We start from the raw sequence: 55,800 nt of genomic DNA, 5'->3' as shown, positions 1-55,800 counted from the left end.
TTTGACCCATGTGGAGATTAAAGCGCGTCTTAACTCCGGAATGGAAAAGCTGCTGCATAAAGATTCTGTCTTTTGGGTGGTGAAGCCGCAGGTTGGACGTGAAGGTATCAGTGGACTCGGCACGCTATTGTCCGGGGCTTATATTGAACTGCAGCCTGGCAATAAAGGCAGTAAGCTGGAAAATTACCAACTGCTGGATTCACCGCCGTTGGCCCCGCCAGATGCAAAAGGGATCCGTGTGATTCTGGACAGCAAAAAAGCCGGTCAGTTGAGTCCAGGCGATCCGGTGCTTTTCCGCGGCTATCGTGTGGGCTCGGTTGAAACCAGCACATTTGATGCGCAAAAGCGTACGATCAGCTATCAGCTTTTCATCAATGCGCCTAACGATCGTCTGGTGACCAGCAATGTACGTTTCTGGAAAGACAGCGGGATCGCCGTAGATCTTACCTCAGCAGGTATGCGCGTAGAAATGGGTTCGCTCTCCACGCTGTTTGGCGGTGGTGTAAGTTTTGATGTGCCAGAAGGTTTAGAGCAGGGCGAGCCGGTCGCACAACAATCAGCGTTTAATCTTTATGACGATCAAAAAAGTATTCAGGATTCACTGTATACCGATCATATTGATTACCTGATGTTCTTTAAAGATTCGATTCGTGGCCTACAGCCTGGTGCACCGCTGGAATTCCGTGGCATCCGCTTGGGTACGGTGAGTAAAGTACCTTTCTTCTCACCGAATATGCGTCAGGTATTTAACAATGATTACCGCATTCCGGTGCTGGTGCGTATTGAACCAGAACGTCTGAAGGCGCAACTGGGAGAGGATACCGATGTTGGCGCTCATTTGGAGCAACTGCTTAAACGCGGATTACGAGGATCGCTCAAAACCGGGAACCTGGTAACCGGCGCGCTGTATGTCGATCTCGACTTCTACCCGAAAGAGCCGCCGATTACTGGTGTGCGCGAATTTAATGGTTATCAAATTATTCCGACCGTGAGCGGTGGTCTGGCGCAGATCCAACAGCGTCTGATGGAAGCGTTGGATAAGATTAACAATCTGCCGCTGAACCCGATGATTGAGCAGGCAACTAATACGCTGTCGGAAAGCCAGCGCACAATGAAACATCTGCAAACTACGCTGGATAACATGAACAAGATCACGTCCAGTCAGTCGATGCAGGATCTGCCGGCGGATATGCAGAACACGCTGCGTGAACTAAATCGTAGTATGCAGGGTTTCCAGCCTGGTTCCGCGGCCTACAACAAGATGGTGGCGGATATGCAGCGTCTTGATCAGGTACTGCGTGAACTGCAACCGGTACTGAAAACGTTGAACGATAAGAGTAATGCGCTGGTATTTGAAGCGAAGGACAAAAAAGATCCAGAGCCGAAGAGGGCGAAACAATGAAAAAGTGGCTAGTGGTGATGATGGCGGTCTGGCTGACGTCATGCAGCTCCAGCGGAGAAAATAAAAGCTATTACCAGCTCCCTATCGCACAAGGCGGTGTGCAGAGCTCTGCCAATCAGGGAAACCGTCTGCTGTGGGTTGAACAGATTGCGGTACCTGATTATCTGGCCGGTAATGGGGTGGTTTACCAGACCAGCGATGTGCAATATGTGATAGCCAATAATAATCTCTGGGCCAGCCCATTAGATCAGCAATTGCGCAATACGCTGGTTGCGAACCTCAGTATGCAGTTGCCTGGCTGGGTTGTCGCTTCACAGCCGCTGGGAAGCACTCAGGACACGCTGAACGTTACCGTAACCGGCTTCCACGGTCGGTACGATGGTAAGGTTATCGTGAGCGGTGAATGGTTGCTGAATCATCAGGGACAACTGATCAAACGTCCATTCCACATCGAAGCTGTACAGACTAAAGACGGCTACGATGAGATGGTGAAGGTTCTTGCCAATGCCTGGAGTCAGGAAGCAATGGCCATTGCTCAAGAGCTGAAACGCATCCCTTAAGCTTAAATAATTGTAAATTATACCGCCCCTGGTTCATTGCCCGGGGCGGTTTTTTTTATTTTTTTAGCCGTGGAGATAGCTGTTCTGACTGACTATTTTTGTACAAATGATTTAGCGAGTAGCTCACAAATATGACACTGGCGTGAATTTTGCGCATTGACGAGCCTGATGTTTAGGGGTATTCGTTTAGTGTGATTGCACACTTAGTAATCACTGTTTTCTTTTCCACCAGACCCAAAAATGAGGGAAACGAGGCATGAAGAGACAAAAACGAGATCGCCTGGAACGGGCACATCAACGTGGATATCAGGCCGGCATTGCCGGACGCTCAAAAGAAATGTGTCCCTATCAGACGCTGAATCAGAGGTCATACTGGCTGGGAGGCTGGCGAGAAGCCATGGGGGATAGGGTTTTAATGGCCTGATTCTGTCTCTTTAGATAAAAGAAACCTCCGCAGAGCGGAGGTTTCGCCTTTTTGCACACCTGAAAAAACGGGGAAACGTTAATGTCTGGCTGCTTCGCAGTTCTGGATTAGAACGCGGAAGTGTCCTGGAACAGACCCACTTTCAGATCGTTTGCGGTATAGATCAGACGACCATCAACCAGCACTTCACCATCTGCCAGGCCCATGATCAGGCGACGGTTAACGATGCGTTTGAAGTGAATGCGGTAAGTGACTTTCTTCGCGGTCGGCAGAACCTGGCCGGTGAATTTAACTTCGCCTACGCCCAGCGCACGGCCTTTACCTTCGCCGCCCAGCCAGCCGAGATAGAATCCAACCAGTTGCCACATGGCGTCGAGACCCAGACAGCCCGGCATCACCGGATCGCCGATAAAGTGACAACCGAAGAACCACAGGTCCGGGTTGATATCCAGTTCAGCTTCAACATAACCTTTGTCAAAGTTGCCACCGGTTTCGGTCATCTTGATGACACGGTCCATCATCAGCATGCTTGGTGCTGGCAGTTGTGGCCCTTTAGCGCCAAACAGCTCACCGCGACCAGAGGCAAGAAGGTCTTCTTTCGTATAGGATTCGCGTTTATCTACCATGTTCTCTGTAAGCCTTATTTTATTGAAGCACGCAGGATAGCTAACACGTGTACGCTGAACAAGTCCGATCAGTTCGGAATAATCCAGTTCAGCCAACGTAGCGGCCATGGGAAACGGTGACGACCTTCCTGTTGCGTTGCCGTGGCAATACGCTCCTGAATGGTTTGCATCAGCGTTGTCTGGCCTTCGCCATCCCACACCAGATTTAACAACAGTGGCAGCGCATCAGTCACGTCGTCCACCGCCCAGATAGTGAATTTTTCTTCTTCTATGGCCTGTAGCAGCGCAGGCTGCAGGCTGAGGTGTCTGACGTTAGCCGAAGGAATGATAACGCCCTGTGTGCCTGTCAGTTCGCGCTGCTGGCAGATGGCGAAGAAACCTTCAATTTTCTCATTCAGACCACCGACAGGTTGTGCCCGACCAAACTGATCGACAGAACCTGTAATGGCGATACTTTGATTAACAGGAACGTCGGCGAGGGCGCTAATCAATGCGCACAGTTCTGCCATAGACGCGCTGTCACCGTCCACTTCGCTGTAAGATTGCTCAAAGGTCAGTGAGGCAGAGAAGGGGATTTGTTGCTCAAGCTGGAGTTCCGACATCAGGAACGCCTGCATAATCATCATACCCTTGGCATGAATATTTCCGCCGAGCTCGGCTTTGCGCTCAATATCCGTAAACTCGCCGTCGCCAATATGCACGACGCAACTGATACGAGAAGGCTCGCCAAATGCGCGTGGGTGGCCTGGAAACTCAATTACCGACAAGGCGTTGATCTGGCCAATACGCTCGCCTTCTGTCTCGATAAGGATCTGCTCTTGCAGAATTTCATCCTGCATGCGTTCAGCCAGGAATCCCTCACGCCATTCGCGCTGAGCCAGCATCAGGCTGAACTGCTCAGCGTTGCAGGTTTCGCCCTCGCATAACGGAGCCACCTCTTTGAACTGTCGGGTGATCCACAGCGGGTTAAGCGGCAATGTATCCTGTTCACCGGTATAGCGAACGGCTTCACGGATCAGAACCTGCCAGGCATCAGGAGCGGGGTAGGGCAAATTATTGCGTATGGCGGTATGCGTGACCCACTGACACCATTGCGTCATGGTTTCGGCATCCACTATCTGCAGATTATCTTCAAACTCGCTGTAAATGGCCTGCTCAGCCAGCTCTGGTTCCATGTCCTGGAAATCCGCCAGCGATTCACGCTCACCCACCAAAATAACTTTCAGTTTAAGCGGCATAGGGGGAACGGAGACAGGCAGCGGGCGAGACTCATCAAAAGCTACCCAATCAAAACGTTCGTGGCTGACAATGGCTTTCAGGCGCATCCACAACAGAGGTTGGGCCAACAGCGTGCGCAATGAGATAACCAGCACACCTCCATTGGCCTGATGTACCAGACCTGGCTGCAGCGTAATTTCTCCATTGAACTGACGCAGACAGCCAAACAGTTGTTCGGCTTCGGCCCAGTCAGCGCTGACCACCTGCGTCAACGTCGCAAAATTGTCTTCCGCTTTCTCAGCTGTACGATAACGAATAGTGTGACCGGAGATGTCGTAATGACCGCCAGTCAGGCTTCCTGCATCCGTGTGCAAGGGACGTGCAGCCTTTGCAATAAGGTTGAGATACTCAAGCTCTTCCGGTGCTTTTACCAACATGAACGAGGATGTTGTCCAGTGCTGAAGAAGCTGCTCTAGCGCGAATTGTAAACGTGGCTGAGTATCACTAAGTAAGGTGTCGGTGTCGTCAGTGACGTGCGGCTGTGCAAATACTTCCTGATAACTGTCGGTATCAGGAACCAGATCACGCCATGCAAGTTTCGTAATGGTCAAAGTTGATGTTTTTTAGTCTGTTGTAAAAAACGAGATTATACCGTAACCCTCACCACTAAACACCTGGAAAGCGCCGTGAAACGGTTGTGATGACGCGCGGCAGTTCACAGGCTGGATATTCTTTTCTTCAGATGCCGAAAAAGCTGATATTCTGATAAGAGTTACACGGTAACATTGAGATCGCAATGAAATATCAACAACTTGAAAACCTTGAAAGCGGCTGGAAATGGAAGTATCTGGTGAAGAAGCATCGTGAGGGGGAATTAATCACCCGTTACGTCGAGGCCAGCGCTGCCAAAGAAGCCGTTGATTTATTGCTAACCCTCGAAAATGAACCGGTTCGGGTTAATGCCTGGATTGAAGAACACATGAATTCTGCGCTGCTTAATCGTATGAAACAAACCATACGTGCCAGGCGCAAGCGGCACTTTAATGCTGAGCATCAGCATACCCGGAAGAAATCCATCGATCTGGAGTTCATGGTCTGGCAGCGTCTGGCTGGTCTTGCGCAGCGGCGCGGAAAAACGCTTTCTGAAACTATTGTGCAGCTAATTGAAGACGCAGAGCATAAAGAGAAGTACGCGAACAAAATGTCGACATTGAAACAGGATTTACAGGCGTTGCTGGGAAAAGAGTAGCGGTCGGCTGGTTTAACACGTGGCTTACTTTGGATGAAAAAAGATGAAAAAAAAACCCCGCATGGCGGGGTTTTTTATAAGACGATAACTTAAGCCTGAGGCTGAGTTACAACGTCTTTGATGCCTTTAACTTCGATCTCAACACGACGATCCGGAGCCAGGCAGTCGATCAGTGCAGCGCGAGCTTTCACGTTGTCACAGGTGTTGCCAGTAACTGGGTTGGATTCACCCATGCCACGTGCAGAGATTTTGTCAGAAGGAATACCTTTAGAGATCAGGTAATCAACAACGGACTGAGCACGTTTCTCGGACAGCGCCTGGTTGTAAGCGTCAGAACCGATGCGGTCAGTGAAGCCCAGAACCACTACGGAACCGTCTTTCGGATCCAGGTTGCTCAGCTGGCTGTACATCTGGTCCAGAGCCTGCTGGCCTTCTGGTTTCAGAGTTGCTTTGTTGAAGTTGAACAGAACGTCAGACTTCAGAGTGAAGTGCTTGGTCTGTACTTCTGGAGCCGGAGCCGGAGCAACAACTACTGGAGCTGCTTCTTCCTGCTGGCCGAAACGGTAAGAAACACCAACGCTCAACAGACCGTTATCTGGACGACCGCCAACGGTGTTCGCGTCACCGATGTTGTTGGTCCACTGGTATTCCAGACGGGTAGCGATTTCAGGAGTAATTGCATACTCTACGCCACCAGCGAATACTGGGGATACACCAGTGTCGTGGTCTTTGAAGCCAGTGTTGTTTTTAGCGTCTGCACGCCAAACCATACCACCCAGACGGGTATAAACGTCCAGATCGTCAGTGATTGGGTAACCCAGTTTAGCGGTCAGCTGAACGCCCTGAGCTTTGAAAGCGCCATTCTGCTCGCTGCCTTTGTATGGCATACGGCCTAACCAGTCGTAACCCATTTCAAAACCAACGTACGGGTTAACCTGGTAACCACCGAACGCACCGGCACCCAGTTGGCTTTCGTGGGTCGGACCGTTGTTGTCGATACGGTTGTTGCCAATATCATGGAACTGAGACCAGCCCAGTTTAGCACCAGTATACCAGGTGTTATCTTTCGGAGCGGCCTGCGCCACGGTAGCGAAACCAGCCAGTGCCACTGCAATTGCGATAGCTGTCTTTTTCATTTTTTGCGCCTCGTTATCATCCAAAATTCGCCATGAATATCTCCGAAGAGAGATAACACGGTTAAATCCTTCACCCGGGGACCAGTTCAATAGTTACTCTACCGATATCTGCGGCTTACGCCGAGCACCCCTGGCGATGTAAAGTCTACAACGTAGTTGAAAACTTACAAGTGTGAAGTCCGTCAGGCATATGAAAAAAAAAGGCTTGTATACACAATATTTAACATTTATAGCTGAATAAATGTACTGAGGATATCCTGAAAACCGCTTCTGACAAGCGTTCAGACGAAAAACACATTACAGCTCAAAGACAAATTGAGAGATGAAAAAAAATTCCAGGATAAATCCTAATTTTACTCAATGATACAAATTCGAGTGAATTTTTAGCCCGGAATGCTGTCTCCCCGCAAGTGTCTGGGCGCGAACCGGACGCATGATAAAACCCATCGCATTACCTTCATCAGCCGCTTTGACCAGTTCGGCATGTTCATCTTCCGTTAATTCTTCCGCCAGCCAGCCAATGACAACACTGTAATTACCCGTGCGTAGCGCACGAATCATTGATTTCAGCGTATTGCAGGGGGAGAGCTGACTAATTTGCATGACTTTCATCAATGGAAGTCCAGCTGACTGCACCCACTCCCGACTTAATTTTTGCTGAGGCGTCAGCCACAGCTGCCAGCGTGATTGTTGCCCTAACTGTTGCAGCAGGGGAAGCAGCAGCAGTTGTGTCATCATGGGCTGGTCCTCGCGATAGACAACTTCACTGATAAGCCCAGCGGTTGCGTTCTCTGATGAAACGCGCGCAATGTTGCTTGATGTGGAAGAGAACGACGATGAACGATTTGCATAGCCTGAAGTGTACATAATCAATCCAGCCCTGTGGGTTACTGTATGGATATACAGTAACCCTGCCATCAACAAAGATCAACCTTATTTTCGGAAACAGGTTCGCAATTTTTAGTCGTCGTCACGGGAAAAATAAAATTCATCTTGCCCCATACGCATAAGTTGCCTATTTTCGTCATTAACGGATCCGCTACTGAAAATCATTTGCTTACGTTATGATTTAAAAAGGATTTTTATGAAAGAGCTTTCTTATGCAAGGATCTATAAATCGCAGGAATATCTGGCTTCTCTGGGGACAATTCACTATCGCTCACTGTTTGGTGGCTACAGTCTGACGGTTGGCGATACGGTCTTTGCCATGGTCGCTAATGGTGAGCTGTATCTTCGCGCCTGTGAGCAGAGCGCCCAGTATTGTGTACAAAATTCTCCTGTCTGGCTGACATTTATTAAGCGCGGACGTCCTCTTGTACTTAATTATTACCAGGTGAACGATGCCCTGTGGCAAAACCAGCAGCAGCTGGTGTCGTTATCGCGATATTCGTTGGATGCTGCGGTTAAGGAGAAACAAAGTCGCTTTGCCCAGCATCGTCTGCGGGAATTGCCGAATATGACGTTTCATCTGGAGACCCTGCTGAATGAAGCTGGAATTAAAGATGAGGGGACCATGCGATCGTTGGGAGCACAAATGTGCTGGCTGAAACTTCGGCAAAATAACCCGGCTCTGACGGTAAAAGTACTCTATGCCCTTGAAGGCGCGGTAGGGGGGATACATGAAGCCGCGCTCCCGGCGACGCGTCGCCAGGAGCTGGTTGAGTGGGTAAGTTCTCTTACGCCGGAACCGGGGTATTAGACGGCAGCACGTCAATTTGCTGCTGTAATCGCCGGATCTCCGGGAGTAGAGCGATCAATAGCCCAACTTGCTGAACGACCAGCGGCTCTTTACTGTCCGGGCGTGGTTCCAGATGCTGAATTCGCTGCTTCAGCCCTTCTAACGCCTGGTATACACGCTGCTCGTCAGCGGGTTGATGGTGAAGGGCATCATCAACATAGCAAACAGCGTCATCCAGCAATGCCAAAACGTCTGGATTGGTCAACTGTTCGCGATGTGCGCCTAGCGCAGAAATATAGCTGGTAAACGTATGGTTGAGACACAGTAAACGGAACGCCGTTTCGCGGGTTTGGGCCGTGACATCCGGCTCGCTCGACATGTTTGATACCACGGAGGCGAGTTCAGCATCACGATTATGCGCATCACGGCGAGCGATACGGTAGGCCAGACGATTATCACGACCCTGATGATATTGTTCGAGAATTGCATCAAGGTAGCGGCAGTTAGCGTCAGTCGCCCGTTCAATTACCCGTGGTAGGTTACGAAAACGCCAGTCTGGCCAGATGAAACTGACAGCAGCCCAGGCGATAGCACAGCCAATTAGCGTATCGATGACACGCGGCAGCGCAACCTCAAAACCTTCGCCGAGCAGGTTAAAGCACAGTAACACCAGCAGCGTGATAAACATGGTGGCATGCGCATACTGGACGTTGCGAAAGGCAAAAAACAGTACGCCAGTGATCACCAGGAGTATCAGTTGCCCCTCGAGAGAGGGCACAAACCACAGGATCGGTAAACCAATGGCAATCCCAACCAACGTGCCGATAATCCTGAGCGCCAGGCGATGTCGGGTGGCGTTGTAGTTTGGCTGACAGACAAACAGGCTGGTCAGCAAGATCCAGTATCCGTGATTCATGCCGGTTATCTGGATAATGGCATAACCAACACAGAGTACTAACGACATGCGAACGGCATGGCGAAACAGAGCAGACTCAGGGGTGAAATTACGGCTCAGACGTAACCAGATATCACTGAATCCATGGGGACTGTCATCGGCAAGCTGATTTTCAGACTCATTGCGCGAGAGTACCTGAGCCTGTTCGGATTCGATGGTAGCAAGCTGCGCGTCGATTGCCCGTAGGTTTGACAGTAAAAAACCCAGCGTATTGAGCAGGTCGGCAGGTTCACCACTGGCGCGCATGCGCTCAAGTGCAGCATCTATATGGGTGAAGGCTCGCTCAAAGTGCGGATCGTGCTGGTAAGGCGTGCGCAATAAAATACAGCGAGATAATTGTGAACAGGCTTGCCCTTGCATCGACATCAACCGCTGGAAACGGAACATCACATCGCTGTGACGGAAATGATCGCGTAGCGTTTGATACTGAATATGTGAGGAGCTTGCGCGTTCATGAATATCTTGTGCCACAAAATAGTAATGTAGCGTGCGACGTGTTCCCCGTTGTCCACGGTCACCGCGCAGGCGGGTCAGCAGCGACACTTTAGTCTGATTCAGCGTTGCCATCAGTTGGCCATTCGCGAGAGCTAAATCATACAACGGTGCCTGGCTTTCATCTTCTATGTCGGGGTCAAAAAGACGCGATTTCAGTTCCAGGTAGTGCGCTAACTGTTCGTAGCTGCGTGCCAGATTGTCCTGTAAGGGGCGGATGGGGAACAGAAGATGTCCGGTGAGCGTTAGCAGGTTATACCAGATAGCGCCAGCGAGCAGCAGGATTGGTTGTTGATACCACTGATCGTAAAGCGAGGTGCCCAGCATCGTGTAAATGGCGATCAGCAATGCACCAAAAGCAATAGTTGCATAGCGCTGGCCTAATCCCCCCAGCAGAATAAAGCCGCTGGTGGAAAGCGTTAACCCAATAGCAAACAGCCATGGCCATGGGAAGAGCAGTTCAACGGAGGCTGAGGCAATAAAAAAGCACACCAGTGTGATGATTAAATTGCGCAGTCGGCCTGCGAGACGATCGTCCAGATCGGTAAGTGCGGCAGCGACCATGCCCAGCGTGAGCGGGATGGTCAGCTTGACATCGCCCAGCCACCAAGGCAGCGCTGTTGTGCCGCATAGCGCGATAAAAATTCGCACGTAGTACAGCCATGTGCTGTTCCAGGTATAGCGTTTGAGCAGAGGACTTAACATAAAGGCCATCGGTCCTGATTATTCAAAACGACGACGCGCATTGGCTTCACGCGCTGCACGGGCAACTTCTACTGAAACCACACGGCGACCCACCGGCCAGAGCGCAATGGCAGCGATTTTAAAGTTTGCAATGCCAACCGGAATACCAATAATCGTTATGCACTGGGCAATACCAGAGATAATGTGCATCAGGCACAACCACCAGCCGAAGAAAATCAGCCAGAAAATATTGAGCACGGTGCCGCCGGTATTTAACAGGACGCTTTTACCGGCCGGATTCAGTTCATCGACATGAATCGCTTCGTTACCATAGGGAAACAGCGAAAGTCGGGTTATCTCCCAGCATGAACGGGTCAAGGGTAAAGTAAAAATAAGCACGACACTGACCAGCGTTGCCAGTAACCAGGCAAGGGTGGTGGCGAACCCCCCAAGCACAAAATTTAAAATATTCAGAACAGTACGCATAAACCCTCGGTTAACTCTGGTTTTCTGTGAATTCGGCAATTGTAACGTTTTTTTGGGCTGGAGCACGTTTTCTCTGGCGGTTACACTGATAAGCAAACCTCTTCGTGTGGATCCGCTTGAGTCTTATGGAACTGAAAGCAACTTCTCTTGGAAAACGTCTGGCACAACACCCTTACGATCGGGCCGTTATTCTCAATGCCGGGATTAAAGTTTCCGGCGATCGTCACGAGTATCTTATTCCCTTCAATCAGTTACTGGCTATTCATTGCAAACGCGGCCTGGTATGGGGCGAGCTGGAGTTTGTACTCCCGGATGAGAAGGTGGTTCGTCTTCACGGTACAGAGTGGGCGGAAACCCAGCGCTTCCATCATCATTTGAATGCGCTCTGGCAACAGTGGAGCCAGGAAATGAGTGACGTTGCTGCGGGGGTTTTACAGCAGCAGTTGGATGCGATAGCGGCGCGTACTAGTGAAAGTAAGTGGCTGACGCGCGAACAAACGTCAGGGCTGCAGCAGCAGATTCGCCGTGCCTTTGCCGCGTTACCGCTCCCGGTTAATCGGCTGGAGGAATTTGAAAATTGCCGGGAGGCGTTACGTCAATGCCAGGCATGGCTGAAAGACATTGAAGCCTGCCGCTTACAGCACAATCAGGCGTACACCGATGCAATGCTGGAAGAGTATGACGAGTTTTTCCAGCATGTTGAATCTTCGCCGTTGAACCCTGCTCAGGCGCGCGCGGTGGTGAACGGTGAGCAATCATTGTTGGTACTTGCAGGTGCTGGAAGCGGTAAAACATCTGTGTTGGTTGCCCGGGCGGGTTGGCTGCTTGCACGAGGAGAAGCCGCACCAGAACAGATCCTGTTGCTGGCGTTTGGACGCAAAGCAGCCCAGGAGATGGATGACCGCATCCGTGAGCGTCTGCATACGGATGAGGTCACCGCGCGGACGTTCCATGCACTGGCGTTGCACATTATTTCGCAAGGTAGCAAAAAAGTTCCAACGGTGAGCAAGCTGGAAAATGATGCTATCGCGCGCAACAAACTCTTTATAACAACCTGGCGTCAGCAGTGCAGTGAGAAAAAGGCTCAGGCTAAAGGCTGGCGACAATGGTTAGAAGAAGAAATGCAGTGGTCTGTACCCGAAGGTAACTTCTGGGATGACGAAAAATTACAGCGTCGTCTGGCTTCCCGGTTGGATCGCTGGGTTAGTTTGATGCGAATGCATGGCGGAGCGCAGGCGGAGATGATTGCTAATGCTCCGGAGGAGATCCGTGATCTGTTCAGTAAACGCATAAAGCTAATGGCGCCGCTGCTCAAGGCCTGGAAGAGTGCCCTGAAGGATGAGAATGCCGTCGATTTCTCCGGGTTGATCCATCAGGCTATTGTCATTCTGGAGAAGGGGCGGTTTATCAGTCCGTGGAAACATATTCTGGTCGATGAATTTCAGGATATTTCCCCTCAGCGCGCCGCCCTGTTAGCCGCCTTGCGTAAGCAAAACTCGCAGACTACGCTGTTTGCCGTGGGAGATGACTGGCAGGCCATTTACCGGTTCAGCGGAGCACAGCTTTCTCTGACAACCGCATTTCAGCAAAATTTTGGTGAGGGCGATAGCTGTAATCTGGATACGACTTACCGTTTTAATAGCCGTATTGGCGAAGTCGCAAACCAGTTTATCCAGCAAAACCCACACCAGCTCAAAAAACCGCTGAACAGTCTGGCGACCGGTGATAAAAAAGCCGTCACGTTGCTCGACGAAAGCCAGTTAGATCTGTTGCTGGATAAGCTGTCGGGTTTTGTGAAAGCCGAAGAGAGAATTCTGGTGCTGGCGCGATACCATCATCTCAAACCTGCCAGCCTGGACAAAGCGGCCACCCGCTGGCCCAAGCTGCAGCTGGATTTTATGACTATTCATGCCAGCAAAGGGCAGCAGGCGGATTACGTCATTGTTATGGGGCTTCATGAAGGGAATGACGGTTTCCCGGCTCCGGCTCGAGAGTCGATTATGGAAGAGGCGTTACTCCCGGCTGTTGAAGATTTTCCTGATGCAGAAGAGAGACGGTTGCTGTATGTGGCGCTAACGCGTGCGCGGCATCGGGTATGGCTACTGTTTAGCAAAGACGCGCCATCATGCTTTGTTGATGAGCTTAAGCAATTAGACGTTCCGGTGACCCGGAAACCCTGAAAAGCAGGCGGTAATTACCGCCTGCTTAGCGCTTATTTGAGACGTTCTGCCAGATAACGGGCGTAATCCGGGATCAAGATATCCGTTGCGTCGTTGAAGTTCGGCGACTGGATAATAAAATCAGCGGTTGACACGTTAGTGGCGACTGGAATGTTCCAGACCGTGGCCAGGCGTAGCAGGGCTTTGACATCAGGATCGTGGGGAACGGCGTTGAGCGGATCCCAGAAGAAAATCAGCACATCAATTTTCCCTTCTGAAATCAGCGCACCTACCTGCTGGTCACCCCCCATTGGGCCGCTCAGCATGGCGTTGACGTCCATTCCTGTCGCGCGTTGAATTAAGTTTCCTGTTGTTCCTGTAGCATACAGAACGTGTTTTTCCAGTAATGGCTGGTGGCGTCCAACCCAGCTCATCAACATCTTTTTGCAGTGATCGTGTGCGACCAACGCAATATGTTTCTGCGCTGGCAATGTGCGAGTCGTTAATTCCATAGTACAGCTCCCAAGTTAACCTTGTTACAGAGTACTGGAAGCACTTGACGCTGCAAGAGAAAGACAAAAAAAATGCGTATACGAACATAAATGTCACGATGGGGGTTGTTTCTCCGCCCATTGTAAGAAGTTACTTCGCGTTTGTGCGTCAGCCTGTTGAAACCAATATTTTAAGCGCTGCTCGGTCAGTGTTTGCGACTGAGGCGGCACGCGATCCAGTTCAGACACCCCGGAAAGCAGCGAACTGTCATCGGCCATCATTGTGGCAAATTGCGGTAAAGATGCATGCTTAGCCGCTTTGTTATAGCGCTCTGTTTCCATTTCATAATCTACGATTTTTGCGGTGGACGTGATTGACAGAATATCCAGCTTAACCGGTATAGGCATGGAATCCCCATCCAGCAGTTCTACGCGCGGGGCATCATCAAAATGCGTTGCATCCCGCTCGTTGCTCAGACGTGGGAGGTGGAAATTAACCTGACTGACGAGTTGGGTATCAAAGCTGATGACCAACGGAGGCGAAATATACAGACGTTCTTCGTGGCTGGACAGGCGAATGGTTTTTTCTACGCGAAACACGAGCTGGTGCCGACCATTTTCCAGCTCAATACTGTCGGCACCACGCAGTAATGAGCTGGAGACTTTTTTTCCGTCCAGTACCAGAAGGTCAATATCATTGGACAGACGTAAAGAAGTAGCAAAAACGGTTGCCGGCAAACATAGGGCAATCAAGGCTGTCACAATGCCGGCTTTCATAGGTTTCTCCTGTCCAGAAAATATCTGTATAAGATGTATCTAAATTTTTCGATAATCATGTTTACTAACATATAGACATATTTTTGAGTTTAGCTCTCATGCGCCAGTATGGGATGAATGGTTGCAAAGTCAGGTTTGTCGTACACTTTGCTAAACAGCCTGGAGGAAAACGATGAAAGAGACCGATATTGCTGGCATTTTGACAACAACCCGCACGATTGCACTGGTGGGGGCAAGCGATAAACCCGATCGTCCAAGCTATCGGGTGATGAAATATTTACTCGATCAGGGCTATCACGTTATTCCTGTTTCACCGAAGGTTGCTGGAAAAACGCTGCTGGGGCAGCAGGGCTATGCGACGCTGGCAGATGTACCAGAGAAAGTGGATATGGTAGATGTCTTCCGTAATTCTGAAGCGGCGTGGGGTGTTGCTCAGGAGGCAATTGCCATCGGCGCGAAGACCCTATGGATGCAGCTCGGCGTGATTAACGATCAGGCAGCCGTGCTGGCTCGCGATGCAGGGATGACGGTGGTGATGGATCGCTGCCCGGCGATTGAGATCCCGCGGTTGGGACTGGCGAAGTAAGACTGATCTGTAGCCGAACAAAACGCACAGGCCCGATTAGCGAATCGCCATCGGGTCTGTTTTAGCATCAATTGCGCAGGCGCGGGGCCTGGAGCTGTTTTCGAATTGTTCGCGCCAGTTCATCCATCGACGGTTGCTCCGGATGTTCTTCCTGTAGCTCACTACTCAGTTGTGCTTCGGCCAGATATGTATGCACTGGCAGACCATTATCGTCTTCCATCACCACGTGATACCAGGGAGCGGCGCGAAGTTCGTCGTTAACCGCCAACTCATCGGCTGACGGTTGATCAAGCGAATATTCCGGGTCGATATCTACGACCACTCCGAGGTAACCTAACAGGGAATGGCGGACCTGCTGGCCGATACCGAATTTGCTGGCAATCATAGTCACCTCCCGGGAAATAGATACCCTTTATGTAAGGGTAATATTCCACTTTTCAAGTTACATGATGCGACAGGCAAACCCTTTCAGATACAGCCCTTCCGGGTAGGTAGCGATCACCGGGTGATCGGCGGCCTGACGGAACTGCTCTATAAATTGTACATCACGACCAGCATCTATTGCGGCATCAGCGATGATTTTCTGAAATAAATCGGTGGTCATTAGCCCAGAGCAGGAGAAAGTCAGCAGCACACCGCCCGGATTGAGCAACTGAATAGCCAGCATATTGATGTCCTTATAGCCGCGGCAGGCGCCCATCAACTGGCTTTTGTTTTCGACAAATTTCGGCGGATCCATCACGATGACGTCGAATTTCTCACCACGATCGCGATAAGCACGCAGAAGTTTGAACACATCATCACGCACGAACTCAGCTTTGCTTAGATCCAGCTTGTTCAGTTCCACGTTCTGGCGGGCAATATCGAGCGCTTCCTGAGAGGTGTCAACGCTGACGACCTGACGGCATCCGCCCATTAATGCTGAGACCGCAAAGCCGCCGGTGTAAGAGAAACAGTTCAGCACACGCTGATTTTCCACATAACGACGCGTGGCCAGGCGGCTGTCGCGTTGATCGAGGTAATAGCCGGTTTTGTGACCATGCTGAATATCAACCAGCAGCTTCATTCCGTGCTCTTCAATTGGCAGCAGGGCTGGCGGAAGCTCACCCGTTACTGGCCCTTGAGTCAGCTCCATACCTTCTTTTTTACGTACGGCCACATCGCTACGGTCATAAATGGCGCAGTCCGGGAAAACAATTTGCAGAGCGCTAATCAGCGCGGCGCGTTGGTATTCAGCCCCCGCACTGAGCAACTGCAACACCAGGAAGTTGCCGAAGCGGTCAATGGTGATGCCCGGCAGGCCATCGGATTCTCCGGCGATCAGACGGTAACTGTCCAGGCCGTCTTTTTTCGCCAGCCAGTCACGCCATGTCTGCGCCTGCTGCAGACGACGGGTGAAGAAATCAATATCGATGGACTCAGACTTGTCGAATGTCCAGACGCGTGCACGGATCTGCGACGCGGGTGAGTACGCGCCGCGTGCTAACCATTTACCCTGATGGTCAACAATATCGATGGTTTCACCGAGGTTGGCTTTACCTTCCATACGGGCGACAGCACCGGAAAATACCCACGGATGGCGGCGAAGTAATGATTTTTCGCGCCCTTTGGCTAACACTAAACGTACACTCATAATTTACTATTCTGTCAATTCAAAGAAATGGGCGCCATTGTCCTGAGTTTTTCGCATATTTGCAACGCACGCTGTGATGATAAGGAGAACCGCAATGTCGAAAGTCTGCATAATCGCCTGGGTCTATGGCCGGGTTCAGGGGGTAGGATTTCGCTACACCACCCAGTATGAAGCACAACGGCTGGGGTTGACCGGCTACGCGAAGAATATGGATGACGGCAGCGTAGAGGTTGTCGCCTGCGGTGAAAGCAACCGGGTAGAACAACTGATGAAGTGGTTGAAAGCCGGGGGGCCGAGCAGCGCCAGGGTTGATCGGGTTCTCAGTGAACCACATCGTCCTGGCGACGAGCTAAAAGGATTTAGTATCCGCTATTAAATACATTTCACCGGTTTCGGCAGGCCGGCAATTTTAGTCGCCTGCTTGGCCGGACCTTTCGGGAACAGGCGGTAGAGATAACGGCTGTTGCCTTTCTCTTCGCCAAACTTGTTGGCCATCGCTTTTACCAGCATGCGGATAGCGGGGGAGGTATTAAACTCCAGATAAAACTCGCGGACAAAACGCACCACTTCCCAGTGTTCCGCGGAGAGCGTAATGCCTTCGTTTTCGGCGATTCTCTCCGCCAGCGCCTCGCTCCATAGCGTGGTATCTTTCAGATAGCCTTCGCTATCGGTACTGATTTCTTTACCTTCAAAGATCAACATAATTCGTCACTGCGTTAGTCAAACTGGCGGCAGTTTACCAAAAAAGAAAGCCCCGCATAAGCGGGGCTGGATAATGCGTGTGGACATCTTAATCGCGGCTGGCGAAGCCCAGAATACTCAGCAGGCTGACGAAGATGTTGTACAGCGAAACATACAGGCTAACGGTGGCACGAATATAGTTGGTTTCACCGCCGCGGATGATATTGCTGGTTTCAAACAGGATTGCGCCTGAAGAAATCAGAATGAACACCGCGCTGATTGCCAGATGTAATGCCGGCAGTTGCAGGAAGATATTTGCAACCATACCAATCAACACCACCACAACACCCGCCATCAGCATACCGCCGAGGAAGGACATATCTTTACGCGTGGTCAGCACATAGGCCGAGCAGCTGAAGAAGACCAGCGCCGTACCGCCCAGCGCCATGGCGATAACATCACCCATGCCCGCAGACAGGTAGGTATTCAGAATTGGTCCCAGGATGTAGCCCAGGAAGCCAGTGAAAGCGAACGCTGACAAAATACCAACCGGCTTATCTGCCGTTTTGTAGGTCAGGAACATCAGACCATACATACCCACCAGCGTCAGGATAAGTCCCGGAGAAGGTAACATCAGTACGGTACTGGCGGTTGCAGTGATCGCTGAAAACGCCAGCGTCAGGCTGAGCAGGAAATAGGTATTGCGCAGCACCTTATGCGTGCTGAGTAGCGATGTACGCTCGCGCGAAGAACTAATAATACGATCCATGAGTCACTCTCTTATGACAGATGTAATTAATGATGGAGGATAATGAAATCAAGGGGAATGACACAGCGGTTTTACCCATCTTTACGCATTTTAACCCGCCAGACTTAAGCATATTATTTCAACAAAAGTTCCCGAATTAGATGTTAGCACTGTATGTGCAAAAATGTCAGATCGCTATCTACCAGGTAACTGAAAAATATTGCGTTATTCCTGAATCTCTCTGACAGTGACAGCGGTGTCTACATAAAACAGAGCAATAAGGTAAAGGGAATGATTCAACATAAATCGAAGATATTGACGTTTACGCTGTTGACTGTCTGTTTGATGTCTATAAACGGCGCGGCGAGGGCGGCAAATGTTCCCGCAGGAACACTACTGGCAGAAAAACAGGAACTGGTCAGAAACAACGGCAGTGAGCCGGCATCGCTGGATCCGCATAAAGTTGAAAGCAACGTTGAGTTTAATTTAATCAGCGATATGTTCGACGGTCTGGTGGCTGTCAAGCAGGATGGGTCTATCGAACCCCGTCTAGCCGCGTCCTGGGAGAATAAAGGCAACACTGTCTGGACCTTCCATTTACGCCCGGGCATAACCTGGTCAGATGGATCTGCTATTACCGCACAGGATGTCGTCTGGAGCTGGCAGCGTCTGGTTTCGCCGCAAACGGCTTCACCTTATGCTTCGTATCTGGGCAACATGCACGTTGCGAACGCGGTTGATATTGCCCTGGGGAAAAAAGATCCCGCCACGCTGGGAGTCAAAGCCCTGGATGATACCACGCTGGAAATTACCCTGACGCAACCGACGGCGGCGTTTCTGGCGATGCTGGCGCATCCATCTCTGGTCCCGCTGGATAAAGTGTTGATAGGTCATTTTGGCGATAAGTGGACCCGGCCAGAGCATTTTGTCAGCAGCGGGGCGTACAAACTATCGCAATGGGTGGTCAATGAGCGCATCGTTGCCGAGCGAAATCCACATTACTGGGACGATCGGCATACGGTTATTAATAAAGTTACTTATTTGCCTATCAGCTCAGAGTCGGCTGACGTAAATCGCTATAAGGCCGGTGAAATCGACATTGTGTATAGCGTACCGGTCAATCAGTTCGCGCAACTGAAAAAAACGATGGGGGATGAACTGCATGTCTCGCCCCAGCTTTCAACGTATTACTATCAGTTCAATACAACCCGCGCGCCGTTTAATGATCCGCGCGTGCGGCGGGCGCTGAATATGGCGTTGGATAAAGACATCATTGCGCAAAAGGTAATGGGACAGGGGCAGCGAGCAGCGTGGGTTATCAGCCAGCCGGAAATAGGTGGGGTGAAACTGCATGCGCCGGAGTATGCATCATGGCCGCTTGAAAAACGTATTGCTGAAGCCAAAAAACTGCTGGCTGAAGCCGGTTTTGGTCCTGAGCATCCGCTTAGCTTGAATCTGCTCTACAACACCTTCGAAACGCACCAGCGTATTGCGATTGCCGCATCGTCGATGTGGAAGAAAAACCTTGGCGTCGAGGCGAAGCTGCAAAACCAGGAATGGAAAACCATGCTGGACACCATGCACACCGGTAATTTTGACGTCGTGCGCTATGCGTGGATAGCCGACTATGATGATGCCTCAAGTTTCCTCAATATTTTCCGTACCGGTGATAGCGAGAATACCACCAAGTACAGCAATCCCGCCTTTGATGAAGCGATGCGTAATGCGGCGAAAGCAACTTCGCTGGAAGAACGAGGCAAATACTATCAGCAGGCTGAAGACCTTTTAGGTGAGGATGTGCCCGCGATTCCGGTTTACCACTACGTCCGCACGCATCTCGTGAAGCCGTGGGTGGGGGGATTTGCGCCAGATAACCGGGGAAATTACTACTCCAAAGATATGTACATCAAAAAACATTAAGCGCTATAGCCGGTATTCGTGCTGAATAAATGGTCAATCTGTTGTTATTTCAGTCGATTAACAACATTTTGGCTGTTTTTCAGGCAAACGAACACATTGGTGCTTTACAGGTCCGTTCGGGATGTTTATAGTGCGCCTCATTGGAAGCGTGGCCGAGCGGTTGAAGGCACCGGTCTTGAAAACCGGCGACCCGAAAGGGTTCTAGAGTTCGAATCTCTACGCTTCCGCCAAACATAAACCCCAAGCTATAAAAAGCTTGGGGTTTTTTCATTTTGCTCGGTTTATATTTTGCCTTCCTTTACTCGTCTTACTCGCGCAAGGGCAACTGCGCACCTGACCGGTTGAATGCTGGTGAACTGAGTAATCCCCGGCCTCGCAAGACCTACATGAGCGAACGTCTCTTCATTCGTCGTGCTATCCATAGCAAGCCCAGCATAATAGCCAGATAGCCCATAACGTAATTTCCCTGTTGCTTTCGTTCAGAGAGCGCCGGGTCGGCAGCCCATGCCAGAAAGGCGGTAACATCCCTGGCGTATTGCTCCTCAGTTTCAGCTTTTTTCGACGCCGGGCTCCATTGGATCTCCCCACTCGTCAGCGGTTTTGGCATGTTAATCACACCGCCAGGAAAATAGCGATTAGCCTTCAGTTCGGGATCGGCAGGCAGATAGCCGGTTAGCAGCGCGTAAACGTAATCTGCCCCCTGGTCCGTGTAGGGCAGAAAAGCATCTAACAAAAATTGTGGGAATCCGCGATCGTATGAACGGGCACGGACGATATAGCTCAGGTCAACGGGTTCAGCGCCATTGTTAAGGTATCTTGCTTCCCGGTCATTTAGATATGGTGATATAAAGCTGTCATTTAGCGTACCGTCGCGCTCACCTATCTGGCCGTCATCCTGAATCGCAGGAAACTGATAGCCGCTGGCGATACTTCTTGCTTCTTCAACCGTGAGTTCCGGACCACCGGGCCTGGTCAACGTCCGAAAGGTAAGGTGTTTCATGCCGTGACAAGCGCGACACTTCTCTTCATAAACCTGCAGACCACGTCTAAGCTGTTCCTTATCATATTGACCGGTAATGCCGCTGAAGCTCCATTCCTGGCGTTCAGGCGTGGCTTCCTGCGCATATGAGGAACCCAGCCCCAACAGAGAAAAGGACAGGACGCTGAATTTCAATAGTTGTTTCATCCTCAATCCTGTTTTTCCAAAAAACGACGACAAGGTAAGACGATTAAAAACCAGGCAAACCAAATCAGTGTCGAAAGCTGGGATGCGGCACGGATCCAGCCCTCTTCATTACGAAAGCCATCAAGAAGATCCGGGCCTACCAGCGCTTTCGACCCTAACCAGCCTAAAAAGCAGGCATTAATAACCCATAGCCAGAATCCGCACTTAACCAGTTTGCTGTAATGGCGAAAACGAGCCCGGGAAGTATCAAGCCAGGGTAGAAAATAGAAAATCAGTATTGAGCCGCACATCGCGACTAGCCCCACGAATTCATTCGGGAAGCAGCGCAAGATAGAGAAGAAGGGAAGGAAATACCATTCTGGCGCAACAATCGCGGGTGTAATCGTTGGGTCCGCAGTAATAAAGTTGTCGGCGCTGCTCAGATAGTGCGGCGCGAAGAATAAAAACCAGGCGAAAACCATCAAAAAAAGAGTAATTTTGATAGCATCGAGATCGGTAATTTTGTAATCGAACAACAGGCTCCTGGACTCTTTCTCGCTAAACTTCTTTTTCATCGCCTGGGCAAACGCCGACTGTACGGTACGTATATGAATAACCGTGGCGACGACAATCACAAAGGGAAGAATAAAGTGGATAACAAAAAAGCGGCCAAGCATCGGCGTACCCGGCGTATGGCTGCCGACTAAATATGCGTAAAGCGTATCCCCTACCCACGGAATAGCCTGGGCAAAGCGGGTAATGACCGTTGCCGCCCAGTAGCTTTTTTGCCCCCAGATAAGGCTATAACCAAGAAACGCGGTCATCATCAGCAGGATATACAGCGTGACGCTAACCATCCACATTGTCGTCCAGGGCTTGCGGTAAACGTTGTAGTACATACCACGAAAAATATGCAGATAGCAGGCAAAGAAAAAGAGCGATGCGCCAATAGCATGCATGTTGCGTAACAGCTCTCCATGGCGAACCGCGCGCATAATATGAATAATGGAGTCAAATGCCAGCTCAGCTGTCGGCACGTAAAACATCGCCAGCACGATACCCGTAAGGATCTGCACCCCGAGCATAATTAGCAGGATAGCGCCGATTGCAAACACCCAGAGTCCAGCAACTGAGCGAGGGAAGGGGATACGTCCGCGAAGCGAACAGACAAGTTCATTCCTCATTTCAGGCTTCCTTCGTGCCGATACGCACGACCTGCCCATCGGAATGAATAACGTAGTCTGGGATTGCCAGGTTGGCAGTTGCGGGCCCGCGCGTCACGCGCCCGGAGGTATCAAACTCTGAACCGTGGCACGGACAGATCCAACCCATCCCCCCCGGTCGGGCGTTGGGTACACACCCGGCATGTGGGCAATAACCTTGAACCACCAGCCATTGAGGATGGGCTGCAGAGACCCTGGCGCTGTCTGGCTGTGGGTCGATAAGCGTATCCAGGCCGGCACTTCTGGCAGTAATAATTTCATCCGGGGTGCGATGGTGTATAAGAATCAACCTTCCTTGCCATACACGTCTGACTGTTTGTCCAGCAGCAACACCTGCAAGAGAGACATCAATCGGTTCATTTTCCCCAAGCGTTTTTTCATCCGGGCCCAAGGCCGAAACCAGCGGCCAGACGGCAGCCGCGACGCCTGCGGCACCGACAAATTTAGTTAGTTTACACAGGCATTCCCTACGCTGTTCCTGGATTTCGCCATCTGGAAGTTTATTATCTGCCACCTCGTATACCTCCCTGAGTATCGCGGATTAACGTTTATCGATACGCGCGTAAATTTCCTGAAAGCGCTTGTCAGCAATACCCGGCGCTTTGAACGCGCGGTAGCTTTCTGGTAACGAGGCATCTCCAACCTTAATCAGCATCACCATGCCCTGAGCGTAATGCGGTGTACATTTGATGCCGTAAAACCCGGCATTGTCATAAGTAACTTCGATCTCTTCATCTATTTTTCCCATAAATCCAGGATAGCCAGCCGGTGACAATTCAGCGATTGAAGCCGCGTTGTGGCTCTTATGTTTACGGATAAACTTCACCGTATCCCCTGGCTGGATCTCCAGATAATCTGGCTCATAGACCATTGGTCCCCCAGCCCCACGATTTTTCATCAACACTTCGTGAGTTTGTGCGAAGGCAGAAGAGGCGAAGGCGAGTAAACACAAAATTTGCAGACTCTGTTTGAGGTATTTCATTGATTCTTCCTTAAAATTCATCAGGCCGTTGATAACGAATAAAACAATTTTCACCACCCACATCCTTTTCAATGATGGCGTCGATTCCAAACCAGGAGCGGAGGTTTTCGCGGGTAAAAACGGCGCAAGGTTTCCCCTGCATCGCCATATGTCCGGACGTCATGACGATGACGCGATCGCAGAACATCGCGGCGTGATTAAGATCGTGCAGAGCGGCAATCACCGTGAGCTTTTCACGTTTAACCAGACTCAGCAGGCCAATCTGATGTTGAATGTCGAGGTGGTTGGTGGGCTCATCCATCAGCAACAACTGCGGTTGTTGCGCCAGCGCCCGGGCGATATGCAGACGCTGTTTTTCTCCCCCTGAAAAGGTATGCCAGCAGCGATGCTGTAATTCACTGAGATCGACCTTTTCCAGCATAGTTTGCACAATATCGTCATCTTTGGCGGACCAGGGGGAGAGCAAGCTAAGCCAGGGTGTTCGCCCCAGAGAAACGGCTTGTAAAGCGGTAAGACGCTCGCTGGTTTCAGCCTGTTGTTCGACCAGCGCCACCTGTTGCGCAAGATGACGCCGCGAATAATGCTGTAGCGCCTTATGTTGCAGAGTGATGTACCCGGAGGTCGGCTTCAGCAAACCGGCCAGCAGTGAAATCAGTGACGTTTTGCCCGAGCCGTTGGGACCTATGATGCCGACAAACTCACCAGGCGTTACGCTGAGTGAAATATCATCAACAATCGTCTTGCCTTTTACCTTCCATCGCAGATTACAGGCTTCAAGAACGGCTTGTGCAGAGTTCACAAGGGGGGATACGAGATTCACCGTCATTTGTTCTGGTTTCCTCTAATCAGAATGATTGAAAACGCAGGGGCGCCAACCAGAGCGGTGATCACGCCTATTGGTAGAACCTGACCGGGGAGTAACGTGCGGGAAATAACATCTGCGATAATGAGGAAAATCGCGCCGGTAAGCGCACTGACTGGCAGCAGTCGATGATGCTGGTTGCCGACCAGCAGACGAGCGGCATGCGGGATAACCAGACCGACAAAGCCGATCGCACCAACGATGGAGACCATAATTGCCGTCATGCCGGTGACGGCGGCAATCAGTACTGCACGGGTACGTTTTACTGGAATGCCCAACGATGCTGCAGACTCAGCGCCAAAGGAGAAGGCGTCGAGATGGCGGGCATAACAAAAGCACAGCGCAATACCGACCAGAGCGGTAGGAATGGCTAAGACAACATCTGGCCAGCGTACACCGCTCAAATTACCTAACAACCAGAACATAATTCCGCGCGCTTGCTCGGCATTTGCTGAGCGGGTGATGATTAGCGACGTAATTGCATTGAAAAGCTGCGAGCTGGCGATGCCGGCAAGAATGATTTGGGTTGTCACACCGCCGCCTTGTCTACCGCCAGCAGCCATTGCCAATAGTGCAACGAACATAAATGCCGTTAGCGCGCCAATGAAAGCCCCCAATGACATGCTGATAATGCCGGCCCCAAGCCCGGTGAGAGCAATCAGCACCGCTCCGGTGGATGCTCCGGCAGAAATCCCCAGTAGATAAGGTTCGGCGAGTGCATTGCGTAGCAACGACTGTAACACTACGCCGGAAACAGCCAGGCAGGCACCGCAACTGGCAGAGACCAGCGCTCGGGTCAGGCGATAGTTCCAGACGATCCCAGCATCCAGCGCATCGACAGGATAGTGGGTATCAAAAAGATGATTTGCCAGCGTACTGAGCACATGCCGCCAGGGGATCAGCGTTTCGCCGATGGAAATCCCCGCCAGCAGCACGCAGCACATCAGCGCACTGACCCAGACGGCATGCCCACCGACTCTCACCGCAAGCAGACCAACGGCACGACGCATCCTGCGTGGATCACTCATGATTATCTGCGTTCCTGAGTAACAGAGATGCGCTATACCGTGCGAGGATATAGCGCAAAACGTAGATTAATGAGCAGCCTGCGGATGCGCTAAGCCATATTCAACAAGGGCATCAGCCAGTTTTTCCAGCCCATCAATAGTTCTGATCCCAGCATTCATTGTCTGTACGTCAATGACCGGCAGATGGTTTTCCTTAACGGCAGGAACCAGCTTGGTGACAGGATCGGACTTGAGGTATTCCATCTTGACCTTCCAGTCATCTGCCGGGAAGCGGCGACGGCTCATCTCGCCGAGCACAATGACAGAAGGATTAGCTTTAGCGATAGTTTCCCAGCCCACTGTTGGCCATTCTTCGGCAGAATCAATCACATTCTTCACACCCAATGTTTGGGCTATCCATGCTGCTGGGCCAAACTTCCCGGCAACGTAAGGATCGAGCTGTAAATCGGCGCTTGAAAACCAGAACACGGCAGAAACATTCTTATCAATACCGGTAATTTTATTTTTCGCTGCGGCTTCACGTGCTTTAAGGCTGGCAATCAGTGCTTCGCCTTTATCCTGAACATCGAAGATTTTTGCCAGATCGGCGACTTCCTTATACACCATGGTGATATCAAACATCCCTTTACGGACACCATCACCACCATCTTCGTTATCTTTCGCACAGTCAGCTGGCGCGGTGTAAACAGGAACTTTCAGTTCACTAAACTGTTCATAAGAGGCAACTGTGCCAGCTGGGCCGATTTGCCACTCAAACTGGCTGGCGATCAGATCTGGTTTTTTAGCCAAAATCCCTTCAAAACTCGGAATATTTTGCGCAATAACGGCAACTTTTTCATTTTCTGTTTTATAGGCGTCCAGTACCGGGCCAAACCACAATGAAGTACCGACGACGCGATCGGCAAGGCCTAATGAATAGAGGATCTCGGTACTGTTCTGACCCACCGTTGCCACGCGCGTTGGTGCCTGATTAAATGTAATATCGCGGCCACAGTTTTTAATCGTCAGAGGATATTCAGTTTTTGCCGCGTCAGAAAAACCGGAAGCGAGCAGCAGAGCAGTGGTACCAAAAATTGCCAGAAGCGTTTTTTTAGAGGAGTAAAAGGTAGAATTAGCGTGCATTGTCATCGTCCCGTTGATGCCAGAATCTTAAGGTCTGGTCATGGCTCATTTCATTCCATATATCGGGAGGAGACATGAAGATAGATGACATTGAATCGTGAAATTTAAGAATAAAGATATGCGAAAAATGCAAGTAATACTGACTTAGCCAAAATCTTATTCATAAATACACTACTGCTGGTGTCAAATAATTCATCCCATGGACCATCCCGTCCACTCAATGGTATACATCATTGACAGCAGGTCTCCTGACTCACGGTAATCAGAATATCAGCCTTCCCATAAAGATAAACTTTACAGTGACCTGTGGCTTATTAGCCACACAAGGATATTCTGCATCCGCCTACAGTTGCGGGGGCAGTTATGGAATTGAATTAAATAATTCTCACCATATTCCTATTCATACACAAAATGTAATGAAATGCTGTCGAAAGTGACTCTAACGGCAATTGTTAACAAGGTCAACCACGGAATGTAAGAGGTATAAAGATAATGTCGCTCTGAAAATAATCAGTAAAAACAATAGGATATAGATGCATTGCTCTGTGTGTTGCTATAAATGAAAATAACAACAGAAAGCTAAATGAGAATTGATTGATGTTGATCAAATTACGAGCATGATTCAATCTCTGCGTATAAAACATATTGATCACCATCAAAAATGCTGCGGATTGGTGTTTGAATCCTTTTTTTACGAACTCTCCATATGTACCAATTGCCATTCATCCTGCATATCCATAATCACCTTAAAATTATTACGCAACCAGAAGTGATATCCTCCTGGTAAAAAATGGTGGGTGTGAAGATACAACGTTTTATATTGATGTTGCTGGCAGAATACATCTGCTAAAGCAAACAATTGGCTGCCAATCCCCTGTCTACGATAGCGCTCATCCACGTAGCAACGACAAATTTCTGCCGTTTCACGCAAGTTGTAGCGCCCACGCAGTTCAGTAATACGATCATTATATTGACATACCGCCAGTGTGGCGATTAATTCTTGGTTTTCACTCCATGCGCAAAGCAATAAATTTCTTTCCTGTAACAGATACTGTTGTTCGAGATCAAAGAGATCTTCTTCGGCAGAAGGCATGGATCTGCCGGCATTGAAGAATAAATTAAGATGCTCAATAAGGAACGACTGAACAGCAGGAATATCGGCGTGAGTCATCTCACTAAATCTAAATGGGATCATGGCATGCATAACTCAATCTTAGAATGGAAAACGATAATAACAATAAGCCTCCTTTAAAAACAATATTGAGCGGCAAGAGACAGAAATGCAATTATCTATGGTGCTATTCTGCATACGAATTATAAATGGAAATCGTAAGCCCCTGCTGCTGGCGACGGTAGTAGCAACGCCGCTGGTGGGGGGGATCTGGGGGGGACCACAATCGGATGGTGAGGCGCTTTCTTGTGCCTGGTTCCCGTCGCGGTCCTCGCCTTTATCTGGCAGTGCACGTTTGCCATGAGCAACGTACTGCTTCTTTGCGCTGAGGTGCTGACGTTATTCACCGCAAGCCAGAAGACCAACACGCTGTGTTCCGTTTTACCACTTACCTGCACCACTAACTCTCAAAAATGAGAGGCCGATCCTCTGAGCAGGACTTTTGTCCTCAATCACCTCACAAACGTCTGGTTACAATCCCTGCATATCTTCAATACCCATAATTCAGGAATTGTTATGACTGCACATATTAATGCCAAGCCAGGGGATTTCGCGCCAACCGTTATTATGCCGGGCGATCCGCTCCGTGCTAAATTTATTGCCGAAAATTATTTAATGGATTACCGCGAAGTCACCAATGTACGTAATATGCTGGGTTATACCGGTTTATATTTTGGGCAACCTGTTTCGGTGATGGGACATGGAATGGGCATTCCTTCAATGACGCTTTATGCCCATGAACTGGTACATGATTTTGGTGTGCAAAGAATTATTCGCGTCGGCAGTTTAGGCGCAACACAACATCATATCAAAATGCGCGATATTATCCTGGCCGTCGCCGCCGGAACGGATTCAGTCACAAATTTAAAACGTAGCGCGGGCTATGCGATGGCAACATCTGCCTATTTCCCATTATTACAGCAGGCGTGGACGCTGGCACAGAAGGCGGGTATCGATATTAAAGTCGGCAATGTTTTCAGCGGCGATCTTTATTACGATCCTGACGAAAATTTAATACCGGCACTGGAAAAATTCGGTGTACTGGGTGTAGATATGGAAGTAGCAGGCTTATACGCTTTAGCGCATCAGTTTAATATTGAAGCGCTGGCTATTTTAACTGTCTCCGATCATTGCCTGACAGGTGAAGAAACAACGGCAGAAGAACGACAATTGACCTTTAACAACATGATTGAGCTGGCGCTAAATACTGCTGTTACCGCTTAGTTCCGGCTTTTAATTGAACCAATCAGAGATGGCATTATATGAAGAATAAAATAGCACTTACGCTGATTAGTTTTCTGGCAAATTTTATTATGGCAGGGTTTGCCAGTCAGTTCGGTATGCTAATCGAACCGATTGCAGTACGCTACGGTGCCGATGTGAATACCGTTGCTTCGATATTTTCGTTGCTCAATGGTGGAGCATTAGCCGGCACCATCGCCGCCTTTTTCCTGATTGAGAAAATCGGTGTGAAGCGTATGACGCTCATTATCTATTCGATAGTGTTCCTTTGCGCTCTGGTAATGCACTTAAGCCCTGGCTTATGGCCGGTGATGGTCGCCATGACCCTGGTGGGTTTTTGCGGTGGGATCGGTCTGTGCGTGGCAGGAACGATTGTGGTATCGGTCTGGCAGGATCGTATTCAAAGTACGATGCTGGTGGTGCAGGACGCCACTTTCAACGTCGCGGGTGTAGTTTTCCCGCTGATCACCACCTTCGCCCTGACGCACAATATGTCGTGGAGTTACAGCTATCTGAGCGTGGGTATGGTGGCCTTACTCACGCTGGGCGTTGTGGCGCTCACCCGCTTTACTGCCTGCGAGACGTCGCCCACGGCAGATCGGACAGACAAGGTAAAATCGGAGTGGAATCCAGGGATTATCAGCGGAGGCATTGGCCTGTTCTTAGGTATGCTGGCGCTGTACACCTTCCTGACCTGGGCACCATTATTTGTGAAGAACAAATTTGGCATTCCCTTTGAAGAAGCAGGAAATATTATTACGCAATACTGGGGCGCTGCGCTGGTCGGGGCATTAGTATCAACCGTCATTGTTTCTCGGGTGAAGATACATTATTTCCTGCTAAGTATTATTTTGCTGGCAAGCATTATTACCGCAATTATCGTCACGAAGGATAATATCTCCGGGCTTGATTATCTGGCCTACAGTTACGGCTTTGTCTGTGCTGCGCTGTATAACTCATTTATTGCCTATGGTGTTTCTTTCGTGAAGCGTGCGAGCAGTCAGAACGTTTCTTATATTTTAATTAGCGGCAGTGCCGGGGCCATGTTTAGTCCGGCGATCAGCGCGCTCATGGAAAAAACAATGGGATTACAGAAAATTATGTACGCAATACCGGTGTTGTATTTAATTATCTTTGTTATGTTAATGGCGACATTAAAACTCAAACGTAATTAAAAGCACTAATAATACTTACCTCTTTAATTAAATAGCCAGTCGCCACACCATTTATATGGTGAGGCGATACTCAACCTTACTCAAAGGAATTGAAAATGCTGAAAAAGAATAAATTAATGATTAAAAAAACAATCCTGGGTGCAGTAGTGGCAATGAGCTGTATGCAAGCATTCGCGGCTGACTATACTGATGGCAACATCCGTAAAAATGATTTTAACTGGATGCAGATGAACTTAATGCAAAGTGTGGACGCGAAAGTGCCATATGGTATTCGCAATGACACCTATCTGGAACTGGAGTTTGGTGCACGCTCTGGCATTATCGATCTGTACGGTTATGTGGATTTCTTTGATATTTTGGATCGCGAGCAGGACGATCGTCACGGTGGTGATAACTTCTTTGCCAAGATATCTCCACGTTTTTCCCTGGACGCCATTTTTAATAAAGATTTATCCGTTGGGCTGTTTAACGAATTCTATATTGCAACGGTAAATAACATTGGCGACCGGGAATTATTTGAACATTACGTTGGTCTGGGTACAGATGTGAAGGTCCCGTGGTTTGGTCTGGTGGGAATGAACATCTATGCGCATTATGTTCGTGAAAACTACGGTGCGGATAACGAAGGAAAGTGGGATGGTTACATGTTCTCGACTAACTGGTCGACGCCATTCTATACCTTTGCCAACGGCAGTTATCTGAACTATCAGGGGTACTTTGACTACCAGTTCGCCGCGAATAAGATTGCTAATCAACCGTTATACAGCAATAACGCGATTGAATGGTATAACGGTATCTACTGGCATTCAGAGCATTATGCAGTCGGTTATGGCCTGAAGTATTTCCGTAACATGGCATTGATGGAAAACCACGGCGGAGCAGGGCGAACCACCGGGCTCGGTCACTATTTCAATCTCACCTATAAGTTCTGATTGCGCCGAAATGACACACCAATGCTCTGTTTACGAGAGTTGGTGTGTCAGTCAATGATGTCATTGCCGAGAAATTTACGCAGCCCATCCAGATCCTTAATTTCCAGTCCTTGCTTCGTTCGCGTTACCAGCCCGGCATCCGTCAGCGCTTTAACCGCCCGCCGATAGACCCGGTCGGTTGTGCCGAATCGCTCAGCTTCCTGGTATTTTTTATGGAAACCATCCATCGGCTGCTTGTTCTGATGCTGGCGATACAGGTCATACGCCACGTTATGTACGATAGGGTAGAGCATCCGGTGCAGGAAGATTTCCAGCATATCCTGATAATCAATCGCCATTGCACTGGCAAAAAATATCGCCAGTCTGGGATGCTGATTCAGCGCTTCTTCCAGACGGTCACAGCTGCACACCGCTACGGTCAGTGGTTCTTCCGCGACGATATCAAGCTGGCAGCGATACCCGGTAAAAAACTCCATTTCACCAAACAGCTGCTCGTCGCATTCCATGGCGCCCAACTGGAATCGGCGACCATTCTCCGCGCTGTAACGCAGCGAAATTCTTCCGGATTGCACCATGATCAGTCGATCGACAACCTGTCCCTGGCGGTATAGATACTCATCTTCCTGGATAATCTGCGTTTCAGAGAGCAGTTCCTGAAATATCTTCTCAATCAAGGCATCATCCTGCTGCCAGATGTTGTGAAAACGACCTTTCGTGAGGGGTTTAAGCTGCATGACTCAACGTCTTATTGTTTAAGATAATTCTTATCTGAGACTGTATGCCATCTGCTGGGCAATGTCATTAAGAGCGCGGGGCGGATAATAAAAGGACCAGCACCATGCTGGTCCTGACACACTAAGGATGGCTGATAAAGCGAGACAGGCGCTGGCGCAGCAGGCGGTTTTCCTGGCGTAACTGAGCGTTCTCCTCCAGCAACGTCAGCGCAACGGCAATCCCTGGCCAGTCAAGTTCCAGCTCCTGACGAAGGCGCACCGCGCGACGCATTACAGTCAGCGCATGATCGTCAAACGTCTCGTCTTCATGGGGTTCTATCACCCCTAAGCCGACAATCTCATGCAGCTCTTCTTCTGACACACCGGTGTACAGACAAAATTCGGTAATGGTAAAAGTGACGGTAACGTTAGCCATTATGCTTTCCCCCACTCTTTGCGCGGATCAAAGGTCTTTTGTGCATCCGCCAGTTGTTGCCACAGGGCGGCACTGGCGTCGTCAGCTTTCGGTGGCATGACTATTTTGATCACCGCATACAAATCGCCGGTATGTTTTTTACTTACCAGACCCTTGCCTTTAATGCGTAGCCGCTGACCGGCCTGGCTGCCTGCAGGAATGGTCAGCAGGATGCTCTCTTTCAGCGTCGGAACGGTTACTTTCGCACCCAGCGCAGCTTCCCACGGCGCGAGGGGAACGACAACTTCCAGATCCTGATTAACGATATCGAACAGCGGATGCGGCGCAATATGAATCACCAGCCACAAATCACCGTTCGGCCCACCGTTTTCGCCGGGGGTGCCCTGGCCTTTCAGACGGATGCGCTGGCCGTTACCGACGCCAGCCGGAATTTTCACATTCAGCGTTTTAGGAATTTCTCGTTCTACCATGCCAAACGCATTGTAGACTGGCAGGTTGTAACTGATAGTGCGGCTATGCTCAGTAAGCGTTTCTTCGAGGAATACGGCAACTTCGATTTCGATGTCGTGCCCGCGGCTGGCAGGGCGCTGGCGCGACTGGTGCGCACGCTGACCAAAAATGGAGGAGAAGATATCGTCGAAATCTTCGGCGCTGTAGCTTTGATTCTCTCCTTGCTGGAATTGACTGCTGAACTGTGGGTCGTTGCGGTGCTGCCACAGCTGGTCGTACTCGGCGCGTCGCTGCTCATCACTCAATACTTCCCAGGCTTCTGCAACCTCTTTAAACCGGGCCTCCGCGTCAGTCTCTTTGCTGACATCAGGATGATATTTACGGGCGAGTCGACGATAGGCGGTCTTGATTGTCTTGAGATCGTCTGTCGGTTTCACGCCCATAATGGCGTAATAATCCTTTAATTCCATAGCGTTCTCTCGTGTAAATCAACACTTGCAGAAGGTGAACCCTGACAACAGGTATCACCGCTAAGTTTAGGGTAATCCTGATAACGGCGAATGCCAACCGGGAAGGGAGGATATTGCGATAAACGATGCAGGCATTGCACCACCAACAGCGCAGTTGAGGTTACGGCATCTGTTGTGTGGTGCGAAAAATGAGATTAGCTAAACATCAGGATTTGCTTATCAGGAAGCGGACCGTATCAGCATAGTTTTGCACGAATGCGTTAAGGTCATCAGACTTCAGTCCTTTTGGATTGATCATATATTTTCCGTTGATAAAAATGGCGGGCACACCGGTTAAATCAACTGCCTTCGCCATTTCTTGCTGCTTAGCGGTCAGTGATTTCACGGCAAAGCTATTCCATGCCGCATCATAATCACTGGCGCTGACGCCCGCGCTGATAAATACGTTACGAATATCGTCCGCTGTTTTAACGGTTTGTTTTTTCTGAACGGCATCAAAAAGCAACGGCTTAACTTTATCTTGTACATTTAACAGCATGGCGACGGACCAGGCGTGGGTCATGTCTTGCCCCAGCGGACCTAAAAAGTCGACGTGGTATTCGGTGAGTTTGACATCTGCAGGCAATACTTTTTTCACGTTATCAGTGATTTCAAAAACTTCATCGTACTGATAACAGGAAGGGCAGTAGAATGAGAAAAACTTCAGCGCCGGCGGTGCGGAAGCGACAGGTTTTTCCAGGGTGATATACTCTTTGCCGTCGGTAAATGATGCTGCCTGAGCGCTAACTGTAAAAAGTAACCCAATCAGGGGTAATAAATATTTTTTCATTTCCATATACTCTAAATAACATTTAATAAACAAATCTTCTGCTAATGAATACGTTATTCATTGCGCCTGGATATAATAATGGAATCTTCTGAAAATACGCTGACCCTTACTTTCATTTACGCATCAGTACGTAGCGGGCATTATTTGTGTGCTGTCATTGAATTATCTACATGCATTCTTCGTAAATAGTGAATGATAACTTGCGTGATATTTTTAGGGGTATTTTAGCAATGTTATAGTGTAATAAAAGAAGAAGTATATGATTAATTATCATTTCGTTTTTAAAGCGTGAATAGCAAGGTATTGCGCTAAGTTCTGCAAATACCCCCGTAGATTTTCTTTTTCTTGTCGTGCGTGAATGAATAGGGTAAGTGTCAGAGATGAGCAACCCAAATGGATATCGCTATGATTGACCACCTGGATCACCTGGTACTAACCACCAATCATGAAGAGGCTTGCGTTCGTTTCTATGTCGAGCTTTTAGGCATGAGGCTGGAAACCTTCGCGCAAGGTCGGAAAGCCTTCGTCTTTGGCAATCAGAAAATCAATCTCCACATTCGGGGAAAAGAGTTTGAACCCAAAGCCTACGCGCCAACGCCGGGGGCGCTGGATTTGTGTTTTATCACCACGCGTACGCTGGAAGAGGTGATGGAGACGTTTCAAACCCACGGAGTCGAGATTATTGAAGGGCCCGTTGCACGTACCGGTGCGACAGGACCTATTCGCTCGGTGTATGTCAGGGATCCCGATCTCAATCTGATTGAAATCGCGGTATATCCAGCAGATAGCAGGACATAACTTTACAGCGTAAAGGTTGCCAAAACCTGGCGAGTGGTTAAGATAACTCGCATCAATGAGTGAGGGTATAATGGCGAAACGTCAACGGATGGGATGGTGGTTCCTCTGTCTGGCATGTGTTGTGGTGATGGTTTGCACCGCACAACGCATGGCGGGCCTGCACGCGTTGCAGATGGATACCGCCGTTACAAGCGTTGCCGCCAGCGCGCAAGTGCAGACCGACGAGGCCTCACCCGTTACCCCTTGTGAACTGAGCGCGAAGTCATTACTGGCTGCGCCACCCGTACTGTTTGAAGGTGCTATTCTGGTGCTGTGCCTGCTGTTGTCGTTGCTGGCGCCAGTGCGGGCGTTTCGCCTACCTTTTTTCCCACCGCGAGCCATTTCGCCGCCCACTCTCCGGGTGCATCTCCGATTTTGCGTCTTCCGTGAATGACAGAACAGCCGTTGCTGACTGTTAGATAATTATTCACGGAGAAAAACTATGATGACTGTTTTCAGACAGGCGTTGCTCTGTCTGTTATTGCTATGGCTGCCCGTATCCTGGGCGGCTGAACCCGGCTGGCTGCGTTCACCCGATAACGATCACGCCAGCGTGCGGTTACGCGCTGATACGTCCGCAGGCGGAGAAACCCGTCTGCTGCTGGATGTCAAACTGGAGGACGGCTGGAAAACCTACTGGCGTTCTCCGGGCGAGGGGGGCGTTGCGCCTGCTATCGCCTGGAAAGGGGAAATGCCTGCGGTCGACTGGTCCTGGCCAACCCCTGCTCGTTTTGAGGTCGCCAATATCACTACCCAGGGGTATCACGATAAGGTGACGTTTCCGATGGTGGTGCGCGGTAGAGCGCCCGCCACGCTCAGCGGCGTTTTGACGCTATCTACCTGTAGCAACGTTTGCCTGTTGACGGATTTTCCTTTTTCCGTGACGCCCACAGCCCAGGACCCGGCTTTTGCACATGATTATGCTCAGGCGATGGGACAGATCCCACTTGCCAGCGGCCTGACCGATACTCTGAGCGCTGGCGCACGGGCGGGAGAGTTAGTCGTCGAGGCTCACCGTGCGGGAGGCTGGACTGCACCGGGGCTGTATCTGGATGCTGTTGATGATACGGATTTTGGCATGCCGCAAATCCATGTTGAGGGGGAGATGTTACGCGCCACGGTACCTGTACATGACGGTTGGGGAGAAGGCGCGCCGGATCTGCGTGGTAAGTCAGTCACGCTGGTGCTGGCAGATAACGGTGTTGCCCAGGAGAGTCGTCTGGCGATTGGCGAAGCCCCGGTTGTTGAGAACGCCTCACTCCCACTGTGGCAAGTGGTGCTCATGGCACTGCTGGGTGGTTTGATCCTCAATCTGATGCCTTGTGTGTTACCGGTTCTCGGCATGAAGCTGGGCTCTATTTTGCTGGTCGAGGAAAAAAGTCGTCGCCAGATCCGTCGTCAGTTCCTCGCATCGGTAGCCGGAATACTGGTCTCGTTTATGGCACTGGCGCTATTGATGACGGTGCTGCGTTTAACCAATCAGGCCCTTGGCTGGGGGATCCAGTTTCAGAATCCATGGTTCATTGGCGTCATGGTACTGGTGATGCTGACGTTCAGCGTCAGCCTGTTCGGGTGGTTTGAATTCCGCCTGCCTTCTGCAATGACCACCACGCTGGCGACTCACGGCGGCAACGGACTGTCGGGACATTTCTGGCAAGGTGCATTTGCGACACTGCTTGCCACGCCGTGCAGTGCCCCGTTTCTGGGAACGGCGGTGGCGGTAGCATTGACCGCTTCGCTGCCGACGTTGTGGGGATTGTTTATCGCACTTGGGCTGGGGATGAGCTTACCGTGGCTGCTGGTGGCCCTGCGTCCCGGTCTGGCGCTGCGTTTGCCGCGACCAGGGCGGTGGATGAATATTTTGCGGCGTCTGCTTGGCGTGATGATGCTGGGTTCGGCTATCTGGCTTGCGACGTTGCTGCTCCCACACTTAGGGTTTAGCGGACAAAGTAGCGCTAAAGAAAGCGTGAACTGGCAACCGCTAAGCGAGCAAGCGATTGAGGATGCGCTGGCACAACATAAGCGCGTGTTCATTGACGTCACAGCCGACTGGTGCATCACCTGTAAGGTAAACAAATACAACGTGTTGCATAAAGAAGACGTACAGGCCGCATTGCAACAGCCGGATGTGGTGGCGCTGCGCGGCGACTGGACACTCCCTTCTGAAGCTATTACCGAATTTCTAAAAAAACGCGGCCAGGTTGCTGTGCCGTATAACCAAATTTATGGCCCCGGTCTGCCAGATGGCCAGGCGTTACCCACGTTGTTAACCCGCGATGCGGTACTGCAAACGTTGAATGATGCCAAAGGAGTAACCCCATGAAAATGATGATTGTTCTGCTGTTAACCTTGTTTTCTGCCGTCAGTATCGCGAAAGAGCCTGCGCCGTTTACCCCGGAACAGGAAAAGCAAATTGAAGCATTAATTCTGGAAGCCTTGTTTAACGATCCCAACAGCCCGCGTATTGGCGCGAAGCAGGCGAAACTGACTCTGATAAACTTCACCGATTACAACTGCCCATACTGCAAGCAGTTGGATCCAATGCTGGAAAAAATTGTGCAGAAATATCCTGAAGTGGCGGTAGTGATTAAACCGCTGCCGTTTAAAGGTGAAAGCTCGGAACTGGCGGCGCGGACCGTGTTGACCACCTGGCATCAGCATCCGCAACAGTTTCTGGCGCTACATGAAAAACTGATGCAGAAGAAGGGCTACCATACCGACGTCAGTATCAAACAGGCGCAGGAAAAATCGGGGGCCAGTCCGGTGACGCTGGATGCCCAAAGTGCTGAAACGCTGAGTACTAACCTGCAACTGGCGAGACTGGTGGGTGTGCAGGGAACTCCCGCAACGATTATTGGTGATGAACTTATTCCCGGTGCGGTGTCGTGGGAAACCCTTGAGGAAGTGGTAAAAGAAAAACTGGCGGCGGCCAATGCTCAGTAAATTGCGCCGCTGGCTGCGCGAAGGGCTGATCTTACTGGCGCTGTTAGCGGGGGCGATGCTGTTGATGGATGCCTGGCGCGCGCCGCAGCTCCCAGCCTCCTTTGACAGCACACCGTTACAAACGCTGGATGGTGAAAACGTCACGCTGGCGGCGCTCAGCAAAGACGAGCCGGTGTTGCTTTATTTCTGGGCGAGCTGGTGCGGCGTATGCCGCTTCACGACGCCGGAAGTCGCCAGGCTGCGTTCGGAAGGGGAAAATGTGATGACCATTGCGTTACGTTCCGGAAATGAAGCTGAGGTATCTCGCTGGCTGTCGCGTAAAGGCGTGGACTTTCCGGTCATCAATGATGCTAACGGGGCCATTTCCCGCAGTTGGGCAATCAGCGTCACGCCCACGCTGGTGGTGATGTCACAAGGTCGGGTGGTATCAACCACCAGCGGCTGGACCAGCTACTGGGGCATGAAACTTCGGTTGTGGTGGGCGAAAACGTTCTGATAAATGTGCCGGGGAAACCCGGCATTTTTTATGACGTCACCCTCGCCAGGAAGGCATATTTCGTTGCCTGACGAAGCAAACACAGTGATTAACGTCCAGAATCAGTCATCTTCTCTTTTCCAGGAAAGTGCAACATGACGAGTTCTTTAGCGTTTGAACCCGCTCTGGTGGTGATGATTACAGCTACATTTGTCCTCGCGGGGATGGTGAAAGGCGTTACGGGTATGGGATTACCCACCGTGGCAATGGGGATCCTCGGATCGCTTATTTCGCCAGTTGCCGCGGCGGCCATGCTGCTATTGCCTTCGCTGATAAGCAATTTGTTCCAGTTTGGCGGTGGTGGAAATACACGCCAATTACTCAAACGACTGTGGCCAATGCTGCTGACAGTGGTAATGGCGACTCTGCTTGCCAGCACCTGGATTACCGGGGGTGACACCACCCGTACCCAGTTTGCGCTCGGCGTGGCGCTGGTGGCCTACGCTATCTGGACGCTGGCGGGAAAGAAAATCGCGGTGGCCCCGCAGCGTGAAAAACCATACTCCCTCGTTATTGGATTTGTGACCGGCTTATTGACCGGCGGAACCGGGGTGTTTGTGATGCCCGCAGTGCCCTGGATCCAGTCCCTCGGCTTTGAGAAAGATGAACTGGTGCAGGCTCTCGGGATCTCTTTTACCTTTTCAACCCTGGCATTGGCGCTGGGTCTGTGGTGGCACAACGCGCTGCCCATACAATCGCTAAGCTTGTCGGCTTTGGCCATTGTTCCTGCACTGATTGGCCAATGGATCGGTACCCGTGTGCGAAAGGTTATTTCTCCGCTCGTGTTTAAACGCTGTTTTCTGTTTTGTCTGATTGGGTTGGGTACAGAGATGATGCTGCGTGCTGTGTGACCGGTGCGGTGACTTTGCGCGACTTTCATGGCATCGTTAATTCAGAGATTCAGGGCCAATGAGGTCGTTATGGCATCCGTGATGTTACATGAAGAAGAGGGCGATCTGGAGTCGAAAATGGCACTCACTGCGGCAGTGATGGCCGATAAATCGCGCTCGCGTATGTTGTGCGCCCTAATGGATGGCTGCGCCTGGACTGCAACTGAGCTCAGCGCGGTGGCGGATATATCCGCATCGACCGCCAGCGCGCATCTGGCGCGTCTGTGCGAACAACGTTTTGTTGTGGCGCTTGCGCAGGGCAGACACCGTTATTTCCGCCTTGCAGGTTCCGATATCGCTGAACTGCTGGAACGCCTGATGGGCGTTGCGTGGGCGACATCAACGCCCCGCAGAATCACTACACCGCCAGGTATGCGCCATGCCCGCACCTGCTACGACCATCTTGCCGGGGAGGTGGCGGTGAGGCTGTTCGATACGCTGGTTTCCCGTCAGTGGTTAACGCCGGATGGTGAAACGCTGACTCCACTTGGCCAGGAAAATCTGGCCCGGATGGGGATTGTTCTTGTCACGGGCTCATCCCGGCGGAAGTTAACCTGCGGTTGTCTGGACTGGAGCGAACGACGTTATCATTCCGGCGGTGTGCTTGGCGCAACGCTGCTGCGCTGGTTTAGCGAACAGCGATGGATAAAAACCGAACCGGGCAGCCGCCACGTCACCTTCACACCTCTTGGCATTCGCAAACTCGAAACCGAGTTCGGTGTTAAAACGACACGCTAGATGGTCTGTTTTGCGAAAGCGTTCCCGGAAATATGTCATATTTCTGTCACACTCTGTTGTGATTGATAACAACAAGAGGTCGTAGGGATGAATAAATCGTTAATCGCCGCAGCCGTGGCAGGGGCTGTATTATTGTCAACCGCCGCGCAGGCGCAGACCGCGCCGGAAGGGTATCAGCTTCAACAAGTATTGATGATGAGTCGGCATAACTTACGTGCACCTTTAGCCAATAATGGCAGCGTTCTTGAGCAGTCCACCCCTAAACAATGGCCAGAATGGGATGTCCCCGGCGGACAACTCACTACTAAAGGCGGTGTGCTGGAAATCTATATGGGCCACTACATGCGAGAGTGGCTGGCAGAGCAGGGGATGGTGAAATCGGGCGAATGCCCGGCACCGAACACGGTCTATACCTATGCTAACAGCCTGCAGCGTACGGTCGCCACGGCGCAGTTCTTTGTCACCGGTGCTTTCCCTGGTTGCGATGTTCCGGTCCATCATCAGGAAAAAATGGGCACCATGGATCCTACCTTTAATCCGGTGATCACCGATGATTCCGCCGTCTTCAGCCAGCAGGCCGTTCAGGCCATGGAGAAAGAGCGTAGTAAAATGCAGCTCAACGATAGCTATCAGTTGCTTGAGCAAATGACCGACTACAAAGACTCTCCGTCCTGCAAAGAAAAACAGCAGTGTTCCCTGACCGATGCCAAAGATACGTTTAGCGCGAAGTACCAGCAGGAGCCAGGCGTTTCGGGGCCGCTGAAGGTGGGAAATTCGCTGGTTGATGCCTTCACGCTGCAATATTACGAAGGCTTCCCGATGGACAAGGTTGCCTGGGGCGAGATTAAATCCGATCAGCAGTGGAAGGTTCTGTCGAAGCTGAAAAACGGCTATCAGGACAGCCTGTTCACCTCCCCTGAAGTGGCGCAGAACGTCGCCAAACCACTGGTGAAATATATTGATAATGCGCTGGTTACTGAACGCGCGAAAGCACCGAAAATAACCGTGCTGGTGGGGCATGATTCAAATATCGCTTCGCTGCTCACCGCGCTGGATTTTAAACCGTACCAACTTCACGATCAGAACGAGCGTACGCCGATTGGCGGGAAGATTGTCTTCCAGCGCTGGCTTGACAGCAATGCAAATCGTGATCTGATGAAAATCGAGTATGTGTATCAGAGCTCGCAGCAGTTGCGTAATGCAGACGTTCTGACGCTGAAATCTCCGGCGCAGCGCGTAACGCTGGAGCTGAAAGGATGTCCGATAGATGCGGATGGTTTTTGCACGATAGATAAGTTCGATAGCGTGCTGAATGAGGCGGCTAAGTAAAAGAAAACTCCCCCGTGTTCGCGGGGGAGTCAGCGCGCTAGACGTTTTTGCGTTCGATAGTCTGTTCACCCCAAAAGAGCGAATCTTTGTCTGTTTTTTCAAAGGCTTTGATGAGTACCTCATCGCTACCTTCTTCCCAAATTTTTTCCGCCAGTTTCTCGTCATAATGCGCGACTTCAAAAATGGCTTCGGCTATTTCCGGCGATGTATTGCGCAGACTTGCCCATTCGCCGACGCGATGGGCTTTCGCTTCTTGAGTTGGCATTCGAATCCTCCTGTTGAAGATTAGCCGTTGAGTTTTACTGCCAGACCTGCGACATATTCACCCTGATAACGGGCGATAGATAATTCTTCCTGACTTGGCTGGCGGGAGCCGTCGCCTCCGGCAATGGTGGTTGCACCGTAAGGGGTACCGCCGCGAACTTGTGAGACATCAAACAGCTCTTGCGCCGCGTAACCGATAGGTACAATCACCATCCCATGGTGGGCAAGCGTAGTCCAGGTTGATGTAATGGTTTGTTCCTGACCGCCGCCGGTTCCCGTTGAGCTGAATACGCTGGCGAGTTTGCCGTACAGGCCGCCAGAGGCCCACAACCCGCCAGTCTGGTCGAGGAAGGTACGCATCTGACCGGACATATTACCAAAGCGCGTGGGGGTACCAAAAATGATGGCGTCGTAATCAGCCAGTTCTTGCGGGGTTGCGACTGGTGCGTTTTGTGTTTTGCCGCCAGCCTTAAGGAAAATCTCGGGCTGCATGGTCTCTGGTACACGCTTAATAATCACTTCTGCGCCATCTACCTTATTTGCGCCTTCTGCGACTGCGTGGGCCATAGTTTCAATGTGTCCGTACATAGAATAATAAAGCACCAGAACTTTTGCCATTTTACACTACTCCTCGAGTTAACCGTGTCCGTAGCGATTCGCTACCTACCTTTAAAGATATGACGTACTGTCAGGAGTGCAAATTTCACAATCACTTCTTTGATTTATAACAATTTTTATAACAACCTGCTTTGTAGCAAAATGATACATATTTAACCGGGTAGAATTCGGTAGTCATAAGAAAGACTTATTGATTTCTTATGGTGATTATTTCTTTGTCACTCCTGATCCTGTTGCAGGATATTACAGTTAGCGTCTGCCCTGGCCACGCTTCACTATGCTTATTCCCACGCAGTTATTTTCAGGGCCTCGCCCGTAACGCTGCGTGAGGTATCACTCCTCAGTACCTATGCAATATGATGTCTAATCAATGACGGAGGTCAGTAATGGCAAACCATCGGGGCGGTTCCGGCAACTTTGCGGAAGACCGCGAAAGAGCATCAGAAGCAGGTCGAAAAGGTGGCCAGCACAGCGGGGGCAACTTCAAGAATGACCCGCAACGCGCTTCAGAGGCAGGCAAAAAAGGGGGCAAAAATAGCCACGGCAACAACAAATCGTAATTGTCGGGCTATCTGTCAGATATGTCGTGACGGCTGAGTGTCAGAGACAGACGTTACGTAGCCACCGCCGCCGGGTCTTTCCGGCGGTTTTTTTTGTCTGCAAGGTTGAACTGTAACAAAACGCAACGCAGACTAATGACATTCAGTTAATCGGGTGTCTCATGTCATTACTTTCTCGTTATTCCTTCTCTGTTAAACCTCAGGAAGCGATCCTCATTGTGATCACCATGTTCTGGGGTGGCACGTTTTTGGCGGTGCAATATGCCGTTACCCTGAGCGGCCCTTTTTTCTTTGTCGGTGTGCGTTTTGCCACTGCCGCGCTGGCGGTCGCGCTTTTGTCGTTACACACACTGCATAAGCTGACGTGGCTGGAAGTCAAAGCTGGGGTTGCAATCGGTATCGCAATTGCGCTGGGCTATAGTCTGCAAACCTGGGGGCTACAGTTTATTCCCAGCAGTAAATCGGCGTTTATTACCGCGATGTACGTACCGTTGGTGCCGCTTTTACAATGGCTGTGCCTGGGGCGCATGCCTGGCCTGATGCCGTGCGTCGGCATTGTGCTGGCCTTTATCGGATTGATTTTTCTTGCCGGACCGGGAGGCAATTTACTGGCCCTGGGCGAAGGCGAGTGGATCACGCTTGCCGGTGCGGTGGCGATTGCGGCAGAAATTATCCTGATTAGCGCGTGGGCGGGAAAAGTGGATGTACGTCGGGTAACGGTAGTGCAACTGGCAACCGCTTCGATAGTGGCGTTTATGGCGATGGGACCGGCCGGAGAGACCGTGCCACCAATGTCTACCGGATTGCTGGTGGTGGCGCTGGGGCTGGGGATTTTTAGCGCGATTATTCAGGTCACCATGAACTGGGCGCAGCGCAGCGTTTCACCGACGCGCGCGACGGTTATTTATACCGGTGAGCCGGTGTGGGCGGGGATCTTTGGCCGTCTGGCGGGTGAACGCTTACCGCTACTTGCATTGCTTGGTGCGGCATTCATTATTGTTGGCGTACTGGTCAGCGAGCTGAAGTTCAAAAAGAAAAAAGCGCTTGGACAAGAGGCGCCGCCGGAATCGCTTTAATTTAACCATTCACCGCGTGATTTGGTATGCTGACGCCCTCACAAGAAGGAGAGGGCGCATGGTCCAACGCGCAGAGAAAAAAACAGGTAAGCGCTCGCAGGCCGTCAGTGCAAAACGCCAGGCCATCTTAACCGCGGCATTAAATATCTTCTCCCAATATGGGATCCACGGCACTCGCCTGGAGCAGGTGGCAGAGCAGGCGGGCGTGTCAAAAACCAATTTACTTTATTACTACCCGTCAAAAGAGGTGCTTTATATCGCCGTTTTACGGCAGATCCTCGACATCTGGCTAGCTCCATTGAAAGCTTTTCGCGAAGACTTTGCACCGCTGGTGGCCATTAAAGAATACATTCGCCTTAAGCTGGAAGTGTCGCGCGATTACCCTCAGGCCTCACGGCTGTTTTGTATGGAGATGCTGGCCGGAGCGCCTTTATTGATGGCAGAACTGGAGGGGGATCTCAAAACGCTAATTGATGAGAAATCCGCGCTGATTGCCGGTTGGATCAAAAGCGGAAAACTGGCTCCGGTCGATCCGCATCATCTTATTTTTATGATTTGGGCTTCAACTCAGCACTACGCCGATTTTGCCCCACAGGTAGAGGCGGTGACGGGCGCAACGCTGCGTGATGAAGCCTTTTTTAACCAAACGGTGGAGAGCGTACAGCGGATGATTATTGAAGGGATCCGCGTGCGTTAACTGGCCGGCGGTAACGGGCAGCTTAAATCGCCTTCTTCACACTGCAAGAGCGAGGCGAGAAACGCTTCGCGCTCGTTGGTCTTATCCGTCAGGCACTGGCTGGAAATCATCGCCTGAACGCTACCGCCTTCGGTACCGGAACTGATTAATGCACAATCTGCATCGCGCAAAGTTATCCATGATATTTGCGCTTTTTTCAGTAAATCGCGCTGGGTTGGGGCGGCGCGCTTTAGCGCATTCTGGTACGTTTCATTAAGTTTGGCGTCGGCCGCCTTATACTGCTCTGCCGCACAGGTGTTCATCTCAATCTGCGTGTTCGCGTTGGCGCAGTCATCCGCCAGCGCCTGGCCGCTCAGCAGCAGCGCTGCACATGTCAGTACGATTCGTTTCATGCTTCCCTCTGGCTTAATAAAAAAAGGCCCCGTTACCGGAGCCTTAATTAACCACAACCTTAGCCGATTGTCATCAGGCTGGCGTTCCCCCCAGCTGCGGCGGTATTGACGCTCAGGGAGCGCTCAATATACAACCTTTCCAGCAGGATATTGCTTTCGCCGCGGGCAAAGCCCTGGACCGACACAATCGCCCCTTCGCGGGCCGCCACTGCTTCACACAGTGCGCGAAGCTGATCGGAATCGCCGTGGAAAATAACCGCATCAAACGGCTGCGTGGCGATGTTGTCCGCTTTGGCAAACTGAATGCGCCCGGAAACCGCGGCTGGCAGGCGTTTTGTCAGGTCGCGATGGAACGTATCATCTGGCCACAGGATTAAGCTACCAACGGAAGTTACAGCGGCAACTTGTACCAGTGCGTCCTGTTCGTCATCGGCGATACACAGCACGCGTTCGCGCGGCAACAGCGTCCAGGTATTGCGCTCGCCGGTGGGTCCTGGCAGCAGGCGTTGCGTTCCAGCCTGCGCCAGTTCACCAAACTGTTGGCAGAGCGCACGCAGTGCTGGACGATCGGTTGCCCATTCGCTAAGCGCTTCCAGCGGCTGAACGAGCGCCGTTTTAAGCTGTGCATCGACCGGGTATTCAGCATCCTGACGGGCAAGCGTAATGCCTAACGCATTTTCCGGACGGTTTGCCAGCAGGCGGTACAGATACAGCGGTCCACCCGCTTTTGGCCCGGTTCCTGACAAGCCTTCGCCACCGAATGGCTGCACTCCGACGACGGCGCCGACCATATTGCGGTTAACGTACAGGTTCCCCACATGTGCCGAACCCGTGACCTGGGCGATGGTTTCATCGATACGGGTGTGCACGCCCAGCGTCAGGCCGTAGCCGGAGGCATTAATTTGCTCAATCAGGCTGCCCAGATTGTTGCGGGTGTAACGCACCACGTGCAGTACCGGACCGAACACCTCTTTTTGCAATTCGTCGAAGCTTTCCAGCTCGATAAGCGTCGGCGCGATAAAGGTACCGGTTTGCCATTCACGCGCATCGTCGCTGTTTTCGCGCACGGCCTGGAACACCGGACGCCCTTTAGCGCGCATGGCCTGAATATGGCGCTCAATATTGGCTTTGGCTTCTTCATCGATAACCGGTCCAATATCGGTGGTCAGACGGCCCGGGTTACCCATGCGACATTCCGCCATCGCGCCACGCAGCATTTTCAGCGTATGGACGGCGACATCGTCCTGCAGACACAGGACGCGAAGCGCGGAGCAGCGCTGTCCGGCGCTGTCAAAGGCAGAAGCCAGAACGTCGACCACGACCTGTTCCGTTAACGCAGAAGAGTCGACGATCATGGCGTTCATCCCGCCGGTTTCGGCGATAAGCGGGATTGGGCGCCCCTGAGCATCGAGGCGGGTCGCGATATTGCGTTGCAACAGCGTGGCGACTTCCGTTGAGCCGGTAAACATGACGCCGCGTACGCGCTCATCGGAAGTGAGCTGTGCCCCGACCGTTTCGCCTTGACCAGGCAACAGTTGCACCACGCCTGGCGGCACACCTGCTTCGAGTAAAATGGCAATACCCTGGGCGGCAATCAGCGGAGTTTGTTCCGCGGGTTTTGCCAACACGCTGTTGCCCGCCGCCAGCGCAGCGGCAATCTGCCCGGTGAAAATGGCCAGCGGGAAGTTCCACGGGCTGATACAGACCACCGGCCCTAACGGACGATGGGTTTCATTATCGAAGTCATCGCGGACCTGACCGGCATAATAGTGCAGGAAGTCAACCGCTTCGCGTACTTCCGCAATGGCGTTGCTGAAGGTTTTGCCTGCTTCGCGCACCAGAATGCCAATTAACTGCTGCATCTGGCCTTCCATCAGAACGGCGGCGCGATGCAAAATAACGGCGCGCTCTTGTGGCGGTGTGGCGAACCAGATCGGCGCGTTATTTACCGCGTTCTGCAATGCCTGTTCCACTTCGCTGTGGGTTGCTTCACGCACGTAACCGACAATGTCTTTCGGTTCGGCCGGGTTGACGACTGGGGTCATTTCACCGTCAGCAACCGGATGTTCGAGCATCGGTTTTGCGTGCCATTTTTGCAGTGCGCTGTTGAGTAGGGCAGAGGACAGCGAGGCCAGACGATGTTCGTTTGCTAAATCCAGACCGCCTGAGTTTTCACGGCCTTTACCGTACAGATCACGCGGCAGGGCAATCTTCGGATGTGGCAGACCAGCCTGGCCTTCCTGCTGCGCCAGTTTTTCAACGGCTTCGACCGGATCGGCTACCAGTTCATCCAGCGGCAGGGTAGTGTCTGCAATGCGATTGACGAATGAAGTGTTGGCGCCGTTTTCCAGCAGACGACGCACCAGATATGCCAGCAGCGTTTCATGCGTGCCTACCGGTGCATAAATGCGGCATGGACGGTTCAGTTTGCCATCGGCAACTTTACCGGTGACCTGCTCATACAGCGGTTCGCCCATACCGTGCAGGCACTGGAACTCGTACTGACCAGGATAGTAGTTTTGACCGGCCAACTGATAAATCGCCGCCAGCGTATGGGCGTTGTGGGTGGCGAACTGCGGGTAGATCAGATTCGGTACCGCAAGCAGTTTTTTCGCACAGGCCAGATAGGAAACGTCGGTGTAGACCTTACGGGTATAGACCGGATAACCTTCCAGACCGTCCATTTGCGCACGTTTGATTTCGCTATCCCAGTAGGCGCCCTTAACCAGACGGATCATCAGGCGACGGCGGCTGCGCGTGGCGAGATCAATCAGGTAGTCGATAACATACGGACAGCGCTTCTGGTAGGCCTGAATAACAAAGCCGATACCGTTCCAGCCCGCCAGTTCAGGTTCAAAGCACAGTTTCTCCAGCAGATCGAGGGAGATCTCCAGTCGGTCGGCCTCTTCAGCATCGATATTGATACCGATGTCGTACTGGCGGGCCAGCAGAGTAAGCGACTTCAGACGCGGATAGAGTTCATCCATCACGCGGTCATACTGCGCGCGACTATAACGCGGATGCAGCGCTGACAGCTTGATAGAAATGCCTGGCCCTTCATAGATGCCGCGACCATTTGAGGCTTTACCAATGGCGTGGATTGCCTGTTGGTACGAAACCATGTAAGCCTGGGCATCGGCGGCAGTCAGAGCCGCTTCGCCCAGCATGTCGTAAGAGTAGCGGAAGCCTTTTTCTTCCAGTTTACGCGCGTTAGCCAGCGCTTCAGCGATAGTCTCTCCGGTGACGAACTGCTCGCCCATCAGGCGCATTGCCATGTCGACACCTTTACGCACCAGTGGTTCACCGCTCTTGCCGATAATACGGTTGAGTGAGCGTGAAAGGCTGGCCTCATTATGCGTAGAAACCAGACGACCGGTAAACAACAGCCCCCAGGTCGCCGCGTTGACGAACAGGGACGGGCTGCGTCCAATGTGCGACTGCCAGTTGCCGTTGCTGATTTTGTCGCGGATTAACGCATCGCGGGTTGCCTTATCGGGAATACGCAGCAGGGCTTCCGCCAGACACATCAGCGCGACGCCTTCCTGTGAAGAAAGGGAGAATTCCTGCAATAAACCTTGTACCATCCCGGCGCGGCCGCTGGCGGTCTTTTGGTTACGCAGTTTGTCAGCCAGATCGTACGCCAGTTTATGCGCTTGCTCGGCGATGGGTTGCGGCAGACGAGCCTGCTCCATCAGCATCGGCACGGCATCGGTTTCGGCTCGGCGGTACGCGGCGGTGATTGCTGCACGGGAAACAGACTGAGGCAGGATCTGTTCGGCAAATTCCAGGAAAGGCTGGTGCGCTTCATTCTGCTGCGTGGTTAACTCCTCACCCTCATTCGCGGCACCCGCCAGCAGGGCCGGCAGTTCAGGAAGCGCGTCGTCATTTTCCAGTCTTTCGAGATAATTAAAGATGGCTTGCTTGATCAGCCAATGTGGCGTGCGATCGATTCGTGATGCTGCTGTTTTAATACGCTCGCGAGTGGCGTCATCCAGTTTAACCCCCATCGTGGTGGTTCCCATGCCGTTTACTCCTGTTGTACTGAAATACGGGGCTGATAGTTACCGAGAAATATCCACTATGTTGCAACTTTGTGCAACCGTGTTAAATGTGACTTGGTTTGCAAGCTTGGAAATGAATGAAATGTTAATAAATATGAGTCTTATGATGTGGGCTGTAAAAATTACAGAATCTTTTTCTCTGCGGTAGTTAACACTTTTAAAAGGTGCAACCGAAAAAAATGTGAGAGAGTGCAACCTACAGAAAAATGCTATCTACTCTGGATCAAATTTGATGTAAATGGTGTGTTAAATCGATTGTGAATAACCATCGCTTCCGGCAGGATACGGTCGCCCTGGTCAACATAGATATCTTTGCCACGTTCCGGCAGGGTAATAAAACGGCAAGCCACGGCATTGCTGATACATAATTTTGGAGAGTTTTGATGGCTATTAGCACACCGATGTTAGTGACATTCTGTGTCTATATTTTCGGCATGATATTGATAGGGTTTATTGCATGGCGTTCAACCAAAAACTTTGACGATTACATTCTGGGTGGACGCAGTCTGGGTCCATTCGTGACCGCGTTATCTGCCGGGGCATCTGACATGAGCGGCTGGTTGCTGATGGGGTTGCCCGGCGCGATTTTCCTGTCGGGGATTTCAGAAAGCTGGATCGCCATCGGCCTTATTTTGGGCGCATGGATCAACTGGAAGCTGGTGGCCGGACGTTTACGTGTACATACCGAATACAATAACAATGCGCTGACGTTACCGGATTACTTTACCGGTCGCTTTGAAGATAAAAGCCGAATTTTGCGTATTATCTCTGCGCTGGTTATTTTGCTGTTTTTCACCATCTATTGTGCTTCAGGGATTGTGGCAGGGGCGCGTCTGTTTGAAAGCACCTTTGGCATGAGCTATGAAACAGCGCTGTGGGCAGGGGCGGCCGCGACGATCATTTATACCTTTATTGGTGGTTTCCTGGCGGTTAGCTGGACCGATACCGTCCAGGCCAGCCTGATGATCTTTGCTCTGATCCTGACGCCGGTAATGGTCATTATTGGCGTGGGTGGATTTGAAGATTCGCTGGAAGTGATTAAACAAAAGAGCATTGAGAACGTGGACATGTTCAAAGGGCTGAATTTTGTTGCCATCATTTCTTTGATGGGCTGGGGTCTGGGCTACTTTGGCCAGCCGCATATTCTGGCGCGCTTTATGGCAGCAGATTCCCACCATAGCATCGTTCATGCTCGCCGTATCAGTATGACCTGGATGATCCTGTGCCTGGCAGGTGCCGTGGCCGTGGGCTTCTTTGGTATTGCTTACTTTAACAACAACCCACAGCTTGCCGGTGCTGTTAACCAGAACGCCGAGCGCGTATTTATTGAACTGGCGCAAATCCTGTTCAACCCGTGGATTGCTGGTATTCTGCTGTCTGCGATCCTCGCTGCGGTTATGTCGACCTTGAGCTGCCAGCTGCTGGTGTGCTCCAGCGCAATCACCGAAGATTTGTACAAAGCGTTCCTGCGTAAAAATGCCAGCCAGAAAGAGCTGGTATGGATTGGTCGCATCATGGTGCTGGTCGTGGCGCTGGTGTCTATCGCGCTGGCGGCGAACCCGGAGAACCGCGTGCTGGGTCTGGTAAGCTACGCCTGGGCGGGCTTCGGCGCGGCGTTTGGTCCGGTGGTTCTGTTCTCGGTAATGTGGTCGCGTATGACCCGCAACGGCGCGCTGGCAGGGATGATCATCGGTGCGGTGACGGTAATCGTCTGGAAGCAGTTTGCCTGGTTGGGTCTGTATGAAATCATCCCGGGCTTTGTTTTCGGCAGCATCGGTATTGTGGTCTTCAGCCTGTTGGGTAAAGCGCCTTCAACTGCTATGCAGCAACGTTTTGCCGAGGCTGATGCGCATTATCACTCAGCTCCGCCATCGCGTTTACAGGCAGAATAATCTGCCTCTGTCTTCAAGCCCGCCGCGTGCGGGCTTTTTTATTGCTTCCGTTGTAAACCTGCTATAACCGTTACCTGCCTAACCTTTTACATTCAGTCATCATTCTCAAAACATTCTGCTTGAGTTTTTCTTTCCTGTAATGATAATCACTATCACTGTAATTTACTTTTCTTTTCATCAATTGACTGAGAATAACGTTTAAGGGTTCTTCGCATGTTTGTTCCATTTCTAATTATGTTGCGCGAAGGGTTAGAGGCCGCGCTGATTGTCAGCCTGATTGCCAGCTACCTGAAACGGACTCAGCGTGGTCGATGGATTGGTGTGATGTGGATTGGTGTTCTGCTGGCGGCGGCGTTATGCCTGGCGTTAGGGATTTTCATCAACGAAACCACCGGTGAATTTCCGCAAAAAGAACAGGAGCTGTTTGAAGGCATCGTGGCGGTCATTGCCGTGGTGATCCTCACCTGGATGGTGTTCTGGATGCGTAAAGTTTCGCGCAACGTCAAAGTCCAGCTTGAACAGGCTGTCGATAACGCGTTGCAGCGTGGCAACCATCACGGCTGGGCGCTGGTGATGATGGTCTTTTTTGCTGTTGCCCGTGAAGGGCTGGAGTCGGTGTTCTTCCTGCTGGCAGCATTCCAGCAGGATGTAGGTATCTGGCCGCCGTTAGGCGCGATGCTGGGACTGGCTACCGCGGTGGTACTGGGTTACCTGATTTACCTCGGCGGCATTCGCCTCAATCTCGGGGCATTTTTCAAATGGACCAGCCTGTTCATTTTGCTGGTGGCTGCCGGTCTTGCTGCTGGGGCAATCCGTGCTTTCCACGAAGCTGGGTTGTGGAATCATTTTCAGGATGTGGCGTTTGACCTGAGCAGCGTGCTGTCGACGCATTCGCTGTTTGGCACATTGATGGAAGGCATTTTCGGCTATCAGGAAGCGCCAAGCGTTAGTGAAGTCGCTGTCTGGTTTATCTACCTGATTCCGGCGTTGATTATGTTTGCGTTACCGCCGCGTTCAGGCACTACGGCATCGCGTACCGCACCTTGATAAAAACGCGATGCAGAATACTTTTTAGTTACAACATACTTATTTATAGGGATAGGTTATGACGTTTAATTTTCGCCGTAGTGCGCTGCAGCTAGGTATCGCCGCGCTGTTTGCCTCCGCTTTTAATGCACAAGCTGCCGATATTCCGCAGGTGAAAGTCACGGTTAACGACAAACAATGTGAACCGATGACTATCACGGTTAATGCAGGGAAAACGCAGTTCATCATCCAGAACCATAGCCAGAAAGCGCTGGAGTGGGAGATCCTCAAAGGCGTTATGGTGGTTGAAGAACGCGAAAACATTGCACCGGGCTTTAGCCAGAAAATGACCGCTAACCTCCAGCCTGGCGAATATGATATGACCTGCGGCCTGTTGACTAACCCGAAAGGCAAACTGATCGTAAAAGGTAGCGCAACGGCGGATGCCGCGCAAAGCGATGCTCTGCTGAGTCTGAGCGGCGCGATTACCGAATACAAAGCCTATGTGACAGCCGAAACCGCGCAGTTGGTTGCGGGCACCAAAGCCTTTACCGATGCGATTAAAGCTGGCGATCTGGAAAAAGCGAAATCGCTGTATGCGCCAACCCGTCAGCATTATGAGCGTATTGAACCGATTGCTGAACTGTTCTCCGATCTCGATGGCAGCATCGATGCACGTGAAGATGATTATGAGCAAAAAGCCGCCGATCCTAAATTCACCGGCTTCCACCGCCTGGAGAAAGCGCTGTTTGGCGACAATACCACCAAAGGTATGGATAAGTACGCCGACCAATTAAACAGCGATGTTCTTGACCTGCAAACGCGTATTAGCGAGCTGGCTTTCCCACCGTCTAAAGTTGTTGGCGGGGCAGCAGGACTGATTGAAGAAGTTGCTGCCAGCAAAATCAGTGGGGAAGAAGATCGCTATAGCCATACCGATCTGTGGGATTTCCAGGCCAACGTCGATGGTGCGCAGAAAATTGTCGATCTCCTGCGTCCTCAGTTGCAAAAATCCAATGCTGAACTGCTTGCGAAGGTGGATGCGAACTTCAAAAAGGTCGATACCATTCTGAGCAAGTACCGTACCAAAGACGGCTTTGAAACCTATGACAAACTGACTGATGCCGATCGTAATGCACTGAAAGGGCCAATCACGACGCTGGCGGAAGATTTGTCGCAATTACGCGGTGTTCTGGGTCTGGACTAAGCACTATGCAGCAAGATAATGAAAACGGCGTGAGCGAACCTTCACGCCGACGTTTACTGAAAGGGATGGGCGCCCTGGGTGGGGCGCTGGCGCTGGCGCTGGCGGGTGGGTGTCCGGTTGCCCACGCGCAAAAATCACAAAGCGCGCCGGGCACGTTGTCTCCGGATGCACGTAGTGAAGCGCAGCCGTTTTATGGTCAGCATCAGGCGGGGATCCTGACGCCGCAGCAGGCATCAATGATGCTGGTGGCATTCGATGTTCTCGCCAGCGATAAGGCCGATCTTGAGCGGTTATTCCGGTTGCTGACCAGCCGGTTTGCGTTTCTGACCACCGGTGGACCGGCGCCGGATACGCCGAATCCGCGTCTCCCCCCTATGGATTCAGGTATCCTCGGCGCATACATTGCGCCAGACAACCTGACGATGACGTTGTCAGTCGGCTCCTCGCTGTTTGATGAACGCTATGGCCTGAAATCGCAGATGCCGAAAAAGCTGCAAAAAATGACCCGTTTCCCGAATGATTCGCTGGATGCGGCGCTGTGCCATGGCGATGTGCTGCTGCAGATTTGTGCCAACACCCAGGACACCGTCATCCACGCGTTGCGCGATATCATTAAACATACACCCGATCTCCTTAGCGTGCGCTGGAAACGTGAAGGTTTTATTTCCGACCACGCCGCACGTAGTAAAGGCAAAGAGACCCCGGTCAATTTGCTTGGCTTTAAAGACGGCACCGCGAATCCGGACGCTACGGATGCGAAGTTGATGCAAGACGTGGTGTGGGTTACGGACGGGCAGGGCGAGCCTGACTGGGCACAAGGCGGTAGCTATCAGGCCGTCAGGCTCATTCAGTTTCGCGTTGAGTTCTGGGATCGTACGCCGCTGAAAGAGCAGCAAACGATTTTTGGTCGCGATAAACACACCGGCGCGCCGCTGGGTATGCAGCATGAGCATGATGTGCCTGACTATGCCAGCGATCCTGAAGGCGAGGTGATTGCGCTCGACAGCCATATCCGTCTCGCAAATCCGCGTACGAAAGAGACCGACTCCAGCCTGATGATGCGTCGTGGCTACAGTTATTCGCTCGGTGTGACTAATTCCGGTCAACTGGATATGGGGCTGTTGTTTGTCTGCTATCAACACGATCTGGAAAAAGGTTTTTTGACAGTGCAGAAACGTCTGAACGGTGAAGCGCTGGAAGAATATGTCAAACCGATTGGTGGGGGATATTTCTTTGCTTTGCCGGGTGTTAAAACTGCAGACAATTATCTGGGACAGTCTCTGCTTGAAGCCTGATGATTATGCCCCGCAGTACAGCGGGGTTTTTCCTGACATCTTGATGAAGGAACAAACTATTTTTTATGATCGGTATGCGACTGAAATAATTCTGTCATCTCTCTGCAAGAGACTGTCTCTGGTGATAAGATAGAATTTAAGTTAACAGTAAGTAAAAATATTGTTGCATTAGCGAAAGGTTATGATGTACTTATAAGTAATAGCGGTAGTTCCCGGCGGTGATTGTCATTCACTATGGAGATCGCGAATGGAAAAGTCCTTTATTGGACACGTTTTTCACAGTAACAGCAGTACCTTACGCGGACGTTTCTCTTCCGGTAGCCTCCTCGTCACCGCTAAATCTCTCTCTTATTCACTTCTTATCTTCGCAACTGACGCCCTGTACGGTGCGCGTAGCTGTGCGTGGCGTCTTATCCGAAAGCAAGCAATGGCTTACAAGGAAGCCAACCCTCAGATGTTCGTGCGCATAATCGTGCCGCCAACGGCGCGTGTGATGTATACCTACAACTCAAGGTGCTATCCATGGGAAGACAAAAAGCAGTGATCAAAGCTCGTCGTGAAGCAAAACGTGTGCTGAGGCGGGATTCGCGTAGCCATAAGCAACGTGAAGATGAATCGGTCACCTCGCTTGTGCAGATGGGCGGCGTAGAAGCGATTGGTATGGCGCGTGACAGTCGCGACGCCTCGCCAATCACGGCGCGGAATGAAGCTCAGGCGCACTACCTGAATGCTATCGAGAGTAAACAGCTGATCTTCGCCACCGGTGAAGCCGGGTGTGGTAAAACCTGGATCAGCGCGGCAAAAGCAGCAGAGGCCCTGATCCATAAAGATGTGGACAGGATCATTGTAACCCGTCCAGTTCTGCAAGCTGATGAAGACCTCGGCTTCTTACCTGGAGATGTTTCCGAGAAGTTTGCTCCCTATTTTCGCCCCGTGTATGACGTGCTTGTCAAACGGCTGGGAGCCTCCTTCATGCAATATTGCCTGCGACCTGAGATTGGTAAGGTGGAAATCGCGCCGTTCGCCTATATGCGTGGACGTACATTTGAAAATGCAGTGGTCATTCTTGACGAGGCTCAGAACGTCACTGCTGCGCAAATGAAGATGTTTTTGACCCGCCTCGGGGAGAATGTGACGGTGATTGTGAATGGGGATGTGACCCAGTGCGATCTACCAGCGCACGTTCGCTCAGGGCTTAGCGATGCGCTGGCCCGTTTCGAAGAAGATGAGATGGTTGGGATTGTTCGTTTCAATAAAGACGATTGCGTCCGCTCTGCGCTCTGTCAGCGGACGCTCAACGCTTACAACTGATATGTACTCCGTCTTCAAGGCCCGGGAAACCGGGCTTTGTTGTTTGACGCCAGTACATGACCGGTCGGGGCTTCTCATCCCCCCGCAGATGTGCAACATGCGAAAAAAAAAGCCCGTACTTTCGTACGAGCTCTTCTTAAAATATGGCGGTGAGGGGGGATTGACTCGCTTTGCTCGCCCCTGCGGGGCAGCCCGTTCGCTGCGCTCCCGGTCTGTCCAACTGGCTGCGCCAGTAGTCGAACCCCGGTCGGGGCTTCTCATCCCCCTGCAGATGTGCAACATGCGAAAATAAAAGCCCGTACTTTCGTACGAGCTCTTCTTAAAATATGGCGGTGAGGGGGGGCTTGACTCGCTTTGCTCGCCCCTGCGGGGCAGCCCGTTCGCTGCGCTCCCGGTCTGTCCAACTGGCTGCGCCAGTAGTCGA

57 protein-coding genes, 1 tRNA gene, 1 pseudogene and 1 riboswitch (1 of these 60 only partly in view) are annotated in these 55,800 nt (G+C 51.3%); of the genes and pseudogenes, 31 read left to right on the top strand and 28 right to left on the bottom strand.

Features of this window, described 5'->3' with window-relative positions:
* From pqiB to rmf, 3 genes are all read left to right on the top strand, one after another.
* Window positions 1–1,402, top strand: partial view of an intermembrane transport protein PqiB gene (gene pqiB / locus OGX94_RS23610; RefSeq protein WP_003831983.1) — the 3' portion only. 239 nt of this gene lie to the left of the window's left edge; 1,402 of the gene's 1,641 nt are visible here — the last part of the coding sequence; its start codon lies off the left edge, out of view; it ends in the stop codon at window positions 1,400–1,402.
* Window positions 1,399–1,962, top strand: coding sequence for a membrane integrity-associated transporter subunit PqiC (gene pqiC, locus OGX94_RS23605; protein ID WP_003831985.1), 564 nt, complete (start codon window positions 1,399–1,401; stop codon window positions 1,960–1,962). The genes pqiB and pqiC overlap by 4 nt, the downstream gene beginning before the upstream one ends.
* Before the next feature lie 256 nt (window positions 1,963–2,218).
* Window positions 2,219–2,386 carry a ribosome modulation factor gene (rmf, locus tag OGX94_RS23600; RefSeq protein ID WP_003035871.1) on the top strand — a complete coding sequence of 56 codons (168 nt, stop codon included), beginning with the start codon at window positions 2,219–2,221 and terminating at the stop codon, window positions 2,384–2,386.
* A gap of 107 nt (window positions 2,387–2,493) precedes the next feature.
* Here rmf and fabA read toward each other — a convergent pair whose 3' ends face one another.
* Both fabA and OGX94_RS23590 read right to left on the bottom strand, forming a co-directional pair.
* The gene (gene fabA, locus OGX94_RS23595; RefSeq protein WP_003035875.1) at window positions 2,494–3,012 is read right to left on the bottom strand and encodes a bifunctional 3-hydroxydecanoyl-ACP dehydratase/trans-2-decenoyl-ACP isomerase; all 519 of its coding nucleotides are present in this window, start codon (window positions 3,010–3,012) and stop codon (window positions 2,494–2,496) included.
* Window positions 3,013–3,080: 68 nt separating this feature from the next.
* Window positions 3,081–4,841 carry an AAA family ATPase gene (locus tag OGX94_RS23590; protein WP_063940604.1) on the bottom strand — a complete coding sequence of 587 codons (1,761 nt, stop codon included), beginning with the start codon at window positions 4,839–4,841 and terminating at the stop codon, window positions 3,081–3,083.
* A 185-nt stretch (window positions 4,842–5,026) separates the two neighbouring features.
* Between OGX94_RS23590 and matP the strand changes: the two genes are divergently transcribed.
* The gene (matP, locus tag OGX94_RS23585) at window positions 5,027–5,479 is read left to right on the top strand and encodes a macrodomain Ter protein MatP (RefSeq protein WP_003831992.1); all 453 of its coding nucleotides are present in this window, start codon (window positions 5,027–5,029) and stop codon (window positions 5,477–5,479) included.
* 89 nt (window positions 5,480–5,568) lie between these two features.
* Here matP and ompA read toward each other — a convergent pair whose 3' ends face one another.
* Together ompA and sulA are read right to left on the bottom strand one after the other, a co-directional pair.
* On the bottom strand, window positions 5,569–6,615 hold the full coding sequence (gene ompA, locus OGX94_RS23580) for a porin OmpA (protein ID WP_126318575.1): 1,047 nt from the start codon (window positions 6,613–6,615) through the stop codon (window positions 5,569–5,571).
* A 357-nt stretch (window positions 6,616–6,972) separates the two neighbouring features.
* Window positions 6,973–7,482, bottom strand: coding sequence for an SOS-induced cell division inhibitor SulA (sulA, locus tag OGX94_RS23575; protein ID WP_286570044.1), 510 nt, complete (start codon window positions 7,480–7,482; stop codon window positions 6,973–6,975).
* Between the two features lie 217 nt (window positions 7,483–7,699).
* On the opposite strand from sulA, the gene OGX94_RS23570 reads away from it, so the two are divergent.
* Window positions 7,700–8,314, top strand: coding sequence for a TfoX/Sxy family DNA transformation protein (locus OGX94_RS23570; RefSeq protein WP_003831996.1), 615 nt, complete (start codon window positions 7,700–7,702; stop codon window positions 8,312–8,314).
* Here the strand turns inward: OGX94_RS23570 and yccS are convergent.
* Both yccS and OGX94_RS23560 read right to left on the bottom strand, forming a co-directional pair.
* On the bottom strand, window positions 8,292–10,445 hold the full coding sequence (yccS, locus tag OGX94_RS23565; RefSeq protein WP_003831997.1) for a YccS family putative transporter: 2,154 nt from the start codon (window positions 10,443–10,445) through the stop codon (window positions 8,292–8,294). The two genes, OGX94_RS23570 and yccS, sit on opposite strands and share 23 nt — an antisense overlap.
* Before the next feature lie 18 nt (window positions 10,446–10,463).
* Window positions 10,464–10,910 (bottom strand): YccF domain-containing protein, encoded by a 447-nt coding sequence (locus OGX94_RS23560; protein WP_003831998.1) that lies wholly within the window; start codon window positions 10,908–10,910, stop codon window positions 10,464–10,466.
* Between the two features lie 125 nt (window positions 10,911–11,035).
* Here OGX94_RS23560 and helD point away from each other — a divergent pair, with 125 nt between their 5' ends.
* A complete protein-coding gene (gene helD / locus OGX94_RS23555) occupies window positions 11,036–13,090 on the top strand; it encodes a DNA helicase IV (RefSeq protein WP_257661572.1) in 2,055 nt (684 codons plus the stop codon).
* Between the two features lie 32 nt (window positions 13,091–13,122).
* Here helD and mgsA read toward each other — a convergent pair whose 3' ends face one another.
* Both mgsA and csgI read right to left on the bottom strand, forming a co-directional pair.
* The gene (mgsA, locus tag OGX94_RS23550; protein ID WP_126956794.1) at window positions 13,123–13,581 is read right to left on the bottom strand and encodes a methylglyoxal synthase; all 459 of its coding nucleotides are present in this window, start codon (window positions 13,579–13,581) and stop codon (window positions 13,123–13,125) included.
* 93 nt (window positions 13,582–13,674) lie between these two features.
* A complete protein-coding gene (csgI, locus tag OGX94_RS23545) occupies window positions 13,675–14,337 on the bottom strand; it encodes a curli synthesis inhibitor (RefSeq protein WP_008784291.1) in 663 nt (220 codons plus the stop codon).
* 172 nt (window positions 14,338–14,509) lie between these two features.
* Here csgI and OGX94_RS23540 point away from each other — a divergent pair, with 172 nt between their 5' ends.
* On the top strand, window positions 14,510–14,923 hold the full coding sequence (locus OGX94_RS23540; RefSeq protein ID WP_257661573.1) for a CoA-binding protein: 414 nt from the start codon (window positions 14,510–14,512) through the stop codon (window positions 14,921–14,923).
* A 67-nt stretch (window positions 14,924–14,990) separates the two neighbouring features.
* Here the strand turns inward: OGX94_RS23540 and hspQ are convergent, their stop codons facing one another.
* Both hspQ and rlmI read right to left on the bottom strand, forming a co-directional pair.
* Complete coding sequence (gene hspQ / locus OGX94_RS23535) at window positions 14,991–15,308, bottom strand: heat shock protein HspQ (RefSeq protein WP_003035905.1); 318 nt, start codon at window positions 15,306–15,308, stop codon at window positions 14,991–14,993.
* A gap of 57 nt (window positions 15,309–15,365) precedes the next feature.
* Window positions 15,366–16,556, bottom strand: a complete 1,191-nt coding sequence (rlmI, locus tag OGX94_RS23530) for a 23S rRNA (cytosine(1962)-C(5))-methyltransferase RlmI (protein ID WP_008784294.1) — start codon at window positions 16,554–16,556, stop codon at window positions 15,366–15,368.
* A 94-nt stretch (window positions 16,557–16,650) separates the two neighbouring features.
* Here rlmI and yccX point away from each other — a divergent pair, with 94 nt between their 5' ends.
* Complete coding sequence (yccX, locus tag OGX94_RS23525) at window positions 16,651–16,932, top strand: acylphosphatase (protein WP_257661574.1); 282 nt, start codon at window positions 16,651–16,653, stop codon at window positions 16,930–16,932.
* On the opposite strand, the gene tusE is transcribed toward yccX, so the two are convergent.
* The gene (gene tusE / locus OGX94_RS23520) at window positions 16,929–17,258 is read right to left on the bottom strand and encodes a sulfurtransferase TusE (RefSeq protein WP_008784296.1); all 330 of its coding nucleotides are present in this window, start codon (window positions 17,256–17,258) and stop codon (window positions 16,929–16,931) included. The genes yccX and tusE overlap by 4 nt on opposite strands.
* Before the next feature lie 88 nt (window positions 17,259–17,346).
* Entirely contained in the window at window positions 17,347–18,006 is a 660-nt protein-coding gene (gene yccA / locus OGX94_RS23515) for an FtsH protease modulator YccA (RefSeq protein WP_079938022.1), read from the bottom strand.
* A 270-nt stretch (window positions 18,007–18,276) separates the two neighbouring features.
* On the opposite strand from yccA, the gene OGX94_RS23510 reads away from it, so the two are divergent.
* Both OGX94_RS23510 and OGX94_RS23505 read left to right on the top strand, forming a co-directional pair.
* Complete coding sequence (locus OGX94_RS23510; RefSeq protein ID WP_257661575.1) at window positions 18,277–19,905, top strand: ABC transporter substrate-binding protein; 1,629 nt, start codon at window positions 18,277–18,279, stop codon at window positions 19,903–19,905.
* Between the two features lie 142 nt (window positions 19,906–20,047).
* Window positions 20,048–20,135 (top strand) — tRNA-Ser (locus tag OGX94_RS23505).
* A 152-nt stretch (window positions 20,136–20,287) separates the two neighbouring features.
* Here the strand turns inward: OGX94_RS23505 and OGX94_RS23500 are convergent.
* The 8 genes from OGX94_RS23500 to OGX94_RS23465 form a co-directional block, all read right to left on the bottom strand.
* Window positions 20,288–21,091, bottom strand: coding sequence for a cytochrome c1 (locus OGX94_RS23500; protein WP_240389117.1), 804 nt, complete (start codon window positions 21,089–21,091; stop codon window positions 20,288–20,290).
* Between the two features lie 2 nt (window positions 21,092–21,093).
* Entirely contained in the window at window positions 21,094–22,254 is a 1,161-nt protein-coding gene (locus OGX94_RS23495) for a cytochrome b (protein ID WP_234662218.1), read from the bottom strand.
* Between the two features lies 1 nt (window position 22,255).
* Window positions 22,256–22,807 (bottom strand): ubiquinol-cytochrome c reductase iron-sulfur subunit, encoded by a 552-nt coding sequence (gene petA, locus OGX94_RS23490; protein ID WP_257661576.1) that lies wholly within the window; start codon window positions 22,805–22,807, stop codon window positions 22,256–22,258.
* Window positions 22,808–22,834: 27 nt separating this feature from the next.
* A complete protein-coding gene (locus OGX94_RS23485; protein ID WP_008784302.1) occupies window positions 22,835–23,275 on the bottom strand; it encodes a pseudoazurin in 441 nt (146 codons plus the stop codon).
* A gap of 10 nt (window positions 23,276–23,285) precedes the next feature.
* Window positions 23,286–24,101 (bottom strand): ABC transporter ATP-binding protein, encoded by an 816-nt coding sequence (locus OGX94_RS23480; protein WP_257661577.1) that lies wholly within the window; start codon window positions 24,099–24,101, stop codon window positions 23,286–23,288.
* On the bottom strand, window positions 24,098–25,165 hold the full coding sequence (locus OGX94_RS23475; protein WP_003832023.1) for a FecCD family ABC transporter permease: 1,068 nt from the start codon (window positions 25,163–25,165) through the stop codon (window positions 24,098–24,100). The genes OGX94_RS23480 and OGX94_RS23475 overlap by 4 nt, the downstream gene beginning before the upstream one ends.
* Window positions 25,166–25,231: 66 nt before the next feature.
* Window positions 25,232–26,287 (bottom strand): ABC transporter substrate-binding protein, encoded by a 1,056-nt coding sequence (locus OGX94_RS23470; protein ID WP_286570038.1) that lies wholly within the window; start codon window positions 26,285–26,287, stop codon window positions 25,232–25,234.
* Between the two features lie 221 nt (window positions 26,288–26,508).
* Window positions 26,509–26,731, bottom strand: a riboswitch (cobalamin riboswitch).
* A 247-nt stretch (window positions 26,732–26,978) separates the two neighbouring features.
* Complete coding sequence (locus OGX94_RS23465) at window positions 26,979–27,482, bottom strand: GNAT family N-acetyltransferase (RefSeq protein WP_020996504.1); 504 nt, start codon at window positions 27,480–27,482, stop codon at window positions 26,979–26,981.
* Window positions 27,483–27,630: 148 nt separating this feature from the next.
* Here OGX94_RS23465 and OGX94_RS23460 point away from each other — a divergent pair.
* From OGX94_RS23460 to OGX94_RS23445, 4 genes and pseudogenes are all read left to right on the top strand, one after another.
* Window positions 27,631–27,692, top strand: a pseudogene (locus OGX94_RS23460) (hypothetical protein); the annotation flags it as partial.
* A 282-nt stretch (window positions 27,693–27,974) separates the two neighbouring features.
* Window positions 27,975–28,682: a purine-nucleoside phosphorylase gene (gene deoD / locus OGX94_RS23455; protein WP_126956830.1), complete on the top strand. Its 708-nt coding sequence runs from the start codon at window positions 27,975–27,977 to the stop codon at window positions 28,680–28,682.
* Between the two features lie 38 nt (window positions 28,683–28,720).
* Window positions 28,721–29,875 (top strand): MFS transporter TsgA, encoded by a 1,155-nt coding sequence (gene tsgA, locus OGX94_RS23450; protein WP_003832028.1) that lies wholly within the window; start codon window positions 28,721–28,723, stop codon window positions 29,873–29,875.
* 95 nt (window positions 29,876–29,970) lie between these two features.
* Complete coding sequence (locus tag OGX94_RS23445) at window positions 29,971–30,807, top strand: nucleoside-specific channel-forming Tsx family protein (protein ID WP_307875921.1); 837 nt, start codon at window positions 29,971–29,973, stop codon at window positions 30,805–30,807.
* Window positions 30,808–30,854: 47 nt separating this feature from the next.
* On the opposite strand, the gene OGX94_RS23440 is transcribed toward OGX94_RS23445, so the two are convergent.
* The 4 genes from OGX94_RS23440 to dsbA all read right to left on the bottom strand — a co-directional run bounded on the left by OGX94_RS23440 (window position 30,855) and on the right by dsbA (window position 33,705).
* The gene (locus tag OGX94_RS23440; RefSeq protein WP_003832031.1) at window positions 30,855–31,541 is read right to left on the bottom strand and encodes a Crp/Fnr family transcriptional regulator; all 687 of its coding nucleotides are present in this window, start codon (window positions 31,539–31,541) and stop codon (window positions 30,855–30,857) included.
* A 121-nt stretch (window positions 31,542–31,662) separates the two neighbouring features.
* On the bottom strand, window positions 31,663–31,956 hold the full coding sequence (cbpM, locus tag OGX94_RS23435) for a chaperone modulator CbpM (RefSeq protein WP_003832033.1): 294 nt from the start codon (window positions 31,954–31,956) through the stop codon (window positions 31,663–31,665).
* Window positions 31,956–32,876: a curved DNA-binding protein gene (gene cbpA / locus OGX94_RS23430; protein WP_257661580.1), complete on the bottom strand. Its 921-nt coding sequence runs from the start codon at window positions 32,874–32,876 to the stop codon at window positions 31,956–31,958. The genes cbpM and cbpA overlap by 1 nt, the downstream gene beginning before the upstream one ends.
* A gap of 205 nt (window positions 32,877–33,081) precedes the next feature.
* Window positions 33,082–33,705 (bottom strand): thiol:disulfide interchange protein DsbA, encoded by a 624-nt coding sequence (gene dsbA / locus OGX94_RS23425; RefSeq protein ID WP_126318536.1) that lies wholly within the window; start codon window positions 33,703–33,705, stop codon window positions 33,082–33,084.
* A gap of 393 nt (window positions 33,706–34,098) precedes the next feature.
* Between dsbA and OGX94_RS23420 the strand changes: the two genes are divergently transcribed.
* From OGX94_RS23420 to agp, 8 genes are all read left to right on the top strand, one after another.
* Complete coding sequence (locus OGX94_RS23420; RefSeq protein WP_003832040.1) at window positions 34,099–34,503, top strand: VOC family protein; 405 nt, start codon at window positions 34,099–34,101, stop codon at window positions 34,501–34,503.
* A 70-nt stretch (window positions 34,504–34,573) separates the two neighbouring features.
* A complete protein-coding gene (locus tag OGX94_RS23415) occupies window positions 34,574–34,936 on the top strand; it encodes a hypothetical protein (protein WP_003832041.1) in 363 nt (120 codons plus the stop codon).
* Window positions 34,937–34,984: 48 nt separating this feature from the next.
* A complete protein-coding gene (locus OGX94_RS23410) occupies window positions 34,985–36,865 on the top strand; it encodes a cytochrome c biogenesis protein CcdA (RefSeq protein WP_257661581.1) in 1,881 nt (626 codons plus the stop codon).
* The gene (locus tag OGX94_RS23405; protein ID WP_257661582.1) at window positions 36,862–37,485 is read left to right on the top strand and encodes a DsbA family protein; all 624 of its coding nucleotides are present in this window, start codon (window positions 36,862–36,864) and stop codon (window positions 37,483–37,485) included. The genes OGX94_RS23410 and OGX94_RS23405 overlap by 4 nt, the downstream gene beginning before the upstream one ends.
* Window positions 37,475–37,981 carry a protein disulfide oxidoreductase gene (locus OGX94_RS23400; protein ID WP_003832045.1) on the top strand — a complete coding sequence of 169 codons (507 nt, stop codon included), beginning with the start codon at window positions 37,475–37,477 and terminating at the stop codon, window positions 37,979–37,981. Before OGX94_RS23405 ends, OGX94_RS23400 begins: the two co-directional genes overlap by 11 nt.
* Window positions 37,982–38,115: 134 nt before the next feature.
* A complete protein-coding gene (locus OGX94_RS23395; RefSeq protein WP_197385074.1) occupies window positions 38,116–38,871 on the top strand; it encodes a sulfite exporter TauE/SafE family protein in 756 nt (251 codons plus the stop codon).
* Window positions 38,872–38,940: 69 nt separating this feature from the next.
* Window positions 38,941–39,648 (top strand): ArsR/SmtB family transcription factor, encoded by a 708-nt coding sequence (locus tag OGX94_RS23390; RefSeq protein WP_257661583.1) that lies wholly within the window; start codon window positions 38,941–38,943, stop codon window positions 39,646–39,648.
* 87 nt (window positions 39,649–39,735) lie between these two features.
* The gene (gene agp, locus OGX94_RS23385) at window positions 39,736–40,977 is read left to right on the top strand and encodes a bifunctional glucose-1-phosphatase/inositol phosphatase (protein WP_286570031.1); all 1,242 of its coding nucleotides are present in this window, start codon (window positions 39,736–39,738) and stop codon (window positions 40,975–40,977) included.
* A gap of 37 nt (window positions 40,978–41,014) precedes the next feature.
* Here agp and OGX94_RS23380 read toward each other — a convergent pair whose 3' ends face one another.
* Complete coding sequence (locus OGX94_RS23380) at window positions 41,015–41,242, bottom strand: YccJ family protein (RefSeq protein ID WP_003036015.1); 228 nt, start codon at window positions 41,240–41,242, stop codon at window positions 41,015–41,017.
* Between the two features lie 20 nt (window positions 41,243–41,262).
* Complete coding sequence (gene wrbA, locus OGX94_RS23375) at window positions 41,263–41,859, bottom strand: NAD(P)H:quinone oxidoreductase (RefSeq protein ID WP_003832057.1); 597 nt, start codon at window positions 41,857–41,859, stop codon at window positions 41,263–41,265.
* 386 nt (window positions 41,860–42,245) lie between these two features.
* On the opposite strand from wrbA, the gene OGX94_RS23370 reads away from it, so the two are divergent.
* The 3 genes from OGX94_RS23370 (at window position 42,246) to rutR (ending at window position 44,192) form a co-directional block, all read left to right on the top strand.
* The gene (locus OGX94_RS23370; protein WP_003036022.1) at window positions 42,246–42,419 is read left to right on the top strand and encodes a con-10 family general stress protein; all 174 of its coding nucleotides are present in this window, start codon (window positions 42,246–42,248) and stop codon (window positions 42,417–42,419) included.
* A 161-nt stretch (window positions 42,420–42,580) separates the two neighbouring features.
* Complete coding sequence (locus OGX94_RS23365) at window positions 42,581–43,495, top strand: DMT family transporter (RefSeq protein WP_003832060.1); 915 nt, start codon at window positions 42,581–42,583, stop codon at window positions 43,493–43,495.
* A 58-nt stretch (window positions 43,496–43,553) separates the two neighbouring features.
* Window positions 43,554–44,192, top strand: a complete 639-nt coding sequence (rutR, locus tag OGX94_RS23360) for an HTH-type transcriptional regulator RutR (RefSeq protein WP_003036026.1) — start codon at window positions 43,554–43,556, stop codon at window positions 44,190–44,192.
* Here rutR and OGX94_RS23355 read toward each other — a convergent pair.
* Window positions 44,189–44,584 (bottom strand): lysozyme inhibitor LprI family protein, encoded by a 396-nt coding sequence (locus OGX94_RS23355; protein WP_032936250.1) that lies wholly within the window; start codon window positions 44,582–44,584, stop codon window positions 44,189–44,191. The genes rutR and OGX94_RS23355 overlap by 4 nt on opposite strands.
* Window positions 44,585–44,643: 59 nt before the next feature.
* A complete protein-coding gene (gene putA / locus OGX94_RS23350; protein ID WP_257661584.1) occupies window positions 44,644–48,606 on the bottom strand; it encodes a trifunctional transcriptional regulator/proline dehydrogenase/L-glutamate gamma-semialdehyde dehydrogenase in 3,963 nt (1,320 codons plus the stop codon).
* A gap of 422 nt (window positions 48,607–49,028) precedes the next feature.
* Here putA and putP point away from each other — a divergent pair, with 422 nt between their 5' ends.
* The 6 genes from putP to phoH all read left to right on the top strand — a co-directional run bounded on the left by putP (window position 49,029) and on the right by phoH (window position 55,376).
* Complete coding sequence (putP, locus tag OGX94_RS23345; RefSeq protein ID WP_032936247.1) at window positions 49,029–50,537, top strand: sodium/proline symporter PutP; 1,509 nt, start codon at window positions 49,029–49,031, stop codon at window positions 50,535–50,537.
* Between the two features lie 213 nt (window positions 50,538–50,750).
* Window positions 50,751–51,584, top strand: coding sequence for an iron uptake transporter permease EfeU (gene efeU, locus OGX94_RS23340; RefSeq protein ID WP_003036041.1), 834 nt, complete (start codon window positions 50,751–50,753; stop codon window positions 51,582–51,584).
* Between the two features lie 58 nt (window positions 51,585–51,642).
* On the top strand, window positions 51,643–52,770 hold the full coding sequence (gene efeO / locus OGX94_RS23335) for an iron uptake system protein EfeO (RefSeq protein WP_003832073.1): 1,128 nt from the start codon (window positions 51,643–51,645) through the stop codon (window positions 52,768–52,770).
* 5 nt (window positions 52,771–52,775) lie between these two features.
* The gene (gene efeB, locus OGX94_RS23330; protein ID WP_257661586.1) at window positions 52,776–54,065 is read left to right on the top strand and encodes an iron uptake transporter deferrochelatase/peroxidase subunit; all 1,290 of its coding nucleotides are present in this window, start codon (window positions 52,776–52,778) and stop codon (window positions 54,063–54,065) included.
* A 247-nt stretch (window positions 54,066–54,312) separates the two neighbouring features.
* Window positions 54,313–54,609, top strand: coding sequence for a hypothetical protein (locus OGX94_RS23325; RefSeq protein ID WP_257661587.1), 297 nt, complete (start codon window positions 54,313–54,315; stop codon window positions 54,607–54,609).
* A complete protein-coding gene (phoH, locus tag OGX94_RS23320) occupies window positions 54,588–55,376 on the top strand; it encodes a phosphate starvation-inducible protein PhoH (RefSeq protein ID WP_003832078.1) in 789 nt (262 codons plus the stop codon). Before OGX94_RS23325 ends, phoH begins: the two co-directional genes overlap by 22 nt.
* Window positions 55,377–55,800: the final 424 nt, after the last annotated feature.

Source organism: Citrobacter sp. Cpo037, from assembly GCF_030332945.1.
GTDB classification, from domain to species: domain Bacteria; phylum Pseudomonadota; class Gammaproteobacteria; order Enterobacterales; family Enterobacteriaceae; genus Citrobacter; species Citrobacter portucalensis.
Note: the sequence above shows the minus strand (reverse complement) of the source record. Positions and strands in the feature narration are given on the sequence as shown.

What these genes read in the sequence shown, in the direction of transcription:
- pqiC (WP_003831985.1), top strand. Translation starts at nt 1,399, where the DNA reads ATGAAAAAGTGGCTAGTGGTGATGATGGCGGTCTGGCTGACGTCATGC.
- rmf (WP_003035871.1), top strand. Translation starts at nt 2,219, where the DNA reads ATGAAGAGACAAAAACGAGATCGCCTGGAACGGGCACATCAACGTGGA.
- fabA (WP_003035875.1), bottom strand. Translation starts at nt 3,012, where the DNA reads ATGGTAGATAAACGCGAATCCTATACGAAAGAAGACCTTCTTGCCTCT.
- matP (WP_003831992.1), top strand. Translation starts at nt 5,027, where the DNA reads ATGAAATATCAACAACTTGAAAACCTTGAAAGCGGCTGGAAATGGAAG.
- ompA (WP_126318575.1), bottom strand. Translation starts at nt 6,615, where the DNA reads ATGAAAAAGACAGCTATCGCAATTGCAGTGGCACTGGCTGGTTTCGCT.
- sulA (WP_286570044.1), bottom strand. Translation starts at nt 7,482, where the DNA reads ATGTACACTTCAGGCTATGCAAATCGTTCATCGTCGTTCTCTTCCACA.
- OGX94_RS23570 (WP_003831996.1), top strand. Translation starts at nt 7,700, where the DNA reads ATGAAAGAGCTTTCTTATGCAAGGATCTATAAATCGCAGGAATATCTG.
- yccS (WP_003831997.1), bottom strand. Translation starts at nt 10,445, where the DNA reads ATGTTAAGTCCTCTGCTCAAACGCTATACCTGGAACAGCACATGGCTG.
- OGX94_RS23560 (WP_003831998.1), bottom strand. Translation starts at nt 10,910, where the DNA reads ATGCGTACTGTTCTGAATATTTTAAATTTTGTGCTTGGGGGGTTCGCC.
- helD (WP_257661572.1), top strand. Translation starts at nt 11,036, where the DNA reads ATGGAACTGAAAGCAACTTCTCTTGGAAAACGTCTGGCACAACACCCT.
- mgsA (WP_126956794.1), bottom strand. Translation starts at nt 13,581, where the DNA reads ATGGAATTAACGACTCGCACATTGCCAGCGCAGAAACATATTGCGTTG.
- csgI (WP_008784291.1), bottom strand. Translation starts at nt 14,337, where the DNA reads ATGAAAGCCGGCATTGTGACAGCCTTGATTGCCCTATGTTTGCCGGCA.
- OGX94_RS23540 (WP_257661573.1), top strand. Translation starts at nt 14,510, where the DNA reads ATGAAAGAGACCGATATTGCTGGCATTTTGACAACAACCCGCACGATT.
- hspQ (WP_003035905.1), bottom strand. Translation starts at nt 15,308, where the DNA reads ATGATTGCCAGCAAATTCGGTATCGGCCAGCAGGTCCGCCATTCCCTG.
- rlmI (WP_008784294.1), bottom strand. Translation starts at nt 16,556, where the DNA reads ATGAGTGTACGTTTAGTGTTAGCCAAAGGGCGCGAAAAATCATTACTT.
- yccX (WP_257661574.1), top strand. Translation starts at nt 16,651, where the DNA reads ATGTCGAAAGTCTGCATAATCGCCTGGGTCTATGGCCGGGTTCAGGGG.
- tusE (WP_008784296.1), bottom strand. Translation starts at nt 17,258, where the DNA reads ATGTTGATCTTTGAAGGTAAAGAAATCAGTACCGATAGCGAAGGCTAT.
- yccA (WP_079938022.1), bottom strand. Translation starts at nt 18,006, where the DNA reads ATGGATCGTATTATTAGTTCTTCGCGCGAGCGTACATCGCTACTCAGC.
- OGX94_RS23510 (WP_257661575.1), top strand. Translation starts at nt 18,277, where the DNA reads ATGATTCAACATAAATCGAAGATATTGACGTTTACGCTGTTGACTGTC.
- OGX94_RS23500 (WP_240389117.1), bottom strand. Translation starts at nt 21,091, where the DNA reads ATGAAACAACTATTGAAATTCAGCGTCCTGTCCTTTTCTCTGTTGGGG.
- OGX94_RS23495 (WP_234662218.1), bottom strand. Translation starts at nt 22,254, where the DNA reads ATGAGGAATGAACTTGTCTGTTCGCTTCGCGGACGTATCCCCTTCCCT.
- OGX94_RS23485 (WP_008784302.1), bottom strand. Translation starts at nt 23,275, where the DNA reads ATGAAATACCTCAAACAGAGTCTGCAAATTTTGTGTTTACTCGCCTTC.
- OGX94_RS23480 (WP_257661577.1), bottom strand. Translation starts at nt 24,101, where the DNA reads ATGACGGTGAATCTCGTATCCCCCCTTGTGAACTCTGCACAAGCCGTT.
- OGX94_RS23475 (WP_003832023.1), bottom strand. Translation starts at nt 25,165, where the DNA reads ATGAGTGATCCACGCAGGATGCGTCGTGCCGTTGGTCTGCTTGCGGTG.
- OGX94_RS23470 (WP_286570038.1), bottom strand. Translation starts at nt 26,287, where the DNA reads ATGCACGCTAATTCTACCTTTTACTCCTCTAAAAAAACGCTTCTGGCA.
- OGX94_RS23465 (WP_020996504.1), bottom strand. Translation starts at nt 27,482, where the DNA reads ATGATCCCATTTAGATTTAGTGAGATGACTCACGCCGATATTCCTGCT.
- deoD (WP_126956830.1), top strand. Translation starts at nt 27,975, where the DNA reads ATGACTGCACATATTAATGCCAAGCCAGGGGATTTCGCGCCAACCGTT.
- tsgA (WP_003832028.1), top strand. Translation starts at nt 28,721, where the DNA reads ATGAAGAATAAAATAGCACTTACGCTGATTAGTTTTCTGGCAAATTTT.
- OGX94_RS23445 (WP_307875921.1), top strand. Translation starts at nt 29,971, where the DNA reads ATGCTGAAAAAGAATAAATTAATGATTAAAAAAACAATCCTGGGTGCA.
- OGX94_RS23440 (WP_003832031.1), bottom strand. Translation starts at nt 31,541, where the DNA reads ATGCAGCTTAAACCCCTCACGAAAGGTCGTTTTCACAACATCTGGCAG.
- cbpM (WP_003832033.1), bottom strand. Translation starts at nt 31,956, where the DNA reads ATGGCTAACGTTACCGTCACTTTTACCATTACCGAATTTTGTCTGTAC.
- cbpA (WP_257661580.1), bottom strand. Translation starts at nt 32,876, where the DNA reads ATGGAATTAAAGGATTATTACGCCATTATGGGCGTGAAACCGACAGAC.
- dsbA (WP_126318536.1), bottom strand. Translation starts at nt 33,705, where the DNA reads ATGAAAAAATATTTATTACCCCTGATTGGGTTACTTTTTACAGTTAGC.
- OGX94_RS23420 (WP_003832040.1), top strand. Translation starts at nt 34,099, where the DNA reads ATGGATATCGCTATGATTGACCACCTGGATCACCTGGTACTAACCACC.
- OGX94_RS23415 (WP_003832041.1), top strand. Translation starts at nt 34,574, where the DNA reads ATGGCGAAACGTCAACGGATGGGATGGTGGTTCCTCTGTCTGGCATGT.
- OGX94_RS23410 (WP_257661581.1), top strand. Translation starts at nt 34,985, where the DNA reads ATGATGACTGTTTTCAGACAGGCGTTGCTCTGTCTGTTATTGCTATGG.
- OGX94_RS23405 (WP_257661582.1), top strand. Translation starts at nt 36,862, where the DNA reads ATGAAAATGATGATTGTTCTGCTGTTAACCTTGTTTTCTGCCGTCAGT.
- OGX94_RS23400 (WP_003832045.1), top strand. Translation starts at nt 37,475, where the DNA reads ATGCTCAGTAAATTGCGCCGCTGGCTGCGCGAAGGGCTGATCTTACTG.
- OGX94_RS23395 (WP_197385074.1), top strand. Translation starts at nt 38,116, where the DNA reads ATGACGAGTTCTTTAGCGTTTGAACCCGCTCTGGTGGTGATGATTACA.
- OGX94_RS23390 (WP_257661583.1), top strand. Translation starts at nt 38,941, where the DNA reads ATGGCATCCGTGATGTTACATGAAGAAGAGGGCGATCTGGAGTCGAAA.
- agp (WP_286570031.1), top strand. Translation starts at nt 39,736, where the DNA reads ATGAATAAATCGTTAATCGCCGCAGCCGTGGCAGGGGCTGTATTATTG.
- OGX94_RS23380 (WP_003036015.1), bottom strand. Translation starts at nt 41,242, where the DNA reads ATGCCAACTCAAGAAGCGAAAGCCCATCGCGTCGGCGAATGGGCAAGT.
- wrbA (WP_003832057.1), bottom strand. Translation starts at nt 41,859, where the DNA reads ATGGCAAAAGTTCTGGTGCTTTATTATTCTATGTACGGACACATTGAA.
- OGX94_RS23370 (WP_003036022.1), top strand. Translation starts at nt 42,246, where the DNA reads ATGGCAAACCATCGGGGCGGTTCCGGCAACTTTGCGGAAGACCGCGAA.
- OGX94_RS23365 (WP_003832060.1), top strand. Translation starts at nt 42,581, where the DNA reads ATGTCATTACTTTCTCGTTATTCCTTCTCTGTTAAACCTCAGGAAGCG.
- rutR (WP_003036026.1), top strand. Translation starts at nt 43,554, where the DNA reads ATGGTCCAACGCGCAGAGAAAAAAACAGGTAAGCGCTCGCAGGCCGTC.
- OGX94_RS23355 (WP_032936250.1), bottom strand. Translation starts at nt 44,584, where the DNA reads ATGAAACGAATCGTACTGACATGTGCAGCGCTGCTGCTGAGCGGCCAG.
- putA (WP_257661584.1), bottom strand. Translation starts at nt 48,606, where the DNA reads ATGGGAACCACCACGATGGGGGTTAAACTGGATGACGCCACTCGCGAG.
- putP (WP_032936247.1), top strand. Translation starts at nt 49,029, where the DNA reads ATGGCTATTAGCACACCGATGTTAGTGACATTCTGTGTCTATATTTTC.
- efeU (WP_003036041.1), top strand. Translation starts at nt 50,751, where the DNA reads ATGTTTGTTCCATTTCTAATTATGTTGCGCGAAGGGTTAGAGGCCGCG.
- efeO (WP_003832073.1), top strand. Translation starts at nt 51,643, where the DNA reads ATGACGTTTAATTTTCGCCGTAGTGCGCTGCAGCTAGGTATCGCCGCG.
- efeB (WP_257661586.1), top strand. Translation starts at nt 52,776, where the DNA reads ATGCAGCAAGATAATGAAAACGGCGTGAGCGAACCTTCACGCCGACGT.
- OGX94_RS23325 (WP_257661587.1), top strand. Translation starts at nt 54,313, where the DNA reads ATGGAAAAGTCCTTTATTGGACACGTTTTTCACAGTAACAGCAGTACC.
- phoH (WP_003832078.1), top strand. Translation starts at nt 54,588, where the DNA reads ATGGGAAGACAAAAAGCAGTGATCAAAGCTCGTCGTGAAGCAAAACGT.